The organism is Shewanella frigidimarina NCIMB 400 (assembly GCF_000014705.1).
Lineage (GTDB): Bacteria > Pseudomonadota > Gammaproteobacteria > Enterobacterales > Shewanellaceae > Shewanella > Shewanella frigidimarina.
Map to the genome: position 1 here is coordinate 345,742 of NC_008345.1, position 57,671 is coordinate 403,412.

Sequence of the window (57,671 nt, forward strand, 5' to 3'; positions counted from 1 at the left end):
ACTCGGGGTCGAGACAACACTTTTTTCATGGCTAGCATCGGGTGATAAAAACATAAAAGCTGCTTTTAATTTCATGGTGTTGTCCTATTAAGTTGGTGTGAATTTGGCAATGAAACTGTCTATTTGTGCATCATCAATCTCGGGAGATGCCATCACACCAATAAGTGAGCCAATTGGAAGCTCATCACCGACAGAGGCAACACTACGCCGCCATGTTCCGGCTATCGGTGATTCGTATGCTGAGGTGACCTTTTCGGTTTCAATATCGGCAATCTCATCACCCACTGCGACCGTTTTGCCAACCTCAACATGCCAAGCTGAGACGCTGCCTTTTTCCATCGTGAGACCAAATTTTGGCATTGTGATGGCATTAATATTGTTGGCCATTAGTGTTTCCTCATTACTGCTTGCACTGCAATTTCAATATCTGCAACGCTAGGGATGTAAGCTTGTTCAAGATTCGGTGCAAACGGCACCGGAGAGTGTGGTGGCATAACACGTTTAATCGGGGCTTTTAGCGCTGAGAATGCGTATTCAGCCACAATTGAACTGATATCTGCTGCCATCCCACAACGAGGGCTGGCTTCATCAACTACTACTAGCCGGCCAGTCTGTTCAACCGACGCTAATATTGCCTTCTCATCAAGCGGTGACGTGGTGCGCGGATCGATAATGGTACATTCGATACCCGCTTGGGCTAATGCATCAGCTGCTTTGCTAGCAAAACCAACCATACGACCAATGGCTACGATAGTGACATCACGACCTTCACGCACAGTACGGGCTTGACCAAATGGAATGACGTAGGGTTCATCAGGCACTTCGCCCTTATCGTTGAACATGGCTTTATGTTCAAAAAATATCACTGGGTCATCATCACGAATGGCTTGTAACATCAGCCCTTTGGCTTCATAGGGTGAAGATGGAATAACCACTTTTAAGCCGGGAATATGGGTGAAAATAGGATACAGACATTGACTATGTTGGCTTGCGGCTCCTGTGCCAGCCCCATATAAGGTTCTTACAACCACTGGTGTTGTGGCTTTTCCGCCGAACATATAGCGAAATTTAGCCATTTGGTTGATGATTTGATCTCCACAAACGCCAAAAAAATCAACAAACATAAGCTGAGCAACAGGCCTTAATCCCGTTGCAGCAGCACCAGCAGCGGCACCAATAAATGCGCTTTCGCTGATGGGAGTATCAAATACACGGTCACGACCAAACTCCGTCATTAAGCCATGAGTTGCGCCTAGTACACCGCCCCAAGCATCTTGTTGTCCAGCTGCACCTAAGCCACCGGCAATATCTTCGCCTAATAGTATGACTGACGGATCTTCTAGCATGGCGTCACGCATGCCTTCGTTGAGTGCTTCTCTAAAAGATTTTATAGACATAACTTCCCCCAAATCATAATGAGTAATTGGCGTAAACGTCAGTGGTGAGTTGGTCGATATTAGGTATTTCAGCGGCTTTAGCTTCATCGACGGCAGCATCAATGAGTGTTTTGACCTCATCATCGATGGCATCTAGCTCAACTACGGTTAGCATTTCGCCACCCGTGACCCTAGCGCGGAAAAATTTTAGCGCATCGAGGTAAGTACGTTCGTCACGGACTTCACCAGGAGGACGATAGGTGGTGGCGTCACCTTCAAAGTGTCCGTAATAACGAGTAAATTCAATGGCAATAAAGCGTGGACCAAGGCCTGCTCGCATCGCATCAACGGCTTCTTTGGCTGCGCGGTAAACGGCAAAGTAATCATGTCCGTCGACCTTTTTTCCTTTTATCCCAAATCCCGCGGCTCTAGCAACAGGATCATGGCCTCCCATGGACCAAGCACTGGCGGTGGATTCGGCATAACCGTTATCTTCCAATACAAATAGCACTGGTAATTGATTAACCGAAGCAAAGTTCATCGATTCAAGTATGGTGCCTTGATTAAACGCGCCGTCGCCAAAAAAGGCGACTGCAACCCCATCGGTGCCACGTACCTTAGAAGACAAGGCTGCGCCACAGGCTAATGGGCCACCACCACCGACAATACCATTAGCACCAAGCATGCCTTTGTCTAAATCAGCAATGTGCATGGAGCCGCCTTTGCCTGCGCATAACCCCTCTGCGCGGCCGTAGATTTCTTTCATCATCCCCATCACATCACAACCTTTTGCAATGCAATGGCCATGGCCGCGGTGGGTACTGGCAATGTGGTCTTCATTATTTAATTGCTGACACACGGCTACAGCTGATGTTTCTTCACCGGCATATAGGTGAACAAATCCAGGTATTTGTCCTGTGGTGAATTCTTTGTGCAGACGTTCTTCAAATTCTCGTATGGTGCGCATTTGTCGGTACGCTTCCAGTAATTGTTCGCGATCAATATGCATTTGTCTTTCCTCCAAAATAAAAACCACAGAAGGCTAAGAAGTCCATTTAGTGCTGTTCAAAACAAGTGAAACAGTCATTCAGGTAGGCAGTGAAAGTGCTACATATCTACCGTGAAGCCTCACTTAATCGCAGTACGGGTCATTTCTTTAGCGGCTTTCTGGTTCGGAATGTTGAGAGGAAGAACGTCGTCTTTAAATGCCGTATTAAGTCTGTTAGGGATGACATTTTTTCAAAGGATGAAAGGGCGAGTGTATTTACCATAATGAAGTGAATAATATGGCATACACCATGTTGTTTCCCTTGCCTGTGATGACGTTGTAGCCTCAACGCGTAGCATGACGTGTTCCAAGTTGACGTTGATGTCATCTTTTTCCATGCTTGGTCACTCAATGTGGATACTGAAATGGTGTGGGTCATGTTGCTAGAGGACATATTGCTTTTTTTGTCATCTAACGCGCAAAGTTGACGCGTAAAGCGACCGAAGACGATAGCTTCGTAATAGAGCGGATCCCCGACGGTTTTAGGGGAAATAACTGTTTGCGGCAAGTCCATGATTTCTACCTTCCTAATTAAAGGAGAGTCTCAGCACACAAGTATCAGTATATTCCTGTACTGCGAATAAAATTTGATCTGCATCAACTTTGGTTAATATTTGAACAGGTATGTTATTGGCATCATTTTGGGGATTACGTTGAGCATCACTCTGAAATAGCTCTGAACATAATTAAGAACATAACTGGGGACAGAATATGGCTGGGATATTAACACCACTCACTATTGGAAGGTAATGTGTAGAGAAAATACTGTTTGAGGGTATTGTTTGAGTCGTGTGTTTGGCTTTGTTCATAGTAATTGAGTGGCGAAGTTAATGGGCCATGATTACGAGAATTATGATGATTATTGAGTGGATGTCGGATATGGATTTGTGTGATGACACTTAATTTATTAGTTGATAATTCAGTATAGTCTGATGAAAAATGGCTGTTTGAGATACAAGGTTTATTCTGTGTTGGATTAAGATTTTGTTAAGTGAGTAAAACATAACAAACCTTAATCCAACACAAGCATTACTGCCAATATGATGACTAAAGTTGATGGCTAATGTTAATGGTTAATCCATCGACAGTTCTTTCAATTTACGCGTTAGGGTGTTGCGGCCCCAACCTAGGCGTTTAGCGGCTTCTTGTTTATGACCTTGAGTATGTCTTAGTGCTGTTTCAAGTAAAATACGTTCAAATTCAGGTTGCACTTCAGTGAGCAAATCACTTTCACCTGCAGCCAACTTTTCATCAATCCAATCAGTGAGTGCGGTTTGCCAGTCACTTGCTCCAACCTGTTTCTGCTGGGTTGCAATTGGATCTTTAAGCAATTCTGGTGGTAAATCTTGCGGTAAAATTTCTTGTCCGGACGCCATCACTGTTAACCAACGACAAGTATTCTCAAGTTGGCGAACATTGCCCGGCCAAGGTAAATTAGCCAACTTTACGGCTGTTTCTTTGGTGAGTATTTTGGGTTCAACGCCAATCTCTTTCGCAGCCGTGTTTAAAAAGTGATTGGCGAGTTGGGCAATGTCTTCACGGCGTTGCGATAACGGCGGTAAGTGCACTCGGATCACATTGAGGCGATGAAATAAATCTTCGCGGAAGGTGCCTTTTTGTACCTGTACCTCAAGATTTTGATGCGTCGCAGCAATAATTCGCACATCAACTTGCACAGCTTGATGACCGCCGACACGATAGAACTGACCGTCGGCAAGTACTCGTAATAATCGCGTTTGCACATCGATTGGCATATCACCAATTTCATCTAAAAATAGCGTGCCACCATTGGCTTGTTCAAAACGGCCTTGGCGTACGTTGGCTGCACCAGTAAAAGCGCCTTTTTCATGGCCAAAGAGTTCAGATTCAATCAAATCTTTGGGGATAGCAGCCATATTTAATGCAATAAAGGGCTTGTCCTTACGAGGGCTGTGTTTGTGTAATGCGCCAGCGACTAATTCTTTACCGGTACCAGATTGACCATTGATAAGCACACTAATTGATGAGCGAGATAATCGACCAATGGCACGAAACACTTCTTGCATTGCCGGGGCTTCACCAATAATTTCAGGGGTTTTTATGGTGGTATCAATCACAGGTTGTGGCGCTTGCTCTGTTGCATGTGTGAGTGCGCGTTCAACTAAATTAATCGCTTCATCAATATCAAATGGTTTTGGTAGGTATTCAAATGCACCTGCTTGATATGCGCTCACCGCACTGTCTAAGTCTGAGTGGGCGGTCATGATGATCACTGGAATATGCGGATAATGCAGTTGTAAGCGATCTAGTAAGGTTAAGCCGTCAGTACCTGGCATGCGGATGTCTGACACGATGACTTGAGGTTGTGATGCTTCTAAAGCTTGCCACAAGGATTCTGCAGCAGCAAAGCTAGCCGTTGACAGTGATGCGCCTTTAAGGGCTTTTTCGAGAACCCAACGGATTGAACTATCATCATCGAGGATCCAAACTTGTTCACTAATGTTCATGTTACTACCTCATTCTGCCTACAAAGGGCATGCTAGTTATTGTAATGGCAGGTTAATAATAAATTCGGTATGCCCTGGTGCCGAAACACAATCAATGCGACCGCCGTGTAATCGGGCAATGTTATGTGCAATAGATAATCCTAACCCTGAACCTTCGTCACGACCGGTGACCATAGGGTAGAAAAGGGTATCCATTAACTCAGCAGGAATACCGGGGCCGTTATCAATAATGGATAAGGCGAGTACCACTTTATAGCGCTGTGTTCCAATGGTGACTTGATGTTGAGTGCGAGTGCGAATGACAATATCGCCACCACAATGTTCTAAAGCTTGTATCGCATTTTGCACAATATTCAATACGGCCTGCTGCATTTGATCTGGATCCATCTGAATATCAGGAATTGATGGATCGTAATCTCGTTTTAAGCAGATATTGTCTGGCAGTGCCATTTCAACGAGCTTAAGCACTTTTTGAATCACTTGATGGATATTGTGTTCAGTATGTTGCGTTGGACGTTGTGGGCCAAGCAAGCGGTCGACTAAATTTCGTAATCTATCAGCCTGTTCGATAATCAGGCTGGTAAATTCTTTTAACTCAGGTGAGTCGAGCTCTCGAGATAACAATTGCGCAGCGCCTCGAAGCCCGCCCAGTGGGTTTTTAATTTCATGAGCTAAGTTACGCACCAAAAACTGTGCTGCTTGCTGTTGGGCGTCCATATTAAGCTGCTGATGAATACGGCGTTGTTGGTCTACTTGGCGTAATTCTAATATGCTGAGGTTATTGTCATTTTCAATAGGCACCAAGGTAATATCAATGGTGTGATGTTGGCCGTCTAGGGTAATTAATGCCGCGGTATTCACTGTAAGCCCTTGGCCAGCATTAATCGCATCGCGGAGCAATTGTGGCTCAACTCCCATCAGTTGATAGAGCTCAGGAAGCGTTTGTTCAAGCAGCTTATAGTTACCTACTCCCAATAATTGTGCGGCCGCGGCATTAGCATAGCTCGGCTTGAGCTCGTTATTAATAACGAGCACTGCGGTGACTAAGTGATTGAGAAGGTTATTTGTGTCCATTAGCCGTCCTAGTATTGGGTTGCACCATTATGATGCACCAATTTGGTGCGTATCACAACCCGGAACACACAAGCTTTTTATAAGATAAAAGATCACCTACAAATTTATAAGTGAATGAATAGAATAGTTTTTATCTTAATTATTTAGACTTTTTTGCTGGTCCAAATACAGATGCTTGGTGAAGGAATATCTTTCTAGGAGAGCTTGATGCAAGGACTTTGCCGCTTTGTGTTACAGCGTTAACAACCAGTGAGTGTTCACCTCTATTAATGCCTGTTAATTGGAATATATTCGATACTTGAGCAGGGGCTGTGATAACTCCATCGACTAATAATGTCATTAGCACGCCACGAGGTAGTTGAGGGGTGATGCTTACTGACACGGTAAATGCGCCGTTATTGTCACGCACAGTAGCTTCTTCTTGGGGAGAGGTTATCGAAATCGAGTAATTAATTGATGCTTCTGTTGTTGGAGTAATATTGATTTTTGTTGGGGTGTTAATCGTCATGTTATTTTGGGTGTTTTCATTTAATTCAACAGCTTCGGCATTGTTTTTTTGTTCATCCGAGTAATGAACTTTGCCCTTTTCATCTACCCAACGGTATACGGTAGCAAGACTTTGGGCGCTCAATAATAGCAAACTAATAAGTAAGATAAGGCGCATGATGCACTCCATAAAACGACAGTTTTAATAGAGTAGACGTTTTTATAAAAAAAATCAGCTTAAACTGATTTAGTTAAGCTGAATTGAAGCGGCACAGTTAAGTCGCTATTGTTTATTAAGGTGCAAGAAAACTATATGTATTGGCAGCAGTATTCTGAAATTTGATCTGTTCGAATACTAAAGCTCACATTTGGTGCAAGTTCAAACTGGCTTGCTTCTGCATATGCAACCCACTCTGTTTTACCTGGTAATAACACGTCAAATTTACCGGAAATAACCTGCATTATTTCACCTTGAGCCGTAGAGAACTCATATTCACCAGGCAATACCACGCCAAAAGTTTGTTTACTACCATCAGCTAATACTACGCTTCTGCTTATCACTTTACCGTTAAAATACACATTGGCTTTTTTAGCGACGCTTACCTGTTGTAACATACTCATATATTCTCCCTAAAAATGATCTTGGCATGAATCTATCTGCGTTTACGTAAAATATCTAGTTAAATGTTTTCATGTTGTATCATTAGAGTCGCTTCGCTGCTAAGGCGTGACTTCGCCACTGCTAGAGTCGCTTCGCTGCTAAGGCGTGACTTCGTCACTACTAGCGTTGCTTCGCTGTTAAGCTATTGACTTTATAGCCTCTAGCCGCGGAGCGTACTAGCAGCGCAGCGTCCTAGGCCTTTCGCTTATAGCCTGATAGACGAGGCAACAAAAAGCCCAGATGCATGCATCTGGGCTTTTTAGGTCTCAATGAGTGGCAAAGGTAATTTGCCACTCATTGATGGTAATTAACCGCGGTTATTACGCTTACGTTCGTTTTCAGTTAAGAATCTCTTACGAACACGGATGTTCTTAGGAGTTACTTCAACTAATTCATCATCATCGATGAATTCAAGAGCTTGCTCAAGCGTTAAGTTAATTGGTGTAGTCAATACTTGTGCTTCATCAGTACCAGATGCACGCATGTTAGTTAGCTGTTTACCTTTCAAACAGTTTACTGTCAAATCGTTAGAGCGAGCATGAATACCCACTACTTGACCTTCATACACTTCAGCAGCGTGACCAATAAACATACGACCACGGTCTTGCAAAGCAAATAGAGCGAATGTTAGTGCTTTACCTGTTGCGTTTGAAATCAATACGCCGTTAGCGCGTTGACCAATATCGCCACCTTTGTGTGGACCGTAGTGATCAAATGAATGATAAATTAGACCAGTACCAGATGTAGCAGTTAAGAATTCGGTTTGGAAACCAATTAAGCCACGGCTTGGGATAACGAAGTCGATACGTACACGACCTTTACCATCAAGCTGCATGTCTTTCATTTCGCCTTTACGAACACCTAATTTTTCAATTACGGTACCTTGATGTTCTTCTTCAACGTCAACTGTTACAGTTTCGTATGGTTCATGTAGCTCACCATCGATTGTTTTTAGAATAACTTCTGGACGAGATACGGCTAATTCATAACCTTCACGACGCATGTTTTCAATTAAAATCGATAAGTGTAATTCACCACGACCTGATACGCGGAAACGGTCTGGACTTTCTGTTTCTTCAACGCGAAGTGCTACGTTGTGAACTAATTCAGTCTGTAAACGTTCAAGAATGTTACGTGAAGTAACGTACTTACCTTCTTTACCCGCGAACGGAGAAGTGTTTACTTGGAATGTCATCGTTAGCGTTGGTTCATCAACAGTTAACGGTGGCATTGCTTCTACTGCATTCACTGCACAGATAGTGTCAGAGATTTTAAGCTCGCCTAAACCTGTAATAGCAACGATATCACCAGCATTTGCAATTGGCACTTCTGTACGGTCAAGACCCATGTAACCTAATACTTGGCCCATTTTTCCGTTACGAGTCTTACCGTCAGCGCCAATAATAGTCACTTGTTGGTTAGTTTTAACGCTACCACGGGTAATACGGCCAATACCGATAACACCCACGTATGAGTTATAATCGATTTGAGAGATTTGCATTTGGAATGGCGCTTCAGCATCAGCGTCTGGGAAAGCAACTTTCTCAACGATAGTTTGGAATAGCGGCGTCATATCATCGCTCGCTACATCTGGATCTAACGTTGCAAAACCATTTAATGCCGAAGCGTAAACGATTGGGAAATCTAGTTGTTCGTCAGTGGCACCTAAGTTAACGAATAAATCGAATACTTGGTCAATAACCCAATCTGGACGAGCACTTGGACGGTCAATTTTGTTGATAACAACAATTGGCTTAAGGCCTTGAGCGAATGCTTTCTTGGTTACAAAGCGAGTTTGTGGCATTGGGCCATCAACTGCATCAACCAATAGTAATACTGAGTCAACCATAGATAGAACGCGTTCAACTTCACCACCGAAATCGGCGTGGCCAGGAGTATCTACGATATTAATACGGTAGTCGTTCCACTGGATGGCAGTGTTCTTTGCCAGAATGGTGATCCCACGTTCTTTTTCAAGATCGTTAGAATCCATAACCCGCTCAGTAGCTTCTCCACGAGATGCAAGGGTTCCTGACTGCGCCAACATTTTGTCAACCAGGGTTGTTTTGCCATGGTCAACGTGGGCAATAATGGCGATGTTACGTAAATTCTCTAGCACGGATAAACCTCTAAACCAGCAAATAAAAAAAAAGGATCTAACAGTAGTTATAGATTATAGCCACTGTAAAAAAGCGTGCCATTCTACTTCACAGCAGCTTTTGTAGATAGGATTATTTTTGAACACTTGTAAATCTATTACTTGCTATGCGTTAAAAAACAGCATAAAACGTATATATATTAAGCATAACCATGATGTAAGACAAAAATGTGACATTGGCTAAAACAGTAACATTAACATGGCGCACCATTATGGACTTTTGCACCATGATGAAACATAGTGATGCACGAGGTTGGTGCAAGGTTATGATTTAGAAGATTTGGAAACTTTCTCATCTTCATAAAATCAATTAGTTAGCGATCTGGCATGAATATCGCTTTACTGCTGATAATTATGTAAAGATTCGTTTTCCAGGTGCATCATCTGGCGAATGGCAAGATTATTTAAGGGACAACCCTTTACCCTACCGGAGGCTTGAGAATGTCAGTTGAATCAGTTTTAAAACAACTTGTAGAGTTAGAAGTTAAGTTTGTAGACTTACGCTTTACCGACACTAAAGGTAAAGAGCAGCATGTTTCTATTCCTTCTCATCAAGTAGATGAAGATTTCTTTGAAGACGGCAAAATGTTTGACGGTTCTTCAATTGTGGGTTGGAAAGGCATTAATGAATCTGACATGGTGCTAATGCCAGATCCAACCACTTTCGTGTTAGACCCTTTCACTGAAGAAACAACAGCACTTATTCGTTGTGACATTTTAGAGCCTGGTACTATGACAGGTTATGACCGTGACCCACGTTCTATTGCTAAGAAAGCTGAAGCTTACCTAATTTCTACTGGTATTGCTGACACAGTATTGATTGGTCCAGAGCCAGAGTTCTTCTTATTTGACGATGTCCGTTTTGGTACTGACATGTCAGGTTGTTTCGTGAAGATTGACGCAAAAGAAGCATCATGGAACTCAGCTAAGAGCTATGAAGAAGGTAACACTGGTCACCGTCCAATGGTGAAAGGTGGTTATTTCCCAGTTGCACCAGTTGATTCTTCACAAGATTTACGTTCGGCAATGTGTTTAGTACTTGAAGAAATGGGTCAAGTAGTTGAAGCGCATCACCACGAAGTAGCAACAGCGGGTCAAAACGAAATCGCAACACGTTTCAATACGTTGACTAAGAAAGCTGATGAAATTCAAATTCTAAAATACGTTGTTCATAACATGGCACATGCTTATGGTAAAACAGCGACATTTATGCCAAAACCAATCGTTGGTGACAACGGTAGCGGCATGCACGTGCATCAGTCTTTAGCTAAAGACGGCGTTAACTTATTCGCAGGTGACAAGTATGCAGGTTTAAGTGACCTAGCGCTTTACTACATTGGCGGCATTATTAAGCATGCCCGTGCATTGAATGCGTTCACTAACCCAAGCACAAACTCTTACAAGCGTTTAGTGCCACATTTTGAAGCGCCAGTAATGCTTGCATATTCTGCACGTAACCGCAGTGCTTCAATTCGTATTCCAGTGGTACCAAGCCCTAAAGGCCGTCGTATCGAAGCGCGTTTCCCTGATCCACATGCAAATCCATATTTAGGTTTTGCTGCATTACTAATGGCTGGTCTTGATGGTATTCAAAACAAGATCCACCCAGGTGAAGCAATGGATAAAGATCTATATGACTTACCAGCTGAAGAGGCTGCTGAAATTCCACAGGTTGCGACGTCATTAGAAAACGCACTTGAAAATTTACAGGCTGACCATGAGTTCTTAACTAAAGGCGGCGTATTCAGCGAAGACTTTATTCAGTCTTATATCCAACTTAAAACGGCAGAAGCAGAACGTGTTGCACGTACTACTCACCCACTTGAGTTTGAAATGTATTACAGCTTGTAATTCTTGAGCGCAATTGCTTAAACAAGCAAGCCAATAGAAAAACCCGATAAGTGATTATCGGGTTTTTTGTTTGTGGATCAATGAACACAAAGATATGTAAATTTGACTAAGCTGTAGTTGATAGCAAAATAGGTATCATTTAGAAGGCTAAAATATTATTTGCTTAGTTTAGGCTCAAGAAATGATTGAAACTCATTCGTAATCACAATCCTTTTATATGATCATATCGATAGTAGTACTGTAATGGCTACCGCAAGCAGTATTCTTGAACTGATCAAACAACCTTTTCAAATAGGCACATATTCTTTAACCATTAGTGCATGTATTGGTGCAGCCATTTATAAAGGTGTTGATCGCGATACAGATAGCTTAATCCATCGTGCAGATGTTGCGATGTATCAGGCTAAATATGCCGGAAAATCTCAGGTGATACTGGCTGATTAACATTTTAAAATAGAGAATAATGTTATTTTTTATTTGGCTGCAGGATATCTAAATTGATACATACAAGCTCATTTAATCATGGTCGTTTGTCGTGGCGTAAGCAGCAAGGTTTTAGCTTAATAGAACTTGTGGTAGTGATTATTATTTTAGGCATCCTTGCTGTTGTGGTTGCTCCAAAATTTATCGGTTTAAAAAGTAATGCTTACGCGAGTAGTATGCAGGGCGTTGCAGCAGCAATTAATAGCGGTAAAATCTTGGTTTATTCTGCTTGCGTGATAAGTGCAGGTTGCGATGAAACAGCCCCTGGGACCAGTAATGGTTTGGGCAATAGTATTATGGTACAAGGCCAATCAGTAACGTTAGCTTACGGATATCCGCGTCATACTTCAGCCGGTATCGTTAGAATGATTAACATTGCCGACAACAGTGGCGGTGGTGAATTTAACATCACAACCTATGATGTTAATAATCGAAGCGGATTACGTATTCGTCCAAATGCAGATTATGCTGCCAATAAATGCGAAATTAGATATTCGCAACCACAAGCCGCAGGAGAGTCACCGTTAGTTGTTGTCGATATTGACGAGTGTTAAGTGTTGTTATTCTCCGCTAGCATCACCTCAAGTTACCCTCTTTAGATAAATGCCATGTTAACTTTATGGCCTTTATTGTTTTGCGGCGCCCATTTGCTTGAAATATTTGTGATTAACGTAAATTTGTAGAGGAATTCACTCAGGAATATGATATTTATACCGTTAATCACTCACTAAAAAGCGATTTGTTTAATGGATAAAAAAGACCTCAAGCTATTAGAAATTTTACAACGTCAGGGCCGGATGGCTGTTTCTGAATTAGCCGATAAGGTTAATATGTCGGATACTCCTTGTTTACGACGAGTTAAAAAGCTTGAACAAGATAAAGTAATTTTAGGCTATGGTGCACAAGTTGATCCCTTTAAAGTGGGCTTAAATGTTGTGGTTTATACATCGATACGTTTAACGGAACATACTGATCAATCGACCGCGTTATTTGAATCAACCATGGCACAATTACCTCAAGTGATGGAATGCGCTGTGGTAACCGGAGCTTATGACTACATGCTCAAAATCGTCGCCAAAGACTTGGTTTCTTATGAACAATTTATCAAGAAATCGCTTGGCAACCTTAAGTTTGTCGCCAGCATTGAAACCACTGTGGTCTTGAAGCCAATCTTTAGCCGTACGGCTTTACCTGTGGACCAGTCGCCGATCGACTAAGCATAAATACACAGAATAGGCACATATAAATACCCAAAAGCAGCACCTAGGCCGTCATAGACTATGACAGCATAGGTTACCGCTAAGGGCGTTAGTTGACATGGGGAGGTAAGGTTTAACCTTGTTCCATTGAGGCTATAAACTTGTTCGATTCGGCAATCGATTTGTTCATTTCTTTAATCAAGCTAGAGATATCTGTCTGTAAATTGGCAAACTCACCTTTAATGGCACCAATAGCCTGCGCATTTAGGTTATGTTTTAAATACAGCATATTATCTTTCATTGCGGTTAAAATGGGTGGCATTTTAGCTTCTGCCCGGCGCATACTTCTGACTAGAGTTTTATATGAACGTTTGGTTTCATTGAGCTTGCTGGTGCTGTTACGGCGTAAACTGGCTTTGCTTATTTCTTCGATTTCAGTTTGCCATTCATCAAATAAAGCATCCGCGACATCTTCGACTTTTTCGATGCGATGACTAACTTCATCAGCAGCAGATTGAGCAGACTCATATTCATCTTTAGCTTTGTTATAAGCATCTTCTAAATCGCCACCATCAAATGCTAAAAGCGCCTGCATTTCTTCCAATGCAGAGCTAAATTGCTCTTGAGCTTCTTCTTGCGACTCTTTTGCTTCTTGCACTCTATCGACCATAATGTCGCGTTTGTGATAGCCGACTTTTTCCATTGCACCGTAATAGGCGCTTTGACAACCGCTCAACAGTAAACTGCTACTTAATAGTGCCAGTGATATCCATTTTTTCATCAATGTGTCTCTTTTATTGTGTGAGGTGAAAGGTACCTCGTTGAAGTTAACTACCTTGTGAGTTAACTACCTGATTTAAATTTTGCTGCATCGATGATGCTCCATAAATGGAATAAACCACCGATAATGGCTGGGATGACCAACACAAAAAAGAAATAACAAACGGCAGTAATGCAGAAGAATAACAAAGCCGCTAATATACGCCCTTGCAAAAGCTGGCCTAAGCCTGGGAAAAATAAGCTCGCGACAGCTGCGAGTACATTACCCGCCGAACCTTGTTGTGACATCAATTTGCTCCATTATTCGATGACTATTATGTTATAACATTGTACGAAGTTAGTGACTGAATACAAATGTTATCTCCACTAACGTGGTATGAAATAAGGATTATTATGCCCAAAAAGTTTGATTACAGCCCTATTGCGGCTTTTTTTAGTGGGATTTGGCAGTTTCTACTCCATCTCAAACAGCGGCTTGCTGAAGACCAAATCAATATACGAGCGGGTCATTTGGCCTATGTGACTTTGTTGTCACTGGTGCCTATGTTGGCTGTCACCATGTCGATGTTATCGGCCTTTCCGGTGTTTAAAGGTATTCGCGGCAATATCGAAGGCTTTATTTATAATAATTTTATACCTGCGGCGGGTGATACGGTACAAGTGCATATTAACGAATTTGTCGCTAATGCATCTAAAGGCACTTTTGTCGGTATTATCGCCTTAGTGTTTGTTGCCATTATGCTGATTTCAGCTATCGACAAAGCATTGAATAACATTTGGCGGATTACCGAAAAACGCTCATACGTGGTGTCATTTTCGATGTACTGGATGGTGTTGACTCTGGGGCCTGTTCTCATAGGTGCAAGCTTAGTAGCAACGTCCTATGTTGTGTCATTAGAGGTTGTGGCAGGTACTGAATTATCTGGACTAGTCCCGTGGATTGTTGAACGTTTGCCGTTGATATTTTCTGCAGCATCGATATTACTGTTGTATATGGTAGTACCAAATAAGAAAGTGCATTTCTTGCATGCTTTATTAGGCGCAATTGTTGCTGCGGTATTATTTGAAGCAGGTAAAAAAGGTTTTGCGTTTTATGTCACTCAGTTTCCGAGTTATGAAGCCATTTATGGCGCTCTGGCAGTGGTGCCCATTTTGTTTGTATGGGTATATTTATCGTGGATGATTGTGTTGTTAGGGGCAGAAATTACTGCCGCTTTACCAGAGTATCTGGAGAGTTTGGCTGTTATAGCGGAAGATCTAAAAGCGGAAATATTTGCTGAAACGGAAGACGAGCATGTCAACAATGTGCATGATCCTATCGTGGTTGATAAATCGGTTCCGTCTGATAAATCATAACTACTACGAATGTATTTAATTGATTCCGTTACTGCCTGTTATACAGGAAAGTGCGCGCCAATAACCTTAGCTAAACAAGGTCGCCATGTATTGGCGACCAATATTGTGGATCGAATAACGACTACTCAAAAACATATTTTAAGGCAGTTATGATTGCATTAATTCAACGAGTTAAACGTGCATCAGTGTCGGTAGACAATACAATAGTCGGCAAAATTGACCAAGGCTTGTTAGTATTACTAGGCATAGAGCGCGAAGATAATATTGAGAAAATGGTTAAGTTAGCTACAAAAGTCATTAATTATCGGGTGTTTAGTGATGAAGATGGCAAAATGAATCTTAATCTGGCTCAAGTCGGTGGGCAATTATTGGTGGTGTCACAATTTACCTTAGCTGCGGATACTGGCAAAGGCTTAAGACCCAGTTTTTCGTGCGCAGCAACCCCAGAACAAGCCGATCGCCTTTATCTAGCTTTTGTCGAGTATTGTCGCCAACAAGGGGTTATGACACAGACGGGGCAATTTGGTGCAGATATGCAGGTTGAGTTGGTTAATGATGGCCCTGTGACCTTTAATTTGCAGGTATAAGGCCATAATTTATTACCATTCAATTATTGTCAGCTGAGGTTAACCAGTCATCATCGGAGGGATGCCGTTATGCTTGATATTTCATTCACAGAAGCGCAATCAGATGCCAAGGTAACAGCTTTACTGCAGACCTTGTGTGAAACTTGGCACAGTACGATTCCTGTTAGTCAATTTATGAACATTAAACCAGTGTTGTTTAATGGCGATAGCCTACAAGTCACAGCACCTTTAGAGCCCAACGTTAATTTACATCACACCATGTTTGCTGGCAGCATTTATACTTTAATGACGTTAACCGGCTGGGGAATGGTGTGGTTACAGCAGCAATTATCACAGGCTCACGGTGATATCGTGTTAGCTGATGCAAAAGTCAGATATTTAAAACCGGTGACTAAACAGCCTTATGCCAAAGTTATTTGGCCCTATACTGATTTGAATCCATTAAACCGAGGCCGACGAGTAAAAATCACTTTAGAAGTGGCGTTATATTGTGATGACATTATGTGTGCTACGTTTACCGGGCAATTTGTGTCTTTACCGCCAAAAAATATTAGCATTGATTAAAATATGCGCGTTGAACATGTAAATACATTTCGATTTTATCGAATATAATTGCAAAATTATTACGCTATTATTCTTTTTTATAGGCAAATATACTAACTGCATTGGTCAGGCACATAGCATATGACCCAACAAACATATGGGTGAGACTTAACAATGGCAAAAGTACTAATTTTAAAATCAAGCATTCTAGGCAGTTATTCACAGTCTTCAGCATTAGTTGATTATTTAAATCAACAATGGAGCAGTAAAGGTGCGCAAATTAAAGTGCGTGATTTAGGTGAAAATACATTACCAATGTTAGATGGTGAGCTAGCTTCAGGTTTACGCGGCGGTGATAATCTTTCTGAACGTCAATTATCTGCACTCGCGCTATCGGATGAATTAGTCGCTGAAATTAAAGCTCATGACACCATTATTATCGCTGCGCCGATGTACAACTTTGGTATACCGACAACGTTAAAAAATTGGATCGATTTGATCGCCCGTGCCGGTGTGACGTTTACTTACACCGATACCGGAGCTGTTGGTTTAATCGAAGGTAAGCGTGCCATTATTGTGACTACTCGTGGTGGAGCGCATAAAGGCGGCCCTACAGACCATGTGGTACCTTACTTAACAACTGTGCTGGGCTTTATTGGGATTAACAACGTCGAAACCATTTATGCAGAAGCATTAAATATGGGCCCTGATGCAGCAGAAACAGGCATTAGCCAAGCTAAGCTTGCTATTGATGCAATAACACTTTAATAAATACAGCGGCTTAAGTTAAGTCGCTGGTTTGAAAACTAAACGTTTAATGCACCTTTGACATTTAAAGGAGCATTAAGCGTTTTTTATTTTGTGATTTTTTGTCATTTTGTTGATCAACAACATAATTTGCCACGTATAGACCTTATTATCAGTATCTAGTTTGATGCCAACTTTACTTTTCAAAATGTAGATTCATTACCAAAAGCCCTCAAGCTTATCGTTGAAAAGCCGTCATATTGTTGTTTCTATTTTATGAAAATAAACAAAATTGTCATCGCGTCAGCTTTAATTCTGCTCGCTGTGAGTCTTGTTCCTATATTGATGTTGATTAATCAATGGGATTCAGGTTCGCAGAGCTATGGAATTACCACTAGTGATAGCCAGCAGATTCATTTTCGGTGGCAAGACGTTAATCAACAAGTTCACCAGTACCCTACGTCCGCGGGAACGTATACCTATTTATTTTTGGGCTTTTTGTCGTGCTCAGAAATTTGTCCAATACGTATTGAGCAATTAAATCAACTTGAACAACGAATAGAGCAGGATGCTTCGTTTAATAAAGCTGAGGTTCAATTTCTATTTGTGACTATTGACCCTGATAACGACACATTAGCCTTGCGCCAAGCGGTGATCGATGCACGCTCTACGCATTTTGTCAGTGCGTCATTGTCCGAGTCAGATTTACATCAACTTGAATTGCGCTTATCGGACAATATCAATCGGCAACTCGCCACCATCAATCATGTTGGCAATCTATTTTTGTTGAATCCAAATGGACAAATCGCACGTATTTATACGGCTAAACAACTTTCAATATCCAAGATGTTGATTGATCTTAACCATATTATTTCATCTCAACTTTAGGTTTAAATATATGAATGATGCTCAAACTGTAACATTACTCAAAAAACATGATTTATATATCTATCGGTTGTTGATGTTGCAGGCCCCATTATTAGTCGTCAGTGGATTTTTTGGTGCCCAAATGCTGACTTTTAGTATTACTGCAGCGATAGCTATTTTAGTTATAGTACAGTTGAGTTACAGCTTGCTGAAAGGGACTGAGTTATTTGCGATAGTTGGTGCAGTAATTATGATGACGGTGTCAGGATTACTGATTCAAAGCCAAATGGGTATGATTGAAATGCACTTTCATATCTTTGCCACCATGGGCGTATTTCTTATTTATTTACGCTGGCAGCCATTATTGGCTGCTTTGTTGACGGTGGCAATACACCATATTCTTATGACCTATATTCAATTACAAGATATTGAAGTACTAGGTACACAGTTAATGATTTTTGCCGGTAATTGTAACTGGACCATAATGTTAGTCCATGCTTTATTTGCCGCGACTGAAACCTTTATCCTCATCCGAATCGCCTTATTTATGCGTACTGATTCACTGGCTAATCAACGTATTGCAGGGGCTATTGAACAGATATCAGCAAATAAAGATTTATCTATGCGTTTAGCTTCAGCTGATACTCATGCAGAAATCTCATTTAATTTGATGCTGGAAGAGTTATCGCAATTGTTTAACGACTATCGCGATATTGCTGTGAAAATGGCGAGTACTTCCGACAACTTAATGAGCCTGAGCGATCAAACCCAGCAAGCAGTACAACAGCAAAATGATCAAGCTAGAATGATTGCCGAGTCGACTCAAGATGTGATCGACAATTTTCAACAAATGGCCCATGACACTCAAATATCAGCGGATCAGGCAAAAGTAGGGGCAGCCTCAAGTCTTGGTGATAGCCAAAGCGCATTAAGCATTATGAAAGACATGCAGGCGCTAGAAACTAATATGATAGACGTGGCAGAATCAATGACCGATTTAACCACGGATATTAGTGCTATCACCACATTGCTACAGGCTATTCGTAGTATTTCAGATCAAACTAACTTACTGGCGTTAAATGCGGCGATTGAAGCGGCTAGAGCGGGTGAGAGTGGCCGAGGTTTTGCGGTGGTGGCAGATGAAGTTCGCACTTTAGCAAAGCGTACCAGTCAATCGACCGATGGCATTGAAAAAGTATTGAGTCGTTTGAATATCAGCATGCTAAAAACCGTTGAGTCGATGGATCAAGGCAAACAGCGTACGACGCAAAATGTATTTCATACCAGTGGCATAGCCAAAGGGCTTGAGCAACGTTCAGCCCAAATTGGTCAAGTGGCGACCTTGAGCCACAACGTGGCAAATGGTACACAACAACAAGCAGATAGATTGACTCAAATAGGATCGGAGATTTTGGACAACGCTCAAGCAGTTGTACTGTTATCGGCACAAGTTCAAAAGCTGGCTGGTGGCGCGGTAGAAATGAAACAGATTACTCAAGACTATCAAACCAAAGCTGCGGCTTACAAGGTGTAAAAAATACAGGCGATAGCATCGCTTTCGCCTGTATTATTTGGCTGCTAAGTTGGGACGATGCTCTTATGCAATTAACGCCAACGTTTAAAAATTAATGAAGTATTAATGCCACCAAAGGCAAAGTTGTTACTCATAATGTAGTCGGTGTCGATATGACGAATATCGTCTTTAATATAATCCAGCGGGGCGCATTCAGGGTCGACATCATTAAGATTGAGTGTCGGTGCAAACCAGCCTTCATTCATCATGTTAATACTGCTCCATGCTTCCAATGAACCACAAGCGCCTAGGGTATGACCGGTATAACTCTTTAATGAAGAGATGGGCGTTTCTGCACCAAATACTGCGTGAGTCGCGGCAGTTTCTGCTATATCACCGCGATCGGTTGCGGTGCCATGAGCACTGATATAACCGATGTCTTGTGCCGATAATTGGGCATCTTTTAAGGCTAAACGAATCGCCACTTCCATGGTGTTAGCATTGGGTTGAGTGACGTGTTGGCCATCTGAATTGGTGCCAAAACCAACCAACTCAGCATAAATATTAGCACCACGGGCTTGAGCATGTTCAAGCTCTTCTAATATCAAAGTACAAGCACCTTCACCGATAACCAAACCATCGCGGTTCTTGTCAAATGGGCGCGGCGTTAGCTCTGGAGTATCATTTTTGGTGCTGGTGGCATATAAAGTATCAAACACAACCGCCTCGGTAGGGCAAAGCTCTTCACCGCCGCCCGCGAGCATAATGGTTTGCATGCCATATTTAATCGCTTCATAAGCATAGCCAATGCCTTGACTGGCAGAGGTACAGGCACTGCTTGTGGTGTGAATACGGCCTTGTAGGCCAAAGAACACCCCAATATTAACTGCGGTAGTGTGGGCCATCATGCGGATATAACTGGTGGCGGTTAACCCCGACATTTCGCCAGTTTTTAACATGTCGCCAAAGCCCATAATAGGATCTGTACTGCCTGTAGATGAGCCGTAGGCCACGCCAGCTTGACCGGAGTTCAGGATGGGATCGTTCAACAAACCTGCGTCTTCAAGCGCTAATTCACTGGCACGTGTTGCCATCATGGATACTCGCCCCATAGAGCGGATCTTTTTACGTGAATAATGCGCAGGGAGAGTAAAATCAGTCACTGGAGCTGCCAGTCGTGTATTTAGACCTGGGTAGCGATCCCATTCATCCATGCGAATAACGCAGTTATGTTTGGCTAATAGGCTGGCTTTAATTTGTTGCCAGTCTTGGCCTAATGCGGAAATTCCGCCCATGCCGGTAACGACTACACGCTTCATATCATGCCTCCGTTAACGGAGATCACTTGACGAGTTATGTAGGCGGCATCGTCTGATAATAAGAAATTAGCAAGACCTGCAATTTCACTGGGTTTGCCCATGCGTTTCATCGGTACTATTTGATTGACAATATCGGTTGAGATATCTGTGACCATGTCGGTTTCAATTAACCCTGGTGCGATACAATTGACGGTGATTTTTCGCTTAGCTAACTCAAGTGACAAGGCTTTAGTAGCGCCGATAATTCCCGCTTTTGATGCGCTGTAGTTCACCTGGCCACGATTACCTGCAATGCCTGACACCGAGGCTAGGGTGATAATACGTCCACCTTTACGTGCTTGTACCATTGGCATAACTGTAGGGTGAATAACATTATAAAAACCATCAAGGTTAGTGTGGATCACACTGTCCCATTCATCTTCGGTCATCGCAGGGAAGGCGGTGTCGCGATTAATACCCGCATTAAGAATCACGCCATAATAGGCACCATTTTCGGCAATGTCAGTTTCGATAGCGAGCTTAACCGCTTGGCGATCGGCAATATCAAATTGCAGTAAACTAACCTGCACACCAAGATCTAATAAGGTTTTTTGTACTTGTGCTGCGGCAGCATGATTGCTGTGAAAATGCAGTGCAATATCAAAACCATTCTCGGCTAATTTAATCGCGATGGCTTTGCCTATTCCTCGGCTGGAACCGGTAACTAATACTCTATTATTCAAAATGTCTCTCCGTGATTGATTCGAGGAACTCCAATGGGGTGTCAAAAGGTTTGTTGATCATGCTTAACCGTCGGCTTGGCTTTCATCAATATAGGCTTGGGTGTCTTGTGGTTGGAATACATTGACATTGGCTGCCGCCACTAATATTTCGTGATGATAAATTTGGCAATCAAATACCGCTAATCCAGACTCTTCCTGGTACAGCCGAGTGACCTGAGTGCGATAAGACTCACCTAAAGTAAATGTGTCGATATGCATTTGCAGTTTGCGGGTGCCGAGTAAAAAACCGACTCGGATATCATCGTCGCGCAGTAAGGCTTCAACACCCGCTAATGCTGCAATACTTTGGGCCATATACTCGATGCCAACGTAATTAGGCACGCCATTGAGTTGGGCGTCGAAATAGGCACTATTAGGGCTAATATGGGTTGCGGTGATTAAGCAGTCTGGGCGATGTTCTAAGACATTATCAATTAAGATCATTGGTGCACGGTGTGGAATAAAAGTACTTATATCTTGCGCTAACATCGCCGGCGTTGCAGTGGCTATTGACATGAAACTAGGCATCCTTTCGACAAAAAATCAGGCTGGCATTACTGCCGCCAAAGGCAAATGAATTACTCATAATAAAGTTGAGCTGATTAAGGCCAGAATTATTGTTGGCGCTAACGAGAGCTATATTAGGGTCATTAGCATCTTGCTGCCCATCCCAGATATGCGGTGGCAAACGCTTATCATGGTTAAGTGGGCTTAATAATAAATAGCAAAAGGCAGCTTCAATCGCCCCTGCAGCACCTAAAGTATGGCCTGTGAGCGGTTTGGTTGAGCTGCAGGCTGGTAGTGAATGGCCAAACACTGCAGTGACTGCACGTGATTCCATGGCATCATTTTTGGGTGTGGCTGTGCCGTGGAGGTTGAGATAATCGATTTGTTTGGCAGTAATGTTGGCTTCTGTTAGGGCTTGTTGCATGGCGGCAATAGCGCCTAATCCTTGCGGGTGTGGTGCTGAAATATGGTGTGCATCGGCAGACTCGCCGATCCCAGCCAACATGACGTCACTTTGGCCACGTTCTAAGGTAAATAAGGCTGCCCCTTCACCAATATTAATCCCATCACGATGGCGACTAAACGGATTGCAATGACCTTTGGATACTGATTCTAATGCGGCAAAGCCATTAACGGTTAACTGACACAAACTGTCTACACCACCAACAATCACCATATCGCACATATTCGCATTGAGTAATCGCTGAGCACTGGCAAACACTTTTGCACTCGATGAGCACGCTGTAGACACGGTATAACAAGGGCCTGACAGTTCAAATAATTGTTTTAAATAATCACTGGGGCTACCCAGTTCCTGCTGCGAATAATGGTAACTCGGGGGGAAATGGCCATGTTCAAGCTGATACTTTAATGCCGCTTCACCTTTGGAAATGCCAGAGGTGCTGGTGCCTAATATCACCCCGATACGATCCGCTCCTAAACGCTTTTTAGCTTGTTCTATTGCAGGCACAAGTTGCTGGGCGGCAGTGTTTAATAAACGATTATTACGGCAAGCAAATAAACTGAGACGATCGGCAATTTCTATTAACCGTTTGTCATCGACGCAACCGACTAATGTAGGCGCATCGAACAGTAAATTATCGCGCCATTGCATAGCACTGATATCACCGCTAATGAGGCGCGGCAGCACCTCTTCTGGCGAGTTGCCCAGAGGTGTACACAATCCGATGTGAGTTATTGCTATGCGACTGTTCATGTTTAGTTTGATGGCCTATTTATCTCGGTTTATTGGGTTATGCTGGAGCACTTGTTTATCAATCTGTTATTCAATTAGTTAGTCAATTGGGTTTATTTGCATGTGAATATCGGCGGCATCGATGTCTACATTCACTTGCGCTAACCACGGGTCGATATCGCTATACGTTATCGTTATTAACGTACCACTGGCATCGATTAGTTGCTTACATAACGGCATATCACATGCCATAGTGACTAATTCACCGCCGGTTAAATGTTGATTAACTTGCTCCGTTGGCCAGTAAATCAACTGCATTATTGCCATTAAATACTCTGCTTTAAATTGCTCACCTAATAACATACTTTGCTGACTTTGCAGGGTTTGGCCATCGTACACTAACGTGAATAATGCTTGCCCAAGTGGCGCTAATCCCACTAACGTCATCTGTTGTGAATTAAGCTCCAGCTGGGTTAATAACTCATGATTTTCTTGCCCATGGGTAAAGCTGACCATTTGGCTTAAGCTGATGTCTTGCTGCGGTGACGTTGTTAACACCGCAGAGGCTGAGCTTAGGCAATATTGTGCTTCACTGGCGAGTGGGACACAAGTTTGCCGCTCGATTTGTTGGCTACAAGCACTTAATAGGCTTAGCAGTAATAGCGCCACCACGCGAAGCAATATTCTCTTTGCAGAAAGCCCCAGCAGATTAAGCAACATTGGGCTTTGGCTCCTGACATAATTCAACAATGGTATTGAGGCGTCGTTCGGACTCTTTTACAAACGGGTTGCTCATGTCCCAAGCGTAGCCTGCTAAAATTGAGCAGATCATTTGTTTAATCTTGTTGTCAGCTTGCTGATAGAAAATGACATCTTGAAAGCGTCCGTCATACCAAGCTTGGACATAGGTTCTAAAGGTGTTAACCCCTTGCATTAATGGTGCAGAGTATTCGCTATCCCAATCGACTGTTTGACCATTCAATTGCTTATGTAAACAGGCGACAGCCATTGATGCTGACTGCATTGCAATCGTCACCCCTGATGAAAATACTGGGTCAAGGAACTCGCCAGCATTACCCAGTAAAGCAAACTTATTGGTTGCTAAGGTGGTGACATTGGCCGAATAACCTTTGAGTGTCGCACAAGGTTGAACAATATTGGCATTACTCAGTAACTTCTTTAGCTCTGGCTCTTCATTAATTACCGCTAACAATTGTTGTTCAAGGCTCCCGGATAAATGCTCGAGTAAATGCGGCTCGGCCACCACGCCAATTGAGCAGCGGTTATTGCTAAAAGGGATTAACCAGTACCAGATATCCTTATGTTGAGGATGAACACTGATTAAGATTTTATTACGATCAAAATGGGGATCGCGAATGTTGTCTTCAATATGGGTAAAAATGGCGCTGCGTGGCGGTAAATTTGATGGTTGTTCTAAATTCAGTAATCGCGGTAATACTCGGCCAAAACCACTAGCATCGAGCACAAATTTAGCATTCACTTGATATTGTGCCCCTTGGTCATTCGTTACCGTTAAACGAGGATTATGAGTTAAATCAATCGCATCAACTTGATGACCAAAACGGATCTCAACCCCTTGACTGATAGCTGTGTCGGCTAGGAGTTTATCAAAATCTGCCCGTTGAACTTGAAACGTAGTCCCAGGGCCTGGGGTAAATTTATCGGTAAAGTCAAAGGTGGTGTAGCGTCCTTGGTGTTGAAATGCTGCGCCATTTTTAAATTGAAATCCAGCCTGATTAACGGCGTCAAGCATGCCTGCTTGTTCGAGAAATTGCATACAACAAGGTAGTAAACTTTCGCCAATGGAAAAACGTGGAAAATGCTGTTTTTCAATAACAACAACCTGATGACCTTGTTGGCGTAAAAGACTTGCGGCAATGGCACCAGAAGGGCCTGCACCAATGATGGCAACGTCAACGTCCATGTTGCTGACTGTATGTGAATGACTAAATGGCATTTACAGTTTTCCTAGTAATAAATGAAATAAACGGTGCCAGTAAAAATGAAAAACTGATCCCAAAAAGAAGCGTTAAACCAAAAAAGTGAATGGCATGGGTTTGACTCAGCGCCAGCAACCCAAAAGCCAATAGTGTTGAACAGGCTGACATAAAGATTGCCATCATCACTCCGCGACTAGTGTGCTTGGCCTCGGCAAAAAATAGGCTGTAATCGATACCAATGCCTAGCACTAAAATAAGCGCTAAGGCGTGAAACAAGCTAATGTTCGAGCCGACAAGGCCTAAACAGGCTAGCGTGAGCAGTACTGATAAAGCAGGGACTGCGACGATAGCGAATGCCAACTTAATACCGTATTTAATGCTAAAAATTAGGCTAGCTAAGGCAAATACCCACATTAATAGTTGTAATGTTAGTTGGCGATACTTGCCCATTAAATGGGATATATCACCGACCTTATCGATTAACCGCACTTGCCCTAAAGGCCATTTATGTTCAGTCAGCCGTTGCTCAAGAGAGGCTAACGAATGTATGCCACCGAGTAACACTATGGCGCCAAATTGCTGGGGTTTGTCTGTTGTTGGAATCGCCCCAAGCCATAATGTCTGTAAATCATCATTAGCTTTGGCTAGCACCATGGTTGGGGTTAACCATTGTGATTCGGCGTGATTAAGTTGTGCAATCATACTGGTGCTTATGCTGTCATCAAGGCCCATTTCGTTGATGATCTCGTCTAAATGTTGCCCATAAAGCTGTTGCTGTAACTGATAGTGTTGTTGTTGTTTGGCAATGCTGGGCATAAAGCGGCTGAGACTGATTGCTTGGTCTAATTCACCATCAGTGACTGCTTTATCCAGTACTGGTGTCAATTGCTCTAATGTTTGTAATAAAGCTTGTTCATTGGGACCGCTGACTACAATAAATTGGTTGTCGGTGCCGCCGCTGAGCAGTTGCCTTAGTTGGTTCTCTTCGGTGGTGATAGCTGCAGGGCTTTGCTGTAACTGACGAATATCATCGTTAGAATCCGTTTGTGACAAACCGAAAAACAATATTGTTGCCAAACCAATGAGCAAAGCCGCTATAGCTATTTTTTGCCACAATTGATTTGGGGTGAAAATACGTTGTAATAGCGCCAAATACCCTTGGGCAAGGGTTAATCCTGGCGTCGGTTTAAGCGCATGGTTGCCCAGTAATGGAAACACCAATAACAACGTTAGGTATGCACCAATTAACCCCGCTGCACAAAATACTGCCACTTGTTGCATTCCCGGGAATGGGGTAAAGCCAATGGCGATAAAGGCACTGGCACTGGTAGCAAGGGCGAGAGTGAGCGCCGGAAAAATCTGCTTTAAGGTGTCTGTTGCGTTGTTATTGGGATGAGCTTGTTTTTCGCAATAAAAGTGAAAGCTGTAATCTATGGCGACACCAATTAAGCTGGTACCAAACACTAGTGTCAGTAAGTGCAACTCACCGAAAATACTTAAGGTGGCGACAAACGCAAATACCACACCAGTTGTTAACGTCAGTAGTGCGGCAAATAACGGCATAATCGACCGAAAGGCCAACCAGACTAATAAGATAATCCCCAACATGGAAATTAAGCCAATTCGGCTGATTTCTTGTTTGGCCGACTCAGTGGCGGCGATCGCATGAAAAAGCGCACCAGCCTTAAGAAAACTGACATCAGGGTAGTGCTGCGTCACTTGGCTAAACGCAGACTTTAATGCTTGTATTTGCTGTTGCTGAGCGGTCGGGCTAAAAGCACTGTCGCGGCCTTTGGCCATGACAATTGCAGCCACACCCTCGGTAGTATCGGTGAGTAAAATGCCTTGTTGGCTTCGCAGCGCACTATTAGGTGATAACGCCAGTAAGTTGGCTGGAAACATCAGTAACGGGTCATTGCTGAGCAGTTGGCTGTTGGCAAAACCAAATGCGCTATAAAGTTGATTTTGGGCCGCGTTAAGCAGCTGTCGCCAATTATCTGTTTCAATCGCTTTAGCTTGCTCGGCGGTGAGTAGGGTAAAGCGATGTTCGAAATACAATTTAGCCAAGTCTTGCAGATGATCATCCGCGCCGCTACGAATGTGAATAAAGGGCGGTTGAGGCTGTTTATCTAGCGCATCCATCAGTTGCTGTGCGGCACTGATAGCTTGGTTGTCATTATTGGCTTTTACTGCAATATACACTTGGTTTGCGAGTTGCTGTTCAACTCTGTTTAATGCTGTTTCAGTGAGTTTGTCTTGCTGTAAATGTGGCAACATCGCCAAAATATCAGTTTGAATATGCGCGCCCTGTTGCCATTGTATTAAGCCCGAGGCTAACATTGTAAGTAGCAATAATACCCATAAGACAAAACGCCCAATGGGAGATAACAACTCGGTTAGCGATATTGGCTGCATTATTTAGCTGACTCATTGCCAAGACTAAAAAGTGCCAGCTCTGCTTCACTTAGTGGCCCTTGTTGGGTCTGGGTAAATTGAATTTGGGTATAGTCGCGAACATTCGCTTGGTTACTGGTCATGATTAATGAACGTATAAGGGTATCGCCGCTGAGGGTAATGTTACCCATAGACGATTGCACTTGTGGGTCTTTAGCTTGTAAGCCCAGTTGCCATGACTTATCTGCGGGCTGAGTTTCGGGCTTATTTATGGATTGAGTTGCAAGCATGAATAAGCTGAAATCGGCACTTAAGGCGTCAATATCACCCGCCATAATGGCTTGTAATAAACGCGGTAATTGCTGTGCAATCGGATTGCCATTAGCCCCTGCGCTAAAGTGTTGAATTTTGCCTTGGCTGTTTTGTTGGATCAACTGCTGATCTTTAAGCACCATCAAGGTATTGAATGGACGCTGCTGCTGCCATACCAACCCTTGGGTTGGACTAAATATAAACTGTCCTTGACTGAGCAAGGGCTTTTTAAGCACCTGTAAATAGCGTAGTTGAACAAATTGACCACGAGTATCTAGTTGTAGATTCAGTTGCTGCGCTAGCGCGTTGAGGGCTTCTGTGCTGGCTGGTTGAGTATACAACGCCTGAATATCTGCCAATTGCGCTTGAGTAAGCGGTTCATTATTACTTGCTGGTGGATGTTCGCTCGCCGAGGTGGCCGCAATACACAGGCAACACAGCATAATGATGCTGCTTACTCGCGCCAATACACTAATAAATATGCTAGTAAATAGGCTCACAAATACTCTGCTGCGGGCACTCATTACACTTGGCTCGCATCGAGTAATGGGTGAATTTTTTGCTGAAATATCTCTGGGGTAACAAAGCATAATTCTTGGGTAGCAATCTCAACTGCAGCTTGAATGGTATAGCCCTTGGTGATGCGTGCGTTGGTGTCGACATCAACAATTTGATAGTTAATGCGTAAGCGGTTTTCCCATTCAACAATGGCGGCGATAACCTTGATTTTTTGGTCAAAGGTGCTGCTTTTAACGTACTTAATTTGCACATCCACAATCGGCCAAGCGTAGCCAGATTCGAGCATAGTGCGATAGTTATAACCGAGCTTATCCAGTAATTGGCACCGCACAACCTCAAAGTAGCGTAAGTAATTACCGTGCCAAGTAATACCCATCGAATCGACATCGTGAAACGGGATCACCATTTCCATTTCTGTGAGTAATAAACCTTTCATTTAACACACCTCCCACAGGCCTAGTTGAATTTTGTCGACTGTTTGGCGTAGTACTGCTTCTAATGGACGGTCTTCGGTAAGCAGTTCAAAATCTTCACTGACTTGGGCCAAAGTATTGGCAAGTGATGGTGTTAGTGAATTGGGGTCTAACTCTTTCTGTATAACGCGTAGTTGAATGCCTTGGCTCATGGCCAATAATGCGGCGGCAGCCACTTGCTCTGTCAGTTGTAAAATCCGCATGCAATCGCGTGCGGCAATGGTGCCCATGCTCACTTTGTCTTGGTTGTGGCATTCAGTTGAACGTGAAAACACACTGGCAGGCATGGTATTTTTTAATGCTTCAGCAGTCCAAGCCGAAACACCGATTTGTACCGCTTTAAAACCATGGTTAATGGCGCGACGTTCGCCTTCTGCGGCAGATAAATTAGCCGGTAAACCATTGTTGAATTTAGGGTCCATGACTAAGGCCATTTGACGATCAATTAAGTCGGCGATATTGGCCACCGCATTTTTCATCGCATCCATGGCAAAGGCAATGTGGCCGCCATAAAAGTGACCGCCATGGAGGATATGTTCGCCCTCGGCATCGACAATCGGGTTGTCGTTAGCGCTATTGAGTTCGGTTTCAATAAACTGACGCATAAAAGGTAAAGCATCTTGCAGTACGCCAATGATGTGCGGTGCACAGCGAATGGAATAGCGGTCTTGTAAGCGGTCAGAATTACGTGGATGCGCATGATGATTTAAGTCTTCGCGGATCCAACTGGCAATTTGGTTTTGTCCTGGATGGGGTTTGGCGGCAAACAAAATTTCATCAAAATGATTTGCGTTGCCTTTAAGCGTTAACGATGCCATGGCAGTAATACGGCTTGATAAACGAGTTAAGTACTGCGATCGGTCATAGGCTAAACAGGCCAGTGCGGTCATCACTGCTGTGCCATTCATTAACGCGAGGCCTTCTTTAGGGCGCAGAGTTAATGGCATCATGCCGAATTTCAGATAAACATCTTTGGTCGCTTGGCGTTTACCTTGGTATATGACCTCACGTTCGCCAACAAGTACTGCAGCAAGATAAGATAGAGGGGTTAAATCGCCGCTGGCGCCAACCGAACCTTCTTGAGGAATAACCGGGGTGATATCGTTATTTAATAGCCATTCAATGCGCTGCAGCAGCAGATAGCTGACACCTGACTTACCCACCGCCAATGAATTTAAACGGCAAGCCATAATCGCGCGGGCTTGCATTGGGCTAAATACATCACCTAAACCACAACCATGAAAACGGGTTAAATGCAGCGGTAATTCATGGACTAAGTCTAAGCTGACATTGACGGTACAAGAGTCACCGTAACCTGTGGTGACGCCATATACCACGCCTTCTTCATGTAACAAACTGTCGATGAAACGGGCGCCTTTTTGAATATATTCAACATAGTCTGCAGCATCCGCTAGTTTGACCGTTGCGCCCTTGGCGACAGCGACCACTTGTTCAAGGCTCAGGTAGCTTTGGCCTAAATGCACCGTTTTTTCGGCAGATGATGACGGTGAAGAAGTGTTGCTCATTGAATTAGTTATCCTGACTAGGTGAAGTGGTGCTGTTAGCGGGTGCAGTATTTGTATTTGACGCAGCACTTGTATTAAGTGCACTACCAGTATTAGGTGCACTACTAGTATTAGGTGCTGTAACCGTATTGACAGCAGTAGCGGGGCGCGACAGTGGACGATCAATCAATTCGTCTTTATGCCAAAAATCGTAAAAATTAAACCACTGCAATGGTGCCTGTTTGGCAAAGTACTCTAAGCGCTGACTGTACAATTTCATTGCATCAGTTAAGCGTGCAATGCGCCCCGCCCGCGGGCCTTTTAAGCTATCGCTTAAGTGTTCAACATGTACTTTATAGCGGCCTTGTTGGCGAATGCAGAACATGGTGTATACCGGACAATTTAACAAGCTTGCAAGAATAAATGGTCCTTGGGGAAACGGCGCTTCATGACCGAGAAAGGGTAGGTAAACCACCCGACCTTGGCTGTTTGATGAGGTGCGGTCGGCTGCAATAACCACTATTTCGCCCATATCAATTTTTTGCTGTAACAGCATAGAAGTACTGGGATCAAGTTCATTAACATGAATAAGGTTCAGACTACTTTGTGGGTTCAGCTGTTGTAATACTTTGTTAAAGTTTTCGGCGTGTTGAGTCAACACCATAACGTTGACTTTCACTTTCTGCTGGTGGATTGAAATCGCACGACATAGCTCTAAATTACCTAAATGCGACACAATCAGTACGGCTCCTCGACCAGAAGCCACTTGGTTTGCCAGAATATGACGATCGTTAAAATCGACTTGATTGAGTTTGATGCGGTCGCACCAGGCATCGATCCTATCCAGAGCTGCATTACCAAAAGCAATAAAGTGATTTAAGCTGTCGCGCCACTGGGTGGGTTGATGTAAATCTGGATGATCTGGAACTTGTTGCTGCACTCGGGCTAGAAAATTCATCGATGCTTGACGAGCTGAAGCACCGGTTAGAAAAAAGTAGCCAATCACCGGATACATAATCGCTCGGCATAACCAGTGGCCACCTAAGCGATAACATTCAGCCAGTAATTTTATGCCCCAATAACTGCCACGCTCTCCCATTGATGACCAATGTTGATGCGGGGTATTTTTATTCAGAATTTGTGGCAAACGAGTCAACATACCAAAAAATAATTTAGTGTGCATCCAGCTAATGCGCACATTGTCTTGCAAGCCTTGAAAGTGGCTAATACCGTCTTCCGGGTAGATTACTTTGGTCGGAACATGAACCACCGGAGTGCCTTGCCAGTGCAGTTTGACCATGATTTCAATATCAAAGTCCATCCGTTCACCCAGTGCTTGCTGGCTTAATAACTGTTCGGTAGCCTCTAATGGATAAACCCGAAAACCACACATAGAATCTTGAATGTCGAGACTTAAGGTTTCAACCCATACCCAAAAATGGGTGATGTAACGTCCGTATAAACGTCCTTTAGGCACCGAGTCATCATAAATGGGTTGGCCAGATATTAATGCCTGTGGCTGTTGTTCTGCAGTCGATATCATTAACGGAATATCGTCTAAATTATGTTGTCCATCAGCATCAACCTGTAATACATGGCTAAAACCATCGCGGTATGCTTGGCGTAGGCCGCTGGTCACTGCCGCGCCTTTACCGCGATTAAACGGATGGTTAATGAGCGTTACCCAGCTAAATTTTTCTGCCATGGCTTGCAAAATATAACGGGTTTCATCTTGGCTACCATCATCAACCAAATAACATGGCAGATTGAATTTTGCCAAGTCAGTTAAGGTTTGTTCAATGGCAATATGATGATTGTAATTGGGGATAACCAAGGTTAGCTTCATGAGGCAATCTCATTGGCAATCGGCGCAGTAGTGACTACTGCAGGCTTAAGCGCAATACGGCCAGAGGCAAACCGTTTATCTTGATCTCGATAGCTAAAGATCAGTTTTGCTTTTTGAGGTTGATGTTCAATGATCAAATCAACATAGGTATCGGGCAAAATGAGTTGCTGAAATTTAAGCACTTCTAATGTGGCCACTTGGGCTGAATAACCAAATGCCTCACAGCCAAGTTTAACCGCCCAATCCAATTGGGTGACACCTGGTAATACGGCTTGCTGAGGAAAATGGCCATCGAAAAAGGCTAAATCTGCACTGACAAATAAACGCCATTGATAGAGATTATTATCGCCTTCATGGCTAACAATATGCGGTAATTCTGACTTAATCATGACTAAATAAGGCTACAATTTCTGATTGAGTACGCTTGCCTTGGCTATTGAGTGGCAAGTGTGCAGGATAACGCCAGCGTCGTGGTAGGGTGATACGTTCAAACTGGCTCAATAAATGGTTTTTTAAGGCATTATTAACCGCTAATTTTCCTTCCGCTTTGAGTGTTTGCTGGCCTAATTCACTTAAACAGACTGCAGCACCTAGCATGGTGCGCGGTTGCTCTAAAACTGTGACGGCCGCTTCGCTGACAAAAGGATGAGTTTGCAGTAAATGTTCCACTTGCGCTAACGACAAGCGTTTTTCTTCAATTTTGACAATGCGATCAAGGCGATGCAATAAACGGAACTTGCCATCTGTTAACAATTCAATTTTGTCATCACATTTTAACCATTGAGTTGGATTGTCTAAATAAACAGACTGCAGCATCAGCGCACCATCTTGCGGGTCCATATCGACATTCACTTGGGTAAATGCTTGCCATGGTTGCATGGGTTGCTGTTGGCGTCGATATCCAATACCGCCGGTTTCAGTGCTGCCAAATATTTCAATGGGCAACTGATTAAAGCATTGTTTAACCGCTTGGGCGGCATCAAAATTTAACGGACCACCAGAGCTGAAAATTAAGCTTGGGATACGTTGTTGTTTTTGATTTTCTAGAGCATCAGGCAAGCGGGTCAATTGAGCTGGACTACTGATTAAACACAAATTTGGCATGATGGCCAAGTAGTAGCTTAAGGTTTCAGGAAAGTCGATTTGTTCACTTAAGAATGCTCGGCTCGCGGCTAAAGGCCACAAGATTTTAAACAATAAACCATAAATATGCTGATGTGAAACTGTCGATACTACTGAACAATGAGGCAAATGTTCGGCAAATGTTTGCTCAAGAATACTGACTTCGGCATCTAATTGTTGCAGTGTTTTTTTGATTGCTTTGGGCTGACCGCTACTGCCGGAGGTGAATAGTACTAATTCACCTAATAGCTTGGTTTTAGGCCAAGTTGCAGCGGGCAAACTGAGTTCTTTTTTGAGCGCGATATACTCACGCACTTCACATAATGGCGTGTCGGCAATAATGGCATCAAATTCATGGTTGAGCTCGCTTAAGGTGCCACGTTGGGTGTTGGCAGGCAATATCACTTGTTTACCGGCTAACAAGGTTGCACATAAACCAGCGGCAAATAAATCACTGTGCTTGGCTGCAAGCAGCCAACGCTGAGCATCACTTTGAATCAGCTGAGCATGTAAGTGGGCCACTTGCGCGCAAAACAACGATCCCGTCATGATGTCATGATGGTCAAAGCTGATTAGCTGCTGCGAGGCAGGCCCTGTAGATAACCAATTGAGTAAAAGCTTATTCATGTTTTTTCAACCAAAAGCGACGATAAATCCATTCACCACTGAGCAGCAACCCCATAAACAGGTAGGCGATCAGTCCGTTGTAAAGCGTCCATATTTCAATACTTGTTGCTATGGCGGTATAGGTTGCCACAGCACCATTTACAATAAATAACCCACACCAAAGTTTAGTGACGGTTTGTAAGTAAGGTATAGCTGAGTCTGGTAAATCAGGCTCTTTTAAGCGTGCTAAGCGCTCAATCATGCTTGGGCCATTCATCAGTGAGTAACTGAATAACCCCAACATGCTCAGGTTTATCACCACCGGATAAAACAGTAACCAGTCGTTACGTTGAGTAATGAAACTGGCCGCGGTCAATCCTATGCCCACCAGTATTGGCAATGTCATGGATTTTACTTGCTGCTTAGTGACCATAAACCGTAGCAATAATAACAAACACAGCAGCAAAGCGATTGTGCCAGGTGGTAAATACTGCAAACCAAAATACACCGCAACAGGATAAGCAATAATCACCAAGGTCGTCATAATCTGCAGGATTAACCGCATTAGCTTTTTATTAAGCCTTCAATGGCATTAACGACATCATTGACTGTACGGACGGTTTTAAATGCCTCTGGCTGGATTTTTTTACCCGTCAGTTGTTGCAATTTAATCACCAAATCTACCGCATCAATGCTGTCTAAATCCAGATCTTCATACAAAGAAGCTTCAAGCGTGATATCAACTGCTTCTATTTCAAATTCATCAATTAAAATGCCACTTAGCATCTCAAGGATTTGTTCACGATTTTGCATGCTGACTCCTAAACACGTTGAGATTCAATAAAGCTAGCTAAGCTAGCAACACTGAAAAAGTGTGCTTTAGTCGCATCAGAATTGGCTTCAATTTTGACATCAAACTCTTTCTTAATTGCCAAGCCTAATTCAAGTGCGTCGATCGAGTCTAAGCCCAGACCGTCGCCAAATAAAGCCGCATCGGTTTCGATATCATCGACAGTGACATCTTCGAGATCTAAGCAATCAATGATCAGTTGTTTTATTTGATTGTGTAAGTTCATTTTTTTGTCTTTCTTATAAGTATGGCTATCAATGTGACTTGATAGGCTGTTTAAGTGTATCAAGGTAAAACTGCTGTAAGTCGCGCGTTAGCTGTCGAGCCATTTTGGCTTCATTACCTCGTTTAGCATCATACAGCAGGTATGACATGCTTGTGCCAATTTCTACTGACATATTGATGGTTTGCCGTGGAATTTGGTACCAAGATTGTTGCTTAGTTAAGCCTGCAACATCAGTACGTAACACCACGGGTAAAATATCGGTTTGGGTGCGCAAGGCAATATTGGCCGCGCCACGCGCAAAGGGGTTAACAAGATTACCGGTTAAAGTACGGGTACCCTCGGGGAAAATAATCAAATTAGTATCGGTACGCAGCACTTGCTGGCAGTCATGTAAAAGCCAGTCTGCGCCGCGATTAGGGATATAACCTGCACTGGCGAGTACGCCGCGAATAAACGGATTACGCCATAAGCTTTGTTTTACAATACAGCCCGCATTCGGCATAAGACTAATCAATACCACCACGTCCACTAATGTCGGATGATTAGCGATGACCACTTTTCCTTTAGTTTGCTGTAGTGCCTCAATATTTTTGGTGCTCACAGCTATTACTCCAGCAAAACTGAGCATGGCAACAAATGCTTTAAACATCCAACTGACGGCTTTTTGGGCCCGAGCTACGCGCACTGTTTTCTCGCCAGGCCAAAATCGTAATAGCGGTAAAATAGTCAATGAACTCAACAAGCCGCCTAAACCAAAAGCAATATAACAACACACACCACCAACCCAGCGAGGTATATAACGTAAACCGCTGAGTTTTGGCGCTGTGGCTTTTTTTTGCACAATAGCGTCAGTATGCTGTCTTGTATGGTGTTGATTAGGCATGATGTTCAAGCGACCAATACCAATGGCACAATTTACCTTGGATATGTTTTGCACTGGCAATATGGTGTATTAACTCGCTCATGCAGATGTTGTTTTGACTGTGATGCTCGGGCGGATGATCGGACACGCTAAGGGTCATTCGCTGAGCCGAATCGTGTTGTAAAGTGGTGTCTGCAAGCTGATTTTTGGCTTGTGGGGCACTGCTATTAAATGGTGCTAGGTACAAACCTAACGCCAAAGGTAGTTCGACTTCGTGAGTAAACTCACTGTATACCGGTGGAACCGGGTCATCACCAAATACAACCAATACAGGTTGTGGCGATTGCGCTAATTGCGCGTAGGCTTCAATAAGTGCCTGAGTGAGAGTTTGTTCACCAGCGGCAATCGATGTAGACGAAGCGGTATTGTTATTAACAATACCGAAAATGCCACTGGCAGTATTGTGCACTGATTGACTAAAAGCCATTGGCGATAACGCTTGTTGTTGGGTGATATCTTTGAGTAAGCCCAAGGTGCGCGTGAGCTCTCCATGGCGAGATGAAAAAATACTGCGGCAATTATTCTCAGGTTGGCATTGGTAGGCGGCCGTGAGCATCATTTTAGTTAAGCGACTAAAGCGACGGCGTTGCATGGCAGGAATGTGAGCCAATGGCGGTGAGTCTGGCTTAGGCGCCAAATTGCCATTAGGCTGTTGCCATTGTAGCCAACTTTCAGGTGTCTGAAAGTCCGGCGACCATGCGCCCCATGATAGAAGCTCAAATTCTAAATGCACTACATTCCCTCTATAATTGCCTAGCTATCCTTATCTAATTGTTAACAATTATCATCTACATAATGACGATTCGTTAACCTTGCCAATTGTACACCGAAGTGAATGTCGATAAGAAGCCGTGTGGACGAAAAAGCCTAATAGCTGAGGGTTAATTCAACAAAGTGACTATTAAATAAAAAAGCGCGACGGTAAACGTCGCGCTGATTGCTGTTAGCTTAATAAAATAGCTTTACCGTTTGATGTAAAGCTTATTTGTTCGCAAAGCTTTGCTGCAATTTTTTGACAGCTTCTTTAATTTTTCGAGTGTTGTCTGGCCCCATACGGATCAACAACTTTTGGGCATTAGGTAATGCTTCAAGGTTAGGATCGACATATTTATAGTTAACACTGATTGACGATAACTCAATAGGGTCTTCAATAATGGGCGCGCTAGCAACCATGCTAAAAGCCTGTTGCATACGCTTATCAAAATCAATATCACTGTAACCAAGTTCAGTAAAGGCTTCGGCAAATAGTGGTTTTAACTCAGTGTAAGTCGCGACTAAATCTTTATCGCTCAAGCCTGCTATAAAATTGGCATACAAATCATATCGATGATAACCATCCGGATTAAGATATGTTTTGTTGGTTATTTCACTCACGGTAAATTGCGTGTCAGGGCCTTTTAACGGGCTAGCTTTACGCACAATATCGCCTTGGGCTAGGTTATCGACAAACACCACAAATTGGCGGGCAATGTCTTTTTTCAAGATCATCGGCGCTATTTTCATACCGTTGGCTATAGCTAATGTTTTTGCTTCAACAAAATCATCAGACTCAGCTAATGCAGGAAGTGGTTCTGCAACTACAGCTTCCGTAGCTGTCTCGGATTCGCCAGTGGGGACTACATCATCTGTTGTGGTAACGTTTTGCGGTTCTTCAATAGGCGTTTGCTCTATTGGCGTCTCAGGAACTGACTCTGGCAGCTCAACTGGAGTGATAACAACTGGTTCAAATTCTTCAGCGTCATCACTGGTAAAATAGAAATAACTGCTTGCGCCTAAGAGGGCTATTACCGCGATAGCGATTAATAACATGTTAGACCCTGGTTTTTCAGCGGCTTGTGGGGTAATTCGGTCTTCTTCATTAACTTGCATTTCAATTCCTTGGGGTTATTGCTAATCGATACTAATATCTTGGTGGAGTCGAAAAATTCTGCTACATCCATTCTGCAATATTCAGCAGACTTGTCTAGTGATAACTGATGATAATGAACAATATATTAAGATCTATTTAAGCTTGGACATATTGCTGTCTATCACCTATCCAGCGTTGAATGATAGCATCTACGTTTTGAGGCACTTGCTGGTAAACGTGTGATGCCAATTTTTGGGTTGGTGCAATTAAATGTTGATCACGGATAAGATCAGCGATTTTAAGATCTGCCAAACCGGTTTGCTTGGTGCCAAGCACTTCGCCTGGTCCTCTAATTTCTAAGTCTTTCTGAGCAATTACAAAGCCATCATTGCTGTTGCGCAGCACACCTAAACGTTTTGTGGCAGTTTGTGACAATGGCGCTTTATAAAGTAATACACAATGGCTCGCAACAGCACCTCGGCCGACTCGGCCTCTTAATTGGTGCAACTGTGCAAGGCCTAATCGTTCAGGGTTTTCGATTATCATTAAACTGGCATTGGGTACGTCTACACCGACTTCTATGACGGTAGTCGCGACTAATAAGTTCAACTCTCCCGCTTTAAATTGCGCCATAATCGTCTGTTTTTCAGCACTTTTCATTCGCCCATGGATTAAGCCAATTTTGAGCTCGGGTAGTGCTATGGTGAGTTCTGCTGCTGTGTCTTCAGCAGCTTGGCATTCAAGCACCTCAGATTCTTCAATTAAGGTACATACCCAATAAGCTTGGCGATTATCATGTAAAGCTGCTTGTTTAACTCGCTCAATAACTTGCTCACGACGGGTATCGGCAATCGCAACCGTTGTGACCGGTGTACGTCCTGGAGGAAGCTCGTCAATGACAGAGGTGTCTAAATCGGCATAAGCTGTCATGGCTAAAGTTCGTGGGATAGGAGTGGCTGTCATGATTAACTGGTGTGGATGAAAACCTTGGCTGACGCCTTTTTCTCGTAACCCTAAGCGTTGATGAACGCCAAAACGATGTTGTTCGTCAATAATGATTAAAGCCAGCTTGTTAAACACTACCGCCTGTTGAAATATCGCATGAGTACCAATGACCATTTGTGCTGCGCCAGAAGCGATATCTTCGAGTGATTGAATTCGCGCTTTGCCTTTTAGTTTACCAGCCAGCCAGCCGACTTTTAGCCCAAGTGGTTCAAACCAAGTAGCAAAATTAGCTGCGTGCTGTTCAGCCAATAATTCAGTAGGGGCCATCATGGCTACTTGGTAACCGTTTTCAATTGCTTGTAATGCCGCCAGTGCCGCCACCAAGGTTTTACCTGAACCTACGTCGCCTTGAACTAAACGCATCATGGGGGTTGGATGCTGAAGATCTTGGTTGATTTCGGCGACAACTCTTTGTTGTGCTCCCGTTGGCTTAAAGGGCAGTTGCGCTAAAAAAGGGCTTAACAATTGTCCTGTAGCAGGCATTGGCACTGCGGCATCTTGATTACTGCGCTGGCGCAGTTGCAACATGCTCAAATTATGAGCCAGCAGTTCTTCTTGGATTAATCTTTGCTGTGCAGGGTGTTGACCTTGCTCTAATTCAAAAGGAGACACCGAGCTATGGGGACGGTGCAAAATATGCAGCGCATCACGCAGGCTAATATTGTTTGGTTGTAATGCACTGGGAAGTAACTCGGGTAATCCACCTTGGTCTAACATTGCCAAGGCTTGCTCGGTCAATTTTATCCAACTGGCTTGTTTTACCCCTTCTGTTGTCGGGTAAATAGGCGTCAGCGTGTCGCTTAATGTGACGGATTCACCAGGATGAATAATTTGATATTCCGGGTGAACAATTTCTTTATGATGATTGCCGCGGCGTATTTCACCGTAAGCCCGAATGCTGGCTCCATTTTCCATGGCGTTACGTTGTGCCATAGAAAAATTAAAAAATCGCAGGCTCATCATTCCGCTGTGATCGTGCACATTACACACTAACATGCGCCGCCGACCTTGCATGATTTGAGTCGACTGAATTTCTGCTTCGATGGTGCCAAAACTGCCAGGAGGTAATGCGGCAATAGGATGGATTTGCGTACGGTCTTCATAACGCAGCGGTAAATGAAACAGTACGTCTTGTACTGTTTTAATACCTAACTTAGCCAGTTTTTCCGCAACCTTTTTAGCAACGCCTTTAAGGTCGGTGATCGGAACAAGATCCAGTCGTAGCAAATTGTGCTCACCTAAATTGATTGTTAAAGATGTAAAAACCATAGTGATTTCAAGCTATCAATCTCAAATCACTGTAATTATATACAGATGTTTAAGGTATCTTAGCAGACTTTGAATACAAGGCAATATTAAGCCACTAATTACAACCAACCCTTTTGCTTGGCTATTCTGGCTGCATCAATTCGGTTACTGGCATTGAGTTTACTAATGGCTTCTGACAAATAGTTTCGTACTGTGCCTTCTGCAATAAACAACTGACTGGCAATATCGCTAGTTGATAAGCCTTCGCTTGCTAGGCGCAATGCACGTCTTTCTTTGTCGTTGAGAGGATCTATTTCACCAATAGCGGTGAAGGCTAATTCTGGATCGATAACTCGTTTACCCGCCATCACTTGTTTAATCGCATTAATTAAGTCTTCAGACGGTGCGTCTTTTAATAAAAAACCACCGACACCGTATTCTAATGCTCGTTTGATATAACCGGCTCGGCCAAAGGTGGTCAAAATAATCACTTTGGTCTGGCTGCGCTGTTGTTGTAACCATTGGCTCAGCTCTAAACCTGACTTACCCGGCATTTCAATGTCGGTAAGTAACAGGTCAAATGAATCTGTTTTAAGTTGTTGCATCGCTTTATCGCCGTCTTCGACTTCGACAATCTCTATTTCATTTAGGCTATCACACGCTAATGTGAGCAACGCGGCGAGGGCGCCTCTTACCATAGCTTGATCTTCGGCTAATAGAATTTTCATCTAACGGACTCACTTAGTGGCAATTTGATACTCACTTTATAATGGGGAATCAATTGATAGTCGATTGTGCCATGTAACAAGGTTACTCGCTCTTGGATGCCTGTTAATCCGTTGCCTTTGGTGATGGTTTTAACCGGCACATTCTCGATAAAGTTGAGTTTGAGCCAGTCTTGACTTGTTTCAATACACAAGGTGCAATGTGTCGCTTGGCTGTGTTTTATGGTGTTATTGATCAACTCCGTTAGCAGCAAGCTGATTTGCGATTCCATGAGTTCACTGAGTTTAGGGAATGTGCCTTCTATGCTGACAGCAATAGCGTTATCTCTTAACGTATTGGCTAAGGTGTTTAACGTTTGGGTTAACCCTTGATGTTTATAGCCCGATACTGTGTGGCGAATTTGGCTTAAACAGTCTCGAGTTATCACGCTCACTTGATGAATTTGTTGCTGCGCTTGGTCGATTTTACCTGAGGCAATGAGCTTGTCTGCCAGTTCCGCTTTTAAGGCGATTGCTGCTAAGTGATGTCCCATAACATCATGTAAATCGCGACCAATACGCTCGCGTTCTAATGCGGTGGCTAAATTGGCGACTTCATCTTTTGATTGTTGTTGCTGGCGTTTTATTCGTTGGCGATTTTGTTCAATCACACCAAACACTCCCACCCCTAAACAAATTCCCATACCATAAAAAGTAAAAAAGTAGCCTGTGTAACCCATGCTAATATCGATGACTAAAAGCAAAATGCTCAGTCCGATAAAACTCAATATTGCAGTGCGAAGCGAGTAGAAAAAACCAATAAAAAAACAGCAAAAACTGAATAGTGATATTGCACCACTGGTGACGAATGATGACGCTATGGCTGACAGAAACATTAACCCAATGGGTTTGAGAGCTTGCTCTTTGCTACTGTTATAAGCCCAGAAATAGCCAATAATAAAGGGCACTAATAATCCGATCGCGATCGAAATCTTTAACCATTGACCGGCCATAAAATACAAGGGAATAAAATAAAAACCTAAGTTTATGAGGTAAACCCAAGCGGTTCTTTGCTCGTAACTTTTTTCATTATTAGATGATAAACAAGATGTCATTGTGCCTCCTAGCGCAGTTAATCATAGAGTAACTGCGCGCTAACTAAAACCTATGCGAGTAATAATAAACTGGTCGATTACTGCTTTACTGTTTGTTGGTTTAACAGATAGGTTGCCCAACCATACTGAGGGTCAACCTCAATGGCGGTTTGCCAATCTTGTAAAGCCCCTTTTAAGTCGCCTTGTTCTTGTTTCGCTAGTCCGCGCCAAGTATAGGCTTCTGCATGTCCCCAACAGATTTCGTTACAAGGCTGCTCAAATTGATTAATTGCTTGGGTTGCTAATGTTTGCGACTTGTCGAGGCCGCCACCAAATACGCTTGGGGTATAAAATGCATTAATTGCTCGCACTAAGCTGACTCGCGGATTGTTAGGTTCGAGATCGTTTGCTTGTTGCAGTAATTGCGCCGTTTTCATTCCTAATACAGTACCTTTACTATTATCAAACGAGATTTGCATTCCGTATACCGCAGCAAGTAGAGCTTGCTGGTCTGCAGATGGATCTTGGACTAAAAGGGATTCTAGTGTGTGCTGAGCATTGTTTAATGAATCTGTAGCGAGTTGACGTTGGCCGATGATGTTGGCTGTGATGGCTAGGCGATAATCAGCATAGGCTTTTTCATAATCAATAGCCTGTTCACTGTATTGACTAAGCTCAGTGATGTTCATTGTGTTGGCTGCAGCATCAATATCGCTAATGTTAGCAAAGCTAGTGTGGCTGACTAAGGTTAAGCTGGTGATCAGTAGTAAAGTTTTCATGGCTATCTCCATTTACGTTTTCCCCAATCAATATGTTGTTGGGATAGGTGTAGTATGGCGATAGACGGAGGATATTCTTAGACACAAAGGTCATCAATTGAAGATGACAAATGTCATTTATTTTCAGCAGCACATCTTAAATGTGAGTGCAGTTTCAGAACTTGTTAATAAAAGACCGAATCAATATTCGGCCTTAGTATGAGTAATATTGTCGTTAACTTAAACCACTTGCATCACCAAGTAACTGGTGTAGCCAAGGTAACCAGCTAACAGAACACTACCTTCACGACGACCAATACGTAAGCCACTCCAAGCAAACGGTAATACCATGAACGCGAAGATCAACATGGCGATAAAATCGATTTCGTTAAATCCGGCTGCGGAAACAGGGTGGATTAATGCTGTTGCGCCTAAAATACCGAGTACGTTGAAAATATTTGAACCTACAACGTTACCGATGGCAATGTCGCTTTGCCCTTTAAGAGCTGCCATCACCGAGGTGACAAGCTCTGGCATACTGGTGCCAATAGCCACAATGGTTAAGCCGATAATGACTTCGCTAATGCCAAACTGTTTGGCTAAATCGACTGCACCATCAACAAATAATATGCCACCACCAACTAACATCGCGATACCTGCAATAATTAATGCGATGGATAAGCCAGGGTGCTGCGGGGTGGCATCAACATCCAGGTCTTCTGGATTATTTTTGGCACTGACATAACTAAAAACTAAATAGCCAACAAGCGCGCTGAATAAAATGGCACCGTCGATAAAGCTCACTTCACCATCAAGCAGCAAAAACCACATTAATACCGAAGCAGCAATCATTATAGGGATGTCGCGTTTCACCATTTGAGATTGCACTGTAATAGGGCGAATAAGAGCGGTGATAGCTAGAATTAAACCAATGTTGACAATGTTGGAGCCGACGACATTACCTAAGGCTATACCTGGATTGCCTGCTAATGCTGATTTAACGCTAACGGCTAATTCAGGGGCGCTGGTACCAAATGCCACAATGGTTAAGCCAATAATAAGTGGGGCAATGCCCAATCGCAGCGCTACGGCACTGGCTCCGCGCACAAGTGCTTCAGCGCCAATGGTTAAAATAATAAAACCGCCGATAATGGATAACGCAATGAACATTCGAGTTTCTGCCTAATAAATGGTGCGCAACGACATTGTTAACGCTGCATAGTTGATGGCGCGTATATTGACAGAATATGTCAAAAAAATACACGCATATTGCGTGTATTTTTTGAAGATAGATAATCGTTAGCTGATAATTACAACTCGTCTTCCCAGCGTACTTTGGCGCCGCGAACACCGTCTACTTTGGCGGTAAAAGCTTTTTCCAGTACGTGACGTTTAATTTTTAACGTCGGAGTTAACACATCATTCTCAATGGTCCACTCATCATTGACGACGATGATGGCATCAACATGTTCGTGTGACTCTAAATGTGGATTAACACCATCGAGAGTCTCTTTTAATGATGTTCTTACTTCTTCGCGTGGCTGAAGTTTTGAACCTTCAGAAAGCTGCACTAACGCGATGGGATGTGGTAAACCTGAACCGATAACACAAATTAAATCTACATGAGTGTCTTGAGCCAATTTACGTTCAATCGGCACTGGAGCAACATACTTACCTTTTGAGGTTTTGAAGTTGTCTTTAACGCGTCCGGTAATGTCGATGTAACCGTCTGCGTCAATTTCACACAAATCGCCAGTGTGGAAAAAGCCATCTTCAGTAAATGCAGCTGCGGTGGCTTCGTCTTGTAAGTAATAGCCGCTCATCAAGCCAGGGCTTTTAACTAATAATTCACCTGCTTCAGTTTGACGGACTAAGCATCCTTCAACTGGACGGCCAACTGTGCCTATCTTCTTGGCATTGAATGGGTAATTGATTATCGAGTAAGCACAGTTTTCGGTCATGCCCCATGCTTCACAAATATCAATGCCAATGTTGTTGTACCATTGAATCAAAGATGGTGGGATTGGTGCAGAGCCAGAACCGTTTAAGCGAGATTGATCGAGTCCTAAACCGCTCTTAATTTTACGTTTAACAATAGTGCTAATAATAGGCAACTTGAGTAAGGTTTTGAGTTTTTTCTCACCAATTTTGTTGATGATATTTAATTGGAATACTGTCCATAAACGCGGTACCGAGAAAAACACCGTTGGGCGACAGCGTTGAATATCATCAACAAATGAATCGAGGCTTTCCACAAAAGAAACCGTTGCCCCAGAGTAAAATGACGAACCTTCAATGGCCACACGTTCGGTAATGTGTGCCAGAGGTAAGTAAGATAGCAGTCGGTCAGTAGTATTAGTTTGTAAATCACGAACAACCGCTTCACAGGCCCAACCATAGCTGGTAAAGGTTTGAATCGCGCCTTTGGGTTTGCCAGTTGAACCCGAGGTGTAAATCAGGGTCATGACTTGATCTGCAGTTGGGAACTGCTCATCAACAAGCGGTTGTCCTAACTTTAATAGCTGTTCCCAATGGTATTGAGCCGGCATTGTTTCATATGGCATGGCTAAACGGAGAATTTCACCGCCAACCGCGGCTTCTTGTTCAGCCCAGTGATCGAGCTTACCGGTAAAGATAGCTTTAGCACCACTATGTTCGAGCACATAACGAATGGTTTCGGCATTCGCGGTTGGATAAACAGGCACACTAATGTAACCACCGTACATTAATGCTAAATCGACAATAAACCACTCAGCACAGTTTTTCGATAATACAGCAATTTTGTCGCCCCGCTCTAAACCCAAATGACGCAGTGAACCTGCAATTTGTTGCATCTTCTGCTGCACTTCACGCCATGTGAAATCAACATATTTACCGCCAATTGGCTGGCGAAGGTAAACTTTGTCACCTTGCGTATCTACCCAATGAGACAACATCTCAACAGGAGTTTTAATTAAATTTTCCATCGACGCTTCCATGTTCTTTATTGTTATTGTGGGTCTAATACCTATCGTATTACGTAAACTTAGTATGGCCATTTTTGTGCGCTGGCGCAAACAATTGCACAATATGTGTGCTAGGTAACACAATCAACACGTTAGCAGAATTTACTGAATAAACAATATATATTGAGCAAATACTCTACTGTGGGGAAACCATAGGCAATAAAAAAGGCGCCCTAGGCACCTTAAGAAAATATCGTACAGCTGTACTTATATTTCCATGATTCCGTCCATTTCAACCAATGATCCTTTTGGTAACTCTTTGACGCCAATGGCGGCACGAGCAGGGTAAGGTTGTTGGAAATAACGGCTCATTATTTCGTTTACAGTGGCAAAATGAGATAAATCGGTCAGGAAGATATTGAGTTTAACGATGTCACTCATTCTTCCGCCAGCAGCTTCACATACCGCGGTTAAATTTTCGAACACTTGTACGACTTGTTCTGCAAAATCATCGCTCACCATGGTCATGGTTTTTGGGTCTAACGGAATTTGACCTGAAAGATAAACGGTACTACCGACTTTAACTGCTTGTGAGTAAGTGCCAATAGCTTGTGGAGCTTTGTCGGTTGCGATGATAATTTTTTCAGCCATAGTGTGTGCTCTCTTTATTGTTATCAGTGACTAGCGGTTACGCGATGTGCGTAATACTTCAGGTAAAACACGTATTCTGCGCATAACGTTTGCAAGATGAACACGATCTTTAACTGAAATACGTAAATTAATCAAATACACACGGCCATCACGTTCTTCGGTACTGAGATTGTGAATATTAGATCCAGCTGATGCGATGATAGACGTGATTTTAGCTAACGCACCCTGATGGTTTACAATTTCAACCCGTAGATTTGCTTGGTATTCTGCGCCTTCTACGTTGTCCCAGTGTACTGAAATATACTTATCAGGCTCGCCTTGATAGCCGCGAATATTGGCACAACTTTCCATGTGCACTACCAGGCCTTTGCCTGGGCTTACATGGGCGATGACAGCATCGCCAGGGATTGGGCGACAACAATTGGCGTAAGTGACCAACATACCTTCAGCACCACGAATTGGCATTTGTGGTTTTTCTTTATTGCTATCTTGCGAATCAAACTGCTCACCTACCAAGCGCTGGGCAATCACAATGCTCATGGCATTGCCTAAGCCAATATCTGCTAGCAGCGAGTCTAAAGATGTGTGTTTGGTTTCTTTGATCACTTTCTCAAGTAATTCGGCAGGAATGGTTTCAAGCTTTGTATCACCTAAGGCATGGTTTAATAAACGCTTACCTAATGCGATAGCGTTATCGCCTTTAAGACTCTTTAATACCTGACGAATTTTACCACGAGCTTTACCCGTTACGACAAAGTTTAACCATGCTGCATTAGGACGAGCACCTTTGGCGGTAATAATTTCAACTGTTTGCCCAGAAATTAATGGTTGGCTCAACGGGTATGCTTGACGATTAACGCGTGCGCCAACACAGGTATTGCCAACATCAGTATGTACTTCGTAGGCAAAATCGACGGCAGTGGCATTGACCGGTAATTCTAAGATGCGACCTTCTGGCGTAAATACGTAGATTTCTTCAGGGAATAATTCAGTTTTAACGTTTTCAACAAATTCAAATGAGCTGCTTGCACTTTGCTGTAACTCAAGCAAACTTTGCATCCATTTATGAGCACGAACTTGAGAAGTGCTTTGTTGAGCCGTATCGGTATTGTTTTTATACATCCAATGCGCAGCAACACCTTTGTCGGCCATTTGATCCATTTCTTCAGTGCGAATTTGCACTTCAACAGGAACCGCATGAGGGCCAAATAATGATGTGTGTAATGATTGATAACCGTTGGCTTTGGGAATAGCGATATAATCTTTAAAACGTCCTGGTCGCGGCTTGTATAATCCGTGCATAGCGCCGAGCACGCGATAGCAGGTATCAATAGAGTCAACGATAACTCGGAACGCATAGATATCCATGACCTCTTGAAATTGCAGTTCTTTACTGCGCATTTTTCGATAAATCGAATAGAGGTTTTTTTCACGACCTTTGACTTTAGTGGGGATCCCAGCTTCTTCAAGGCGTGTTTCAATGGCCACTTCAATACTGTTAATTAATTCTTTACGATTACCACGAGCTGCTTTGACAACATCACGTATCACTCTATGTCGCATAGGGTAATAGGCTTGAAAACCTAAGTCTTCAAGTTCGATTTTGATATTGTGAATACCTAATCGGTTAGCAATTGGGGCGTAGATTTCTAGGGTTTCGCGAGCAATACGACGACGTTTATCAGGGCGAAGTGAGCCCAGTGTGCGCATGTTGTGAGTTCGGTCTGCCAACTTGATGAGGATAACTCGAATATCTTGAGTCATTGCCATCATCATTTTACGGAAATTTTCCGCTTGGGCTTCTTTTCTATCACGAAACTTGATTTTATCAAGTTTTGAAACACCTTCCACCAGTTCTGCAACCGCCACCCCAAATAACTCTGTGAGTTCTTCTTTGGTGACAGGAGTATCTTCGATGGTGTCATGAAGCAAGGCAGCCATAAGCGACTCGTGATCGAGACGCATGTCTGCCAAGATGCGGCTAACCGCAACCGGATGGGTAATGTAAGGCTCGCCACTTGTGCGCATTTGCCCTTCGTGGGCATCACGCGCAACCAAATAGGCCTGCTTGAGTAATTCTACTTGATCCGGCTCTAAATAGCTGGATGCTGACTCTTTTAGACCTTCAAACAGATACAAGTGGCGCTACTCCTTATAAAACGCGGCCTTCTGCAATGGCTGCGACAGCGGCAATTTCAGCAGCTTCACGTTCACGAACAGTTTGGCGCTCATCAGCATCTAAAGTGTTTGAGGTGACTAAACCTAATTCGATTTCACGTAAAGCGACAACCGTTGGTTTATCATTCATCTCATCAACCATAGGTTCTTTACCTTGGACGGCGATTTGGCGTGCACGACGCGCTGCAACCAGGATCATATCAAAACGGTTGCCGATTTTATTTACGGCGTCTTCTACAGTTACGCGAGCCATGTGTTGAAACTCCAGTGTTATCTATGGGAAAAAATGACGCAAAATTGTACACTATGACAATTAATCTGCCAAGAGATCAACAATCATATCATTTTGCGCATGCTGCTGACTAGCACAGGTTAGCCTTTGACTGCGAATAATGGCGCTTAAATCGGCTAGCGCGTTATCAAAATCATCATTTACAATTATAAATTCGTATTGCGCATAATGTGACATTTCCGAAACGGCTTGTGCCATGCGCGAATCAATCACTTGCTGACTATCCTGACCTCGGCCAGTTAAACGACGTTCAAGCTCAGCTTTAGACGGCGGTAAAATAAACACTCCAATAGCCGTTTCCATTAATTTTTTTACTTGTTCTGCGCCCTGCCAATCAATATCAAGAAATACATCGATACCTTTATCTAAGGTTTGTTCGATGACGAGCTTGGAAGTGCCATAAAAATTGCCAAAAACTTCGGCCCATTCAATAAAGGCATTTTGGGCAATTAGTGCTTTAAATTGTTCAACAGTAATAAAATGATAATGTTGTCCATCGACTTCGCCTGGACGAGGTTTGCGGGTCGTATGTGACACTGAAACCTGTTTATCGCTGGGTTTATCTTTTAATAGTGTTGATATAAGTGATGATTTACCTGCGCCACTAGGGGCTGACACAATAAAAAGATTTCCACGAGTGCTCATAAAAAGGGTTTCTCATCCGATTATTCATTAAGAAAGCTTAATATTATACTCGTTAACTGTGGGGTTATGCTAGCGCAATGATAGATATTGGTGTTAGGTCTAAAATGCTCAAATAGCTATTAGATTAATGAAATCAACTCTTGGATTGCTTAAAAGTGACTTAAGCAATAATGAATAAAAAAGTAACGCAAAAGCTAGGTTGGGTATGGCTTTATAAGATAAATTCTGTAGGCTTTGCGCTATTAATAGCGGGTGTCGATTTTGATGATGAAAACAATCCATTTGTGTAGTAATAACGCACGATAATCACCGACTCATTCTGTTATGTAGCCAGCTGTTTTTTGATTTTTTTGTAAATGAATAGGAATGATTGATGTCTGTAAAAACCCTACTGTGCCGAGATGGTCGTGACACAGGCTTAAGGTTAATGGGAATTATTTTAGCTGCATTTTTGTTGCTAATAGTCGCTGCTGTTGTATTTCCGGCAAGTGTAATTAATTGGATTGTGACGCTAGCAGTAATGCCTGCCGTGGGTTTGTCGGCTGTGCGTCGCTTAAATGATGCCAATAAGTCGATTAAATTGGCTGCGATTTGTGTTGTTCCTGTATTGATTTTTGGCATATTGAGCTACTTTATGGCGCCTTTTGGCGCACTAGCAGGAGTGTTTTTGTTTGGCCTGGCTTGTGGTGGCTATCTAGCATTCTTACCTGCTAAAAATTCTATTAACTATGTGCAAGGATATTATGGACCAAGCATGGTACCAATATCCATTTCGGGCTCGGTTTATCATCGACAAGAACCGGTAATGAAAGGGCAGGTTATGCCTGTTCATGATCAGCCTGAGAGCACTTTCCCATCGATAGAGTCGGCTGATGAAGTCGTCTTTACAGGTTCAACTCATTCGAATTCTGCTGAGAGACACAAGCAGCAATTTAATGATGATGTGGAGCCGCAAACAAGTTTCGAGCAAGCTGGCACACACATGGAGCAAGAGTTTGATACGGCAACAGAATATGATCCGGTCAATTCATTTTCTACGTCGTCTGAACGTAGTCATCAGCCTCTTTATGTAGATCAAGATGCGTTGCAATCAGGGTCGATTACTGAACTTGCAAAATCTTGGCTGAATGTGGCTAAGTTACACCAAACAAAGCTGATTTTAATCGGTAAAATCACTGCGGCTATTATTGCAGTTGGTATAGTGGTGTATTTGGTTTTTGCTTTAATTAGTGTATTTTCTGGCGACGGCACAGAACAAACTGAGCATGTTGATGATATGAGCAATCAACAACAAGCCAGCATTCGACAAATGGTCAAATTGCCTGATGGATTTTGGCTCGCTTTAGAGGGTGAAATCCTTATCGTGCGCTGGCTAGGTGAAAGTGGCGATAAACAAAATTTATGGCGTTTAGCGACAGCAATAGGCGATAAAACCTGTGCCAACCTTGAATTTAATGACGGCAGCCGTTACCGACCAATAACGGTTGATTTACTAGACGATGGTGCCAGTGAAGCTAGATTTACCCCACTGGATAAAAATGCCATTGTTAATCATGTAGCACTTAGAGGTAACTTTAAGTTGTGTGGTTATGAATTTAGTTTAAAGGGCAGCCAAGCAACATTAATGCAAAACCCTCAATTTGAAATGATACTAAGCCAGTAACCATTAGTCAGATAACCAAACAGAAGAAAACGTTGGTTATCTCTGGCTTTGATGAACATGATTTGGAGTTTTTGATTGGTCAATTTTATCCGTAAAAATGTATTGCCTCAGTTTGGTTTTAGTCGTGAGCATAGTACGCTTTATCCATTGGGTAATGGCCATATTAATCAAACCTTCTTGGTGAGTGATAAATCAAAATCGTTGGTGTTGCAGCGTATTAATACCCAAATATTTACCGACCCCAAAGTGGTCATTCAAAATGCTGCCAATATTAGCCAGCACTTACTGATTAAACGCCAACAGCTGCATTATCCATTACAAGTGGTTAGCCCAATAGCCACTGTAGCAGGTGCACTTTACTTGGATTTAGGCGAACAAGGCTTTTGGCGAGCAATAGATTACTTACCTCATAGCACTACGATTGAAGTGGTTGATACACTAAATCAAGCTAAGTTGGCGGCTGAGGCTTTTGGGCATTTTGCTGAAGCGTTAAGTGATTTGAACCCTAGTTGCATTGCCGATGTTATCCCTAATTTTTTGAATTTACCTCAACGAATTGCTCAATTGCGTGAGGCAAAGGCTGGTGACACTCATAATCGATTCAGTCATTGTATAGATTGGGTCGGTTTGTGTTTGTCACAAACAGATTTATTGGCAACATTGGTACAATACGAAGCCGAATTACCGATTCGAATATGTCATAACGATACAAAAATCAATAATATGCTATTTGATAACCGAGACATGTCCAGCATGGCCATTATTGACTTAGATACCTGCATGAAAGGATATTTGATGTATGATTTTGGTGATATGGTACGCGCTTTTTGCTCTCCAGAGACAGAAGATTCAACCAATTTAACCAATGTATATGCCCGACCTGAGATTGTTATTGCAGCAGCAACATCGTACATGGAATCTCTAGGTGGCATTATTACTCCGCTAGAAAAACGCAGTTTATGGCTAGGGACTAAAGTGATGTCATTAATGCTTGGTGTACGCTTTTTAACTGATTATTTAAATGGCGATACTTATTTCGGGGTTAAGTATCAAACTCACAATCTTGATCGCGCTATAAATCAGTTAACTATTTATCAAAGTCTACTGCAGCAAGAAGCACAGTTAATGCCACTATTTAACTCGTAGTCACCACGGTTAACTAACTTCAGCTTGGTATCATAATGATTGTAATAAATAGCAGAACAAAGAGCTGTTTAATCATTGGACGCTATTGTTAACTGAGGCTAGTTATTTATTTAAACAAAATAAGGACTTCATAGATGTCGAATTTGCTCAATAAATATAAATGGATTTTATTTGATGCCGATGAAACGCTATTTCATTTCGATGCTTTTTCTGGATTGAAATTAATGTTTTCGCGCTTTGAAGTTGATTTTAATATTGATGATTTTACTGTTTATCAGCAAGTGAATAAACCCTTGTGGATCGAATACCAAAACGGTTTAATTAGTGCTACGCATTTACAACATACCCGCTTCCATCACTGGGCTAATAAACTGTCTGTTACTCCGCAACATTTAAACAGTCAGTTTCTTGCTGCAATGGCCGATATTTGTTTGCCGTTGCCTGGCGCCCGGGAACTGATTGATTCTCTAAGCGGAAAAGTTAACCTTGGGATTATTACCAATGGTTTTACTGAGTTGCAAAATATCCGTTTGAGCCGTACTGGCTTTCAAGATGCTTTCAATCCGGTGGTAATCTCTGAACAACTTGGCAAAGCAAAACCTGATGTTGCAATTTTTCATCACGCTTTTAGCTTGATGGGAGAGCCTGAGAGGCATCAAGTACTTATGGTTGGCGATAACTTACATTCTGATATATTAGGCGGTATCAATGCAGGTATCGACACTTGTTGGTTAAATCATCATGGCGAACCCATAAGTGATGATATTTCTCCAAGTTATCAGGTTGGTAATTTAACGGAGCTGCATCAATTACTGATGCCAAACACAGTGGTCTAAGATTAAATAAGCTATAAAATCAGTAATAAAAAAGCCATTCAGTCGAATGGCTTTTTTAATCAATTTATTTTAAACCCTATTATTGAAATAAATCTTCAGCAACATTGTCGATAAAAATATCGCCACTTTGCTGTGTTTCAGTAACATATTCTTTGGGTTCTGTACCTTCAACAAAATACTCAAACTCGGTAGTGTGGTCTGTCTTGCGAGTCAATTTGCCAGTGGCTAAATCAATACGCGCAGATACAATTCCTTTTGGCGGGATAACTGAAGCTTCAGGGGTACCAGACAGGGCCTTATTCATATAGTCATTCCAACCAGGACCTGCCGTTTTAGCACCCGCCTCAGCACCTGATATTTGATCTGGTTCGCCGTTAGCTCTCCAGCTTGAGCGTCCCAGTTGACGTCCATGGTCATCAAAGCCAACCCAGAAAGTTGCTGTAAGTGTAGGGTTAAAACCACTGAACCAAGTGTCTCGAGATTCGTTAGTTGTACCTGTTTTACCCGCAATGTCATGACGCTTAATTAATTTAGATGCACGCCAAGCGGTACCATTCCAACCTGTACCTTTGCTCCAATCGCCGCCACCCCAAATTACGCTCTTTAGCGCTTCAGTGATCAAAAATGCAGTTTGTTCTGAAACGACTCGCTTAGCAAAGCGAGCTTGTGGATTACTGCAAATGTTTTGTTCAGCGGTAATGGACGTTGCTTCAACCTCTCCATCTAATGTATCTACTGATGCTTCAGGAGTTTGCTGAGAGAATTCTTCAGCCATCGCAGCAAATGGATCTTCAATAACCACATCATCTTCAACAGAGGGTGCTGGTTTGCTACATGCAATAGCGGGAATGGTTTGTTCAATCGTGTTGTCGTATGAGTCGGTCACGTGATCGATAAAGTAAGGTTCAACTAAATAACCACCATTTGCAAAGCTATTAAATGCAGTGGCGACCTGTAACGGTGTCACTGAAGGTGAACCCAATGCTAATGATTCATTTCGAGGTAAATCATTCGGGTCAAAACCAAATTGGATTAGTTTTTTGATGGTGTCATCTAAACCGGTGTGACGCATGGCTCTCACTGACATAACGTTAATAGATTGCGCTAAACCGACTCGTAAGCGTGTTGGGCCACCATAGATGTCTGGTGAATTTTTAGGACGCCACGCTGTGCCCTGGCGGGTGTCTGGTTTATTAATCGGAGCGTTATTGATAAGCGTAGCCAATGTGTAGTCTTTTTCTAATGCTGCGGCATAAATAAAAGGCTTAATATTGGAACCTAATTGGCGTTTAGCTTGAGTCACACGATTGAATTGACTTTGACTAAAGCTAAATCCACCGACGAGGGTTTTAATGGCACCGTCATGAGGTTCAAGTGACACTGTCGCACTAGACACTTGCGGTATTTGAGACAACTGCCAATGTTTACCATTATGACGGATCCACACTTGTTGGCCGGCGGTCAATATATCGCTGGCTTGCTTCGGAGGTAAGCTTTGGCGTTTATCGCTTATAAACTTACGAGCCCATTTTAGGCCTTTCCATTCCAGTGTAATCAGTTCGCCTTTGTCATCAATGACTTGTGCTTGCTGATCTTTTACACTGATAACCGCGGCCGGCATAATGCCCTGCATTGAAGACGTTCGTTTTAAAATTGCGATGATTTCATCATGTTCTAGCGGAGTATCAGTCCATAATTCAGCGACAGGCCCACGGAAGCCATGACGCTGGTCATAAGCAAAAACGTTATCTCTTAAAGACTCCTGCGCCATCAATTGGAGATCGGATGAGATCGTGGTGTAGACATTGTAACCGTTAGTATAGGCTGCTTCTTCACCGTATTTCTGGATCATGTAATCACGCGCCATTTCCGAAACATACGGAGCGTATAAATCAATTTCAGCGCCATGGTATTTCGCTGTCGACGGACTACTAATAGCCTCTTGATATTCTGCTTGAGTAATATTTCGTTTCTCTAGCATACGGCTCAATACCCAGTTACGACGAGCTATCGCACGTGATTGGTTTCTAATTGGATTCGCTGCAGACGGAGCTTGCGGTAGGCCAGCTATCATCGCCATTTCTGGCAGTGTCAATTGGCTAAGTTCTTTACCATAATAAACTTGAGCCGCCGCACCGACACCATAAGCGCGATTTCCGAGGAATGAACGATTTAAATAAAGGGCTAAAATTTCCTTTTTCGATAATGCTTTTTCAATTTTTAGCGCAAGAAAGATTTCTTTCACTTTACGAATATATGTTTTTTCGTTAGATAAGAAAAAGCCTCGAGCAACCTGTTGCGTAATTGTACTCGCACCTTGGCTTTTCTTACCTGTTGTGACTAAAATAAGTGCCGCGCGGATAATACCAATCGGATCAATACCATTATGTTCAAAAAAGCGCGCATCTTCAGTGTCGAGTACGGCATTAATTAACTGAGCTGGCACCTCTTCATACTCGACAGGTATACGACGTTTCTCACCAAATTGAGAAATCAGTTTGCCATCGCGGCTATAAATACGCAGCGGAGTTTGTAATTGGACCGTCTTTAGCGAATTAACATCGGGTAAATCAGGTAGCACATAAAAGTAAGCGGCAGCTATAGCAGCAATGCCAAGTAGTGATAGGCTAAAAAATGCAATTAATAAACGTTTAAACCACTTCACTCGATAATTCCAGAAAATCACAAATAGTAGCGGTAGTATATAAGCGGGAGAGTTTTTGGTGAAGTAAAACATGAAATAACTAAATAGTATTTGTAAAATGCTGAAACATTTTATACAAATACTTATAACGAGTTGATTATGTGCTAATCTCTTAGAAAATAAAAATAGAATTGTGATGACGGACTATGCTTTCTAAATTATGGAAGCGTCAAGCACCTCAGATGGTTGGGATTGATATTGGGTCTCATGAAATAAAAGCCATTTTGTTGAGCAAGACTGCGGATGGATATAAAATTCAAAATCATGCGTCAGTTCCTGTTAGAAAGGGAGCTGTAGTCGATCATGATATTCGTGATACTGAAGCGGTAATTGAGTCACTAAGACAGATTCGGCGGGGTTTACCTAAATCGCTAAAGTTCGCAGCTGTCGCGGTTTCTGGCTCTGCCGTTATGACAAAAGTCATTTATATGGATGCGGCGTTAAATGAAGAGGAAATGGAGGCTCAAATTGAAATTGAAGCTGACAACCTTATTCCTTATTCACTTGATGAAGTCAGCATTGATTTTGAAAGGCTTAATCCGAATATTACCGACCCAACCAAAGTTAACGTATTACTGAGCGCATGCCGCACAGAGAATATTGATTCGCGTGTTGACTCTTTGGATGCTATTGAGCTGGATGTTAAAGTTGTTGATGTGGAAGCTTATGCACTAGGGCGCTCTGCAGAATTAATTTATGCTCAGTTACCTGACGGCGCTAAAGCTAAATCAATCGCCATGGTTGATATTGGTGCCAATATGACCACATTTTCTGTGGTTGAAAATGGTGATACTACCTTTATACGTGAGCAAGCCTTTGGCGGTGAGTTATTTACTCAATCAATTGTGTCATTTTATGGTATGCCCCATGATGAGGCTGAGCGAGCTAAGATTTCTGGACAATTACCGCGTAATTATATGTTCGAAGTTTTATCTCCGTTTCAAATGCAACTGTTACAACAAATTAAACGAACCTTACAAATATATTGTACTGCCAGTGGGCGTGAAAAAGTTGACTATATTGTTTTGTGTGGTGGTACAGCTAAGTTAGAAGGAATGGTTGAATTACTAACAAACGAGTTAGGTACTCATACCATTGTTGCTGATCCTTTTCAGGGGTGTTTGCATGCAGATGATGTTATGAAAGGTCAACTTCAACCGAATATAAGCAAATATATGGTGGCATGTGGTCTTGCGCTAAGGAGTTATGCTCAATGGCGAACATAAACTTATTACCTTGGCGTGAAGAAGCTAGAGAAAAGCAAAAACGCGATTTTATCGGCATTTTAGCGTTAGTTTTTTTAGTCACATCACTCGTTGTATATTTATTTTTGGGTTTTCTAGAGGTTGTCACTGATGATCAGCGTGAGCGTAATGCATATTTGGTCTCAGAAATTACCTTACTTGATACCCAGATAGCAGAAATTAGAAAAATTACCGAACGTAAAAAAGATATCGAACGTCGAACTGAGATTATTCTCAATTTACAGCAGTCGCGTAATTTACCTACTCATGTTTTAGATGAATTAGTCCGAATCGTGCCACCTGGTATTTATCTTTCAAGTATAGAGAAAAAAGGTAGCGTATTATTAATCGAAGGGCGTAGTGAATCAAATAATAACGTCGCGAATATGATGAGAAAGGTTAAAACATCTTCTTATCTTAACGATCCGAGTATGCAATCGATTGTGACCCAAAATGAAGAATTAAGGCAGTTACAGCGGTTTAAATTACGTGTCACTATCCGTGATGATTCACAAGTCACTAATGTTGATCCGAACCAAGGAGCGAGAAAATGAATCTCGACCTAGATCAATTTAACGATATTGATTTTGAAAATATCGGTGGTTGGCCCAAACTGGTAAAAATTGTATTTGCTGTATTTTTGTCTTTGTGTGTTATCGGTGCGAGTTATTATTTATTTATTTCAGATTCTATCGATCAAATGGAAGCTGAACAGCACAAAGAAATTCAATTACGTGAAGATTTTGAAACTAAATATCGTTTAGCAGCTAATCTTAAGCTATACCGTGAACAATTAGACGTGATGGAAGTGCAGTTTGCCGAATTGCTTAAAATGCTACCCTCCGAAAATGAAATGCCTGGTTTATTAGATGATTTAACGTTTGTTGCAACTGACGCAGGCCTCAGAATTAATAGCCTAGATTGGGATGATGAAATCGAACGTGATTTTTATATTGAATTTCCAATAAAAATGTCA

Annotated in this window: 57 protein-coding genes (2 of these 57 only partly in view); 16 read left to right on the plus strand and 41 right to left on the minus strand. The window is 42.7% G+C overall.

What is annotated here, in order from left to right:
* From SFRI_RS01650 to typA, 9 genes are all read right to left on the minus strand, one after another.
* Positions 1-75, minus strand: the start of a protein-coding gene (locus SFRI_RS01650; RefSeq protein ID WP_011635806.1) for a DUF6506 family protein. It extends 228 nt beyond the left edge of the window; 75 of the gene's 303 nt are visible here — the first part of the coding sequence; the start codon lies at positions 73-75; its stop codon lies beyond the left edge, outside the window.
* Positions 76-87: 12 nt separating this feature from the next.
* Positions 88-387: a biotin/lipoyl-containing protein gene (locus SFRI_RS01655; protein ID WP_011635807.1), complete on the minus strand. Its 300-nt coding sequence runs from the start codon at positions 385-387 to the stop codon at positions 88-90.
* The gene (locus SFRI_RS01660; protein ID WP_011635808.1) at positions 387-1,397 is read right to left on the minus strand and encodes an alpha-ketoacid dehydrogenase subunit beta; all 1,011 of its coding nucleotides are present in this window, start codon (positions 1,395-1,397) and stop codon (positions 387-389) included. Before SFRI_RS01660 ends, SFRI_RS01655 begins: the two co-directional genes overlap by 1 nt.
* A gap of 13 nt (positions 1,398-1,410) precedes the next feature.
* On the minus strand, positions 1,411-2,385 hold the full coding sequence (locus tag SFRI_RS01665) for a thiamine pyrophosphate-dependent dehydrogenase E1 component subunit alpha (protein WP_011635809.1): 975 nt from the start codon (positions 2,383-2,385) through the stop codon (positions 1,411-1,413).
* A gap of 1,112 nt (positions 2,386-3,497) precedes the next feature.
* On the minus strand, positions 3,498-4,910 hold the full coding sequence (gene glnG, locus SFRI_RS01670) for a nitrogen regulation protein NR(I) (RefSeq protein ID WP_011635810.1): 1,413 nt from the start codon (positions 4,908-4,910) through the stop codon (positions 3,498-3,500).
* A 36-nt stretch (positions 4,911-4,946) separates the two neighbouring features.
* A complete protein-coding gene (gene glnL, locus SFRI_RS01675) occupies positions 4,947-5,984 on the minus strand; it encodes a nitrogen regulation protein NR(II) (protein WP_011635811.1) in 1,038 nt (345 codons plus the stop codon).
* 139 nt (positions 5,985-6,123) lie between these two features.
* Entirely contained in the window at positions 6,124-6,648 is a 525-nt protein-coding gene (locus SFRI_RS01680; protein ID WP_011635812.1) for a DUF4124 domain-containing protein, read from the minus strand.
* A 131-nt stretch (positions 6,649-6,779) separates the two neighbouring features.
* The gene (ppnP, locus tag SFRI_RS01685; protein WP_011635813.1) at positions 6,780-7,091 is read right to left on the minus strand and encodes a pyrimidine/purine nucleoside phosphorylase; all 312 of its coding nucleotides are present in this window, start codon (positions 7,089-7,091) and stop codon (positions 6,780-6,782) included.
* Positions 7,092-7,438: 347 nt separating this feature from the next.
* A complete protein-coding gene (gene typA / locus SFRI_RS01690; RefSeq protein ID WP_011635814.1) occupies positions 7,439-9,250 on the minus strand; it encodes a translational GTPase TypA in 1,812 nt (603 codons plus the stop codon).
* Between the two features lie 480 nt (positions 9,251-9,730).
* Here typA and glnA point away from each other — a divergent pair, with 480 nt between their 5' ends.
* The 4 genes from glnA to SFRI_RS01710 all read left to right on the plus strand — a co-directional run bounded on the left by glnA (position 9,731) and on the right by SFRI_RS01710 (position 12,840).
* Positions 9,731-11,140 (plus strand): glutamate--ammonia ligase, encoded by a 1,410-nt coding sequence (glnA, locus tag SFRI_RS01695; RefSeq protein ID WP_011635815.1) that lies wholly within the window; start codon positions 9,731-9,733, stop codon positions 11,138-11,140.
* Between the two features lie 207 nt (positions 11,141-11,347).
* The gene (locus tag SFRI_RS01700) at positions 11,348-11,584 is read left to right on the plus strand and encodes a diguanylate cyclase domain-containing protein (protein ID WP_279625710.1); all 237 of its coding nucleotides are present in this window, start codon (positions 11,348-11,350) and stop codon (positions 11,582-11,584) included.
* 53 nt (positions 11,585-11,637) lie between these two features.
* Positions 11,638-12,177, plus strand: coding sequence for a type II secretion system protein (locus SFRI_RS21830; RefSeq protein WP_011635817.1), 540 nt, complete (start codon positions 11,638-11,640; stop codon positions 12,175-12,177).
* A gap of 192 nt (positions 12,178-12,369) precedes the next feature.
* The gene (locus SFRI_RS01710) at positions 12,370-12,840 is read left to right on the plus strand and encodes an Lrp/AsnC family transcriptional regulator (protein WP_011635818.1); all 471 of its coding nucleotides are present in this window, start codon (positions 12,370-12,372) and stop codon (positions 12,838-12,840) included.
* A 115-nt stretch (positions 12,841-12,955) separates the two neighbouring features.
* Here SFRI_RS01710 and SFRI_RS01715 read toward each other — a convergent pair whose 3' ends face one another.
* Positions 12,956-13,603, minus strand: a complete 648-nt coding sequence (locus SFRI_RS01715) for a DUF2959 domain-containing protein (RefSeq protein ID WP_011635819.1) — start codon at positions 13,601-13,603, stop codon at positions 12,956-12,958.
* Positions 13,604-13,665: 62 nt separating this feature from the next.
* Positions 13,666-13,890 carry a hypothetical protein gene (locus tag SFRI_RS01720; RefSeq protein ID WP_011635820.1) on the minus strand — a complete coding sequence of 75 codons (225 nt, stop codon included), beginning with the start codon at positions 13,888-13,890 and terminating at the stop codon, positions 13,666-13,668.
* Positions 13,891-13,995: 105 nt separating this feature from the next.
* Here SFRI_RS01720 and SFRI_RS01725 point away from each other — a divergent pair, with 105 nt between their 5' ends.
* The 6 genes from SFRI_RS01725 to SFRI_RS01750 all read left to right on the plus strand — a co-directional run bounded on the left by SFRI_RS01725 (position 13,996) and on the right by SFRI_RS01750 (position 19,236).
* Complete coding sequence (locus SFRI_RS01725) at positions 13,996-14,958, plus strand: virulence factor BrkB family protein (RefSeq protein WP_011635821.1); 963 nt, start codon at positions 13,996-13,998, stop codon at positions 14,956-14,958.
* A 149-nt stretch (positions 14,959-15,107) separates the two neighbouring features.
* Entirely contained in the window at positions 15,108-15,545 is a 438-nt protein-coding gene (gene dtd / locus SFRI_RS01730) for a D-aminoacyl-tRNA deacylase (RefSeq protein WP_011635822.1), read from the plus strand.
* A gap of 69 nt (positions 15,546-15,614) precedes the next feature.
* The gene (locus tag SFRI_RS01735) at positions 15,615-16,109 is read left to right on the plus strand and encodes a thioesterase domain-containing protein (protein WP_011635823.1); all 495 of its coding nucleotides are present in this window, start codon (positions 15,615-15,617) and stop codon (positions 16,107-16,109) included.
* A 153-nt stretch (positions 16,110-16,262) separates the two neighbouring features.
* Entirely contained in the window at positions 16,263-16,856 is a 594-nt protein-coding gene (locus SFRI_RS01740; RefSeq protein ID WP_011635824.1) for an FMN-dependent NADH-azoreductase, read from the plus strand.
* Positions 16,857-17,111: 255 nt separating this feature from the next.
* Complete coding sequence (locus SFRI_RS01745) at positions 17,112-17,723, plus strand: SCO family protein (RefSeq protein WP_011635825.1); 612 nt, start codon at positions 17,112-17,114, stop codon at positions 17,721-17,723.
* Between the two features lie 10 nt (positions 17,724-17,733).
* Positions 17,734-19,236: a methyl-accepting chemotaxis protein gene (locus SFRI_RS01750; protein WP_011635826.1), complete on the plus strand. Its 1,503-nt coding sequence runs from the start codon at positions 17,734-17,736 to the stop codon at positions 19,234-19,236.
* A gap of 71 nt (positions 19,237-19,307) precedes the next feature.
* Here the strand turns inward: SFRI_RS01750 and SFRI_RS01755 are convergent, their stop codons facing one another.
* From SFRI_RS01755 to gmk, 29 genes are all read right to left on the minus strand, one after another.
* Complete coding sequence (locus tag SFRI_RS01755) at positions 19,308-20,534, minus strand: beta-ketoacyl-ACP synthase (protein ID WP_011635827.1); 1,227 nt, start codon at positions 20,532-20,534, stop codon at positions 19,308-19,310.
* Positions 20,531-21,256: a 3-ketoacyl-ACP reductase FabG2 gene (locus SFRI_RS01760; protein ID WP_011635828.1), complete on the minus strand. Its 726-nt coding sequence runs from the start codon at positions 21,254-21,256 to the stop codon at positions 20,531-20,533. The genes SFRI_RS01755 and SFRI_RS01760 overlap by 4 nt, the downstream gene beginning before the upstream one ends.
* A 63-nt stretch (positions 21,257-21,319) precedes the next feature.
* Positions 21,320-21,811, minus strand: coding sequence for a hotdog family protein (locus SFRI_RS01765; protein ID WP_011635829.1), 492 nt, complete (start codon positions 21,809-21,811; stop codon positions 21,320-21,322).
* Between the two features lie 4 nt (positions 21,812-21,815).
* Complete coding sequence (locus SFRI_RS01770) at positions 21,816-23,018, minus strand: beta-ketoacyl-[acyl-carrier-protein] synthase family protein (protein ID WP_011635830.1); 1,203 nt, start codon at positions 23,016-23,018, stop codon at positions 21,816-21,818.
* A 78-nt stretch (positions 23,019-23,096) separates the two neighbouring features.
* Positions 23,097-23,717 carry a DUF3261 domain-containing protein gene (locus tag SFRI_RS01775; protein ID WP_011635831.1) on the minus strand — a complete coding sequence of 207 codons (621 nt, stop codon included), beginning with the start codon at positions 23,715-23,717 and terminating at the stop codon, positions 23,097-23,099.
* Positions 23,707-24,975, minus strand: a complete 1,269-nt coding sequence (locus SFRI_RS01780) for an NAD(P)/FAD-dependent oxidoreductase (protein WP_011635832.1) — start codon at positions 24,973-24,975, stop codon at positions 23,707-23,709. Before SFRI_RS01780 ends, SFRI_RS01775 begins: the two co-directional genes overlap by 11 nt.
* Positions 24,965-27,373: an MMPL family transporter gene (locus tag SFRI_RS01785; RefSeq protein WP_011635833.1), complete on the minus strand. Its 2,409-nt coding sequence runs from the start codon at positions 27,371-27,373 to the stop codon at positions 24,965-24,967. The genes SFRI_RS01780 and SFRI_RS01785 overlap by 11 nt, the downstream gene beginning before the upstream one ends.
* The gene (locus SFRI_RS01790) at positions 27,373-28,188 is read right to left on the minus strand and encodes an outer membrane lipoprotein carrier protein LolA (RefSeq protein WP_011635834.1); all 816 of its coding nucleotides are present in this window, start codon (positions 28,186-28,188) and stop codon (positions 27,373-27,375) included. The genes SFRI_RS01785 and SFRI_RS01790 overlap by 1 nt, the downstream gene beginning before the upstream one ends.
* Complete coding sequence (locus tag SFRI_RS01795) at positions 28,188-28,619, minus strand: acyl-CoA thioesterase (RefSeq protein WP_011635835.1); 432 nt, start codon at positions 28,617-28,619, stop codon at positions 28,188-28,190. The genes SFRI_RS01790 and SFRI_RS01795 overlap by 1 nt, the downstream gene beginning before the upstream one ends.
* Complete coding sequence (locus SFRI_RS01800; RefSeq protein WP_011635836.1) at positions 28,620-30,182, minus strand: HAL/PAL/TAL family ammonia-lyase; 1,563 nt, start codon at positions 30,180-30,182, stop codon at positions 28,620-28,622.
* A 4-nt stretch (positions 30,183-30,186) separates the two neighbouring features.
* Complete coding sequence (locus SFRI_RS01805) at positions 30,187-32,007, minus strand: glycosyltransferase family 2 protein (RefSeq protein ID WP_011635837.1); 1,821 nt, start codon at positions 32,005-32,007, stop codon at positions 30,187-30,189.
* Complete coding sequence (locus SFRI_RS01810) at positions 32,004-32,396, minus strand: ApeI family dehydratase (protein ID WP_011635838.1); 393 nt, start codon at positions 32,394-32,396, stop codon at positions 32,004-32,006. The genes SFRI_RS01805 and SFRI_RS01810 overlap by 4 nt, the downstream gene beginning before the upstream one ends.
* Positions 32,389-33,756: an AMP-binding protein gene (locus SFRI_RS01815; protein WP_011635839.1), complete on the minus strand. Its 1,368-nt coding sequence runs from the start codon at positions 33,754-33,756 to the stop codon at positions 32,389-32,391. The genes SFRI_RS01810 and SFRI_RS01815 overlap by 8 nt, the downstream gene beginning before the upstream one ends.
* Positions 33,749-34,300 (minus strand): COG4648 family protein, encoded by a 552-nt coding sequence (locus SFRI_RS01820; RefSeq protein WP_011635840.1) that lies wholly within the window; start codon positions 34,298-34,300, stop codon positions 33,749-33,751. The genes SFRI_RS01815 and SFRI_RS01820 overlap by 8 nt, the downstream gene beginning before the upstream one ends.
* Positions 34,300-34,548 (minus strand): acyl carrier protein, encoded by a 249-nt coding sequence (locus SFRI_RS01825; RefSeq protein ID WP_011635841.1) that lies wholly within the window; start codon positions 34,546-34,548, stop codon positions 34,300-34,302. The genes SFRI_RS01820 and SFRI_RS01825 overlap by 1 nt, the downstream gene beginning before the upstream one ends.
* Before the next feature lie 8 nt (positions 34,549-34,556).
* The gene (locus SFRI_RS01830) at positions 34,557-34,811 is read right to left on the minus strand and encodes a phosphopantetheine-binding protein (RefSeq protein ID WP_011635842.1); all 255 of its coding nucleotides are present in this window, start codon (positions 34,809-34,811) and stop codon (positions 34,557-34,559) included.
* Positions 34,812-34,839: 28 nt separating this feature from the next.
* Entirely contained in the window at positions 34,840-35,694 is an 855-nt protein-coding gene (locus SFRI_RS01835) for a lysophospholipid acyltransferase family protein (protein WP_011635843.1), read from the minus strand.
* Entirely contained in the window at positions 35,687-36,466 is a 780-nt protein-coding gene (locus tag SFRI_RS01840; protein WP_011635844.1) for a beta-ketoacyl synthase chain length factor, read from the minus strand. The genes SFRI_RS01835 and SFRI_RS01840 overlap by 8 nt, the downstream gene beginning before the upstream one ends.
* Positions 36,467-36,714: 248 nt before the next feature.
* Positions 36,715-37,602 (minus strand): DUF3014 domain-containing protein, encoded by an 888-nt coding sequence (locus SFRI_RS01845; protein ID WP_011635845.1) that lies wholly within the window; start codon positions 37,600-37,602, stop codon positions 36,715-36,717.
* A gap of 136 nt (positions 37,603-37,738) precedes the next feature.
* A complete protein-coding gene (gene recG / locus SFRI_RS01850; protein ID WP_011635846.1) occupies positions 37,739-39,856 on the minus strand; it encodes an ATP-dependent DNA helicase RecG in 2,118 nt (705 codons plus the stop codon).
* Positions 39,857-39,954: 98 nt separating this feature from the next.
* Positions 39,955-40,563, minus strand: coding sequence for a response regulator transcription factor (locus SFRI_RS01855; RefSeq protein ID WP_011635847.1), 609 nt, complete (start codon positions 40,561-40,563; stop codon positions 39,955-39,957).
* Positions 40,560-41,654: a sensor histidine kinase gene (locus SFRI_RS01860; RefSeq protein WP_011635848.1), complete on the minus strand. Its 1,095-nt coding sequence runs from the start codon at positions 41,652-41,654 to the stop codon at positions 40,560-40,562. Before SFRI_RS01860 ends, SFRI_RS01855 begins: the two co-directional genes overlap by 4 nt.
* A 77-nt stretch (positions 41,655-41,731) precedes the next feature.
* Positions 41,732-42,412, minus strand: coding sequence for a tetratricopeptide repeat protein (locus SFRI_RS01865; protein WP_041412734.1), 681 nt, complete (start codon positions 42,410-42,412; stop codon positions 41,732-41,734).
* Between the two features lie 219 nt (positions 42,413-42,631).
* Complete coding sequence (locus SFRI_RS01870; protein ID WP_011635850.1) at positions 42,632-43,561, minus strand: calcium/sodium antiporter; 930 nt, start codon at positions 43,559-43,561, stop codon at positions 42,632-42,634.
* A 140-nt stretch (positions 43,562-43,701) separates the two neighbouring features.
* On the minus strand, positions 43,702-45,357 hold the full coding sequence (locus SFRI_RS01875; RefSeq protein ID WP_041412736.1) for an AMP-binding protein: 1,656 nt from the start codon (positions 45,355-45,357) through the stop codon (positions 43,702-43,704).
* Positions 45,358-45,603: 246 nt separating this feature from the next.
* On the minus strand, positions 45,604-45,987 hold the full coding sequence (locus SFRI_RS01880; RefSeq protein WP_011635852.1) for a RidA family protein: 384 nt from the start codon (positions 45,985-45,987) through the stop codon (positions 45,604-45,606).
* Between the two features lie 30 nt (positions 45,988-46,017).
* Positions 46,018-48,126 (minus strand): bifunctional GTP diphosphokinase/guanosine-3',5'-bis pyrophosphate 3'-pyrophosphohydrolase, encoded by a 2,109-nt coding sequence (gene spoT, locus SFRI_RS01885; RefSeq protein ID WP_011635853.1) that lies wholly within the window; start codon positions 48,124-48,126, stop codon positions 46,018-46,020.
* Between the two features lie 13 nt (positions 48,127-48,139).
* Complete coding sequence (gene rpoZ, locus SFRI_RS01890) at positions 48,140-48,418, minus strand: DNA-directed RNA polymerase subunit omega (RefSeq protein WP_011635854.1); 279 nt, start codon at positions 48,416-48,418, stop codon at positions 48,140-48,142.
* Between the two features lie 60 nt (positions 48,419-48,478).
* Positions 48,479-49,102 carry a guanylate kinase gene (gmk, locus tag SFRI_RS01895; protein ID WP_011635855.1) on the minus strand — a complete coding sequence of 208 codons (624 nt, stop codon included), beginning with the start codon at positions 49,100-49,102 and terminating at the stop codon, positions 48,479-48,481.
* Positions 49,103-49,475: 373 nt separating this feature from the next.
* Here gmk and SFRI_RS20935 point away from each other — a divergent pair, with 373 nt between their 5' ends.
* The 3 genes from SFRI_RS20935 (at position 49,476) to yjjG (ending at position 52,747) form a co-directional block, all read left to right on the plus strand.
* Entirely contained in the window at positions 49,476-50,765 is a 1,290-nt protein-coding gene (locus tag SFRI_RS20935) for a DUF805 domain-containing protein (RefSeq protein ID WP_011635856.1), read from the plus strand.
* Between the two features lie 75 nt (positions 50,766-50,840).
* Positions 50,841-51,911: a phosphotransferase enzyme family protein gene (locus SFRI_RS01905; protein ID WP_011635857.1), complete on the plus strand. Its 1,071-nt coding sequence runs from the start codon at positions 50,841-50,843 to the stop codon at positions 51,909-51,911.
* Positions 51,912-52,045: 134 nt separating this feature from the next.
* Positions 52,046-52,747 (plus strand): pyrimidine 5'-nucleotidase, encoded by a 702-nt coding sequence (yjjG, locus tag SFRI_RS01910; RefSeq protein WP_011635858.1) that lies wholly within the window; start codon positions 52,046-52,048, stop codon positions 52,745-52,747.
* A gap of 79 nt (positions 52,748-52,826) precedes the next feature.
* Here yjjG and SFRI_RS01915 read toward each other — a convergent pair whose 3' ends face one another.
* A complete protein-coding gene (locus SFRI_RS01915; protein ID WP_041412737.1) occupies positions 52,827-55,412 on the minus strand; it encodes a penicillin-binding protein 1A in 2,586 nt (861 codons plus the stop codon).
* Between the two features lie 185 nt (positions 55,413-55,597).
* On the opposite strand from SFRI_RS01915, the gene SFRI_RS01920 reads away from it, so the two are divergent.
* The 3 genes in view from SFRI_RS01920 to SFRI_RS01930 are tightly spaced (each overlapping or abutting the next) and all read left to right on the plus strand, a layout consistent with a single transcriptional unit that may run on beyond the window.
* Positions 55,598-56,677: a pilus assembly protein PilM gene (locus SFRI_RS01920; protein ID WP_011635860.1), complete on the plus strand. Its 1,080-nt coding sequence runs from the start codon at positions 55,598-55,600 to the stop codon at positions 56,675-56,677.
* A complete protein-coding gene (locus SFRI_RS01925) occupies positions 56,665-57,249 on the plus strand; it encodes a PilN domain-containing protein (protein ID WP_011635861.1) in 585 nt (194 codons plus the stop codon). Before SFRI_RS01920 ends, SFRI_RS01925 begins: the two co-directional genes overlap by 13 nt.
* Positions 57,246-57,671, plus strand: partial view of a type IV pilus inner membrane component PilO gene (locus tag SFRI_RS01930; RefSeq protein ID WP_011635862.1) — the 5' portion only. It continues 192 nt past the right edge of the window; 426 of the gene's 618 nt are visible here — the first part of the coding sequence; its start codon is at positions 57,246-57,248; its stop codon lies beyond the right edge, outside the window. The genes SFRI_RS01925 and SFRI_RS01930 overlap by 4 nt, the downstream gene beginning before the upstream one ends.

What these genes read in the sequence shown, in the direction of transcription:
- glnA (WP_011635815.1), top strand. Translation starts at nt 9,731, where the DNA reads ATGTCAGTTGAATCAGTTTTAAAACAACTTGTAGAGTTAGAAGTTAAG.
- SFRI_RS01680 (WP_011635812.1), bottom strand. Translation starts at nt 6,648, where the DNA reads ATGCGCCTTATCTTACTTATTAGTTTGCTATTATTGAGCGCCCAAAGT.
- SFRI_RS01755 (WP_011635827.1), bottom strand. Translation starts at nt 20,534, where the DNA reads ATGAAGCGTGTAGTCGTTACCGGCATGGGCGGAATTTCCGCATTAGGC.
- SFRI_RS01845 (WP_011635845.1), bottom strand. Translation starts at nt 37,602, where the DNA reads ATGCAAGTTAATGAAGAAGACCGAATTACCCCACAAGCCGCTGAAAAA.
- SFRI_RS20935 (WP_011635856.1), top strand. Translation starts at nt 49,476, where the DNA reads ATGTCTGTAAAAACCCTACTGTGCCGAGATGGTCGTGACACAGGCTTA.
- SFRI_RS01715 (WP_011635819.1), bottom strand. Translation starts at nt 13,603, where the DNA reads ATGAAAAAATGGATATCACTGGCACTATTAAGTAGCAGTTTACTGTTG.
- SFRI_RS01925 (WP_011635861.1), top strand. Translation starts at nt 56,665, where the DNA reads ATGGCGAACATAAACTTATTACCTTGGCGTGAAGAAGCTAGAGAAAAG.
- glnG (WP_011635810.1), bottom strand. Translation starts at nt 4,910, where the DNA reads ATGAACATTAGTGAACAAGTTTGGATCCTCGATGATGATAGTTCAATC.
- SFRI_RS01855 (WP_011635847.1), bottom strand. Translation starts at nt 40,563, where the DNA reads ATGAAAATTCTATTAGCCGAAGATCAAGCTATGGTAAGAGGCGCCCTC.
- SFRI_RS01655 (WP_011635807.1), bottom strand. Translation starts at nt 387, where the DNA reads ATGGCCAACAATATTAATGCCATCACAATGCCAAAATTTGGTCTCACG.
- SFRI_RS01870 (WP_011635850.1), bottom strand. Translation starts at nt 43,561, where the DNA reads ATGTTCATTGCGTTATCCATTATCGGCGGTTTTATTATTTTAACCATT.
- dtd (WP_011635822.1), top strand. Translation starts at nt 15,108, where the DNA reads ATGATTGCATTAATTCAACGAGTTAAACGTGCATCAGTGTCGGTAGAC.
- SFRI_RS01725 (WP_011635821.1), top strand. Translation starts at nt 13,996, where the DNA reads ATGCCCAAAAAGTTTGATTACAGCCCTATTGCGGCTTTTTTTAGTGGG.
- SFRI_RS01750 (WP_011635826.1), top strand. Translation starts at nt 17,734, where the DNA reads ATGAATGATGCTCAAACTGTAACATTACTCAAAAAACATGATTTATAT.
- SFRI_RS01765 (WP_011635829.1), bottom strand. Translation starts at nt 21,811, where the DNA reads ATGTCAATAGCCACTGCAACGCCGGCGATGTTAGCGCAAGATATAAGT.
- SFRI_RS01745 (WP_011635825.1), top strand. Translation starts at nt 17,112, where the DNA reads ATGAAAATAAACAAAATTGTCATCGCGTCAGCTTTAATTCTGCTCGCT.
- SFRI_RS01740 (WP_011635824.1), top strand. Translation starts at nt 16,263, where the DNA reads ATGGCAAAAGTACTAATTTTAAAATCAAGCATTCTAGGCAGTTATTCA.
- rpoZ (WP_011635854.1), bottom strand. Translation starts at nt 48,418, where the DNA reads ATGGCTCGCGTAACTGTAGAAGACGCCGTAAATAAAATCGGCAACCGT.
- SFRI_RS01795 (WP_011635835.1), bottom strand. Translation starts at nt 28,619, where the DNA reads ATGAAAGGTTTATTACTCACAGAAATGGAAATGGTGATCCCGTTTCAC.
- SFRI_RS01815 (WP_011635839.1), bottom strand. Translation starts at nt 33,756, where the DNA reads ATGAATAAGCTTTTACTCAATTGGTTATCTACAGGGCCTGCCTCGCAG.
- SFRI_RS01735 (WP_011635823.1), top strand. Translation starts at nt 15,615, where the DNA reads ATGCTTGATATTTCATTCACAGAAGCGCAATCAGATGCCAAGGTAACA.
- SFRI_RS01830 (WP_011635842.1), bottom strand. Translation starts at nt 34,811, where the DNA reads ATGAACTTACACAATCAAATAAAACAACTGATCATTGATTGCTTAGAT.
- SFRI_RS01800 (WP_011635836.1), bottom strand. Translation starts at nt 30,182, where the DNA reads ATGAGCAACACTTCTTCACCGTCATCATCTGCCGAAAAAACGGTGCAT.
- SFRI_RS01820 (WP_011635840.1), bottom strand. Translation starts at nt 34,300, where the DNA reads ATGCGGTTAATCCTGCAGATTATGACGACCTTGGTGATTATTGCTTAT.
- SFRI_RS01660 (WP_011635808.1), bottom strand. Translation starts at nt 1,397, where the DNA reads ATGTCTATAAAATCTTTTAGAGAAGCACTCAACGAAGGCATGCGTGAC.
- SFRI_RS01810 (WP_011635838.1), bottom strand. Translation starts at nt 32,396, where the DNA reads ATGATTAAGTCAGAATTACCGCATATTGTTAGCCATGAAGGCGATAAT.
- SFRI_RS01860 (WP_011635848.1), bottom strand. Translation starts at nt 41,654, where the DNA reads ATGACATCTTGTTTATCATCTAATAATGAAAAAAGTTACGAGCAAAGA.
- SFRI_RS01805 (WP_011635837.1), bottom strand. Translation starts at nt 32,007, where the DNA reads ATGAAGCTAACCTTGGTTATCCCCAATTACAATCATCATATTGCCATT.
- recG (WP_011635846.1), bottom strand. Translation starts at nt 39,856, where the DNA reads ATGGTTTTTACATCTTTAACAATCAATTTAGGTGAGCACAATTTGCTA.
- ppnP (WP_011635813.1), bottom strand. Translation starts at nt 7,091, where the DNA reads ATGAGTATGTTACAACAGGTAAGCGTCGCTAAAAAAGCCAATGTGTAT.
- SFRI_RS01875 (WP_041412736.1), bottom strand. Translation starts at nt 45,357, where the DNA reads ATGGAAAATTTAATTAAAACTCCTGTTGAGATGTTGTCTCATTGGGTA.
- SFRI_RS01780 (WP_011635832.1), bottom strand. Translation starts at nt 24,975, where the DNA reads ATGCCATTTAGTCATTCACATACAGTCAGCAACATGGACGTTGACGTT.
- SFRI_RS01835 (WP_011635843.1), bottom strand. Translation starts at nt 35,694, where the DNA reads ATGCCTAATCAACACCATACAAGACAGCATACTGACGCTATTGTGCAA.
- SFRI_RS01880 (WP_011635852.1), bottom strand. Translation starts at nt 45,987, where the DNA reads ATGGCTGAAAAAATTATCATCGCAACCGACAAAGCTCCACAAGCTATT.
- SFRI_RS01825 (WP_011635841.1), bottom strand. Translation starts at nt 34,548, where the DNA reads ATGCAAAATCGTGAACAAATCCTTGAGATGCTAAGTGGCATTTTAATT.
- yjjG (WP_011635858.1), top strand. Translation starts at nt 52,046, where the DNA reads ATGTCGAATTTGCTCAATAAATATAAATGGATTTTATTTGATGCCGAT.
- SFRI_RS01710 (WP_011635818.1), top strand. Translation starts at nt 12,370, where the DNA reads ATGGATAAAAAAGACCTCAAGCTATTAGAAATTTTACAACGTCAGGGC.
- SFRI_RS01865 (WP_041412734.1), bottom strand. Translation starts at nt 42,412, where the DNA reads ATGAAAACTTTACTACTGATCACCAGCTTAACCTTAGTCAGCCACACT.
- glnL (WP_011635811.1), bottom strand. Translation starts at nt 5,984, where the DNA reads ATGGACACAAATAACCTTCTCAATCACTTAGTCACCGCAGTGCTCGTT.
- gmk (WP_011635855.1), bottom strand. Translation starts at nt 49,102, where the DNA reads ATGAGCACTCGTGGAAATCTTTTTATTGTGTCAGCCCCTAGTGGCGCA.
- SFRI_RS01785 (WP_011635833.1), bottom strand. Translation starts at nt 27,373, where the DNA reads ATGCAGCCAATATCGCTAACCGAGTTGTTATCTCCCATTGGGCGTTTT.
- SFRI_RS01920 (WP_011635860.1), top strand. Translation starts at nt 55,598, where the DNA reads ATGCTTTCTAAATTATGGAAGCGTCAAGCACCTCAGATGGTTGGGATT.
- SFRI_RS01720 (WP_011635820.1), bottom strand. Translation starts at nt 13,890, where the DNA reads ATGTCACAACAAGGTTCGGCGGGTAATGTACTCGCAGCTGTCGCGAGC.
- SFRI_RS01665 (WP_011635809.1), bottom strand. Translation starts at nt 2,385, where the DNA reads ATGCATATTGATCGCGAACAATTACTGGAAGCGTACCGACAAATGCGC.
- SFRI_RS01790 (WP_011635834.1), bottom strand. Translation starts at nt 28,188, where the DNA reads ATGAGTGCCCGCAGCAGAGTATTTGTGAGCCTATTTACTAGCATATTT.
- SFRI_RS01775 (WP_011635831.1), bottom strand. Translation starts at nt 23,717, where the DNA reads ATGTTGCTTAATCTGCTGGGGCTTTCTGCAAAGAGAATATTGCTTCGC.
- SFRI_RS01770 (WP_011635830.1), bottom strand. Translation starts at nt 23,018, where the DNA reads ATGAACAGTCGCATAGCAATAACTCACATCGGATTGTGTACACCTCTG.